At 46.0% G+C, this 57,671-nt stretch carries 49 protein-coding genes (1 of these 49 running past the window's edge); 25 read left to right on the top strand and 24 right to left on the bottom strand.

Annotated features, from left to right (window positions below; all coding sequences use genetic code 11):
• On the bottom strand, positions 1 to 150 hold the 5' portion of the coding sequence (locus tag AC1U9Z_RS13260; protein ID WP_333532634.1) for a (2Fe-2S)-binding protein. 342 nt of this gene lie to the left of the window's left edge; the window shows 150 of its 492 coding nt (coding positions 1–150); its start codon is at positions 148 to 150; its stop codon lies beyond the left edge, outside the window.
• Positions 151 to 507: 357 nt separating this feature from the next.
• Between AC1U9Z_RS13260 and AC1U9Z_RS13255 the strand changes: the two genes are divergently transcribed.
• From AC1U9Z_RS13255 to AC1U9Z_RS13245, 3 genes are read left to right on the top strand one after another with little or no spacing between them, the layout of a single operon-like run.
• A complete protein-coding gene (locus tag AC1U9Z_RS13255; protein WP_479957746.1) occupies positions 508 to 1,308 on the top strand; it encodes an FAD binding domain-containing protein in 801 nt (266 codons plus the stop codon).
• Entirely contained in the window at positions 1,299 to 1,748 is a 450-nt protein-coding gene (locus AC1U9Z_RS13250) for a (2Fe-2S)-binding protein (RefSeq protein ID WP_479957744.1), read from the top strand. Before AC1U9Z_RS13255 ends, AC1U9Z_RS13250 begins: the two co-directional genes overlap by 10 nt.
• Positions 1,749 to 4,034 (top strand): xanthine dehydrogenase family protein molybdopterin-binding subunit, encoded by a 2,286-nt coding sequence (locus tag AC1U9Z_RS13245; RefSeq protein ID WP_479957743.1) that lies wholly within the window; start codon positions 1,749 to 1,751, stop codon positions 4,032 to 4,034.
• Between the two features lie 90 nt (positions 4,035 to 4,124).
• Here AC1U9Z_RS13245 and AC1U9Z_RS13240 read toward each other — a convergent pair whose 3' ends face one another.
• Together AC1U9Z_RS13240 and AC1U9Z_RS13235 are read right to left on the bottom strand one after the other, a co-directional pair.
• A complete protein-coding gene (locus AC1U9Z_RS13240; RefSeq protein WP_479957741.1) occupies positions 4,125 to 5,348 on the bottom strand; it encodes a GGDEF domain-containing protein in 1,224 nt (407 codons plus the stop codon).
• Between the two features lie 255 nt (positions 5,349 to 5,603).
• A complete protein-coding gene (locus AC1U9Z_RS13235) occupies positions 5,604 to 7,172 on the bottom strand; it encodes a methyl-accepting chemotaxis protein (protein ID WP_479957739.1) in 1,569 nt (522 codons plus the stop codon).
• A 239-nt stretch (positions 7,173 to 7,411) separates the two neighbouring features.
• On the opposite strand from AC1U9Z_RS13235, the gene AC1U9Z_RS13230 reads away from it, so the two are divergent.
• Both AC1U9Z_RS13230 and AC1U9Z_RS13225 read left to right on the top strand, forming a co-directional pair.
• Entirely contained in the window at positions 7,412 to 7,747 is a 336-nt protein-coding gene (locus AC1U9Z_RS13230) for a hypothetical protein (RefSeq protein WP_479957737.1), read from the top strand.
• Between the two features lie 179 nt (positions 7,748 to 7,926).
• On the top strand, positions 7,927 to 8,382 hold the full coding sequence (locus AC1U9Z_RS13225; protein WP_479957735.1) for a hypothetical protein: 456 nt from the start codon (positions 7,927 to 7,929) through the stop codon (positions 8,380 to 8,382).
• A 97-nt stretch (positions 8,383 to 8,479) separates the two neighbouring features.
• On the opposite strand, the gene AC1U9Z_RS13220 is transcribed toward AC1U9Z_RS13225, so the two are convergent.
• From AC1U9Z_RS13220 to AC1U9Z_RS13200, 5 genes are read right to left on the bottom strand one after another with little or no spacing between them, the layout of a single operon-like run.
• Positions 8,480 to 9,394 carry a DUF1177 domain-containing protein gene (locus AC1U9Z_RS13220; RefSeq protein ID WP_479957733.1) on the bottom strand — a complete coding sequence of 305 codons (915 nt, stop codon included), beginning with the start codon at positions 9,392 to 9,394 and terminating at the stop codon, positions 8,480 to 8,482.
• A gap of 11 nt (positions 9,395 to 9,405) precedes the next feature.
• Entirely contained in the window at positions 9,406 to 10,227 is an 822-nt protein-coding gene (locus tag AC1U9Z_RS13215) for a nitrilase-related carbon-nitrogen hydrolase (RefSeq protein WP_479957731.1), read from the bottom strand.
• 10 nt (positions 10,228 to 10,237) lie between these two features.
• The gene (locus AC1U9Z_RS13210; protein WP_333532622.1) at positions 10,238 to 11,785 is read right to left on the bottom strand and encodes a hydantoinase/oxoprolinase family protein; all 1,548 of its coding nucleotides are present in this window, start codon (positions 11,783 to 11,785) and stop codon (positions 10,238 to 10,240) included.
• On the bottom strand, positions 11,785 to 12,885 hold the full coding sequence (locus tag AC1U9Z_RS13205) for a DUF917 domain-containing protein (RefSeq protein WP_333532621.1): 1,101 nt from the start codon (positions 12,883 to 12,885) through the stop codon (positions 11,785 to 11,787). The genes AC1U9Z_RS13210 and AC1U9Z_RS13205 overlap by 1 nt, the downstream gene beginning before the upstream one ends.
• A 26-nt stretch (positions 12,886 to 12,911) precedes the next feature.
• Complete coding sequence (locus AC1U9Z_RS13200; protein ID WP_333532620.1) at positions 12,912 to 14,237, bottom strand: purine-cytosine permease family protein; 1,326 nt, start codon at positions 14,235 to 14,237, stop codon at positions 12,912 to 12,914.
• A 413-nt stretch (positions 14,238 to 14,650) separates the two neighbouring features.
• On the opposite strand from AC1U9Z_RS13200, the gene AC1U9Z_RS13195 reads away from it, so the two are divergent.
• From AC1U9Z_RS13195 to AC1U9Z_RS13185, 3 genes are read left to right on the top strand one after another with little or no spacing between them, the layout of a single operon-like run.
• Positions 14,651 to 16,351, top strand: a complete 1,701-nt coding sequence (locus AC1U9Z_RS13195) for a sigma-54 interaction domain-containing protein (protein WP_479957729.1) — start codon at positions 14,651 to 14,653, stop codon at positions 16,349 to 16,351.
• 6 nt (positions 16,352 to 16,357) lie between these two features.
• Positions 16,358 to 17,476 carry a DUF917 domain-containing protein gene (locus tag AC1U9Z_RS13190; protein WP_333532618.1) on the top strand — a complete coding sequence of 373 codons (1,119 nt, stop codon included), beginning with the start codon at positions 16,358 to 16,360 and terminating at the stop codon, positions 17,474 to 17,476.
• Between the two features lie 3 nt (positions 17,477 to 17,479).
• Entirely contained in the window at positions 17,480 to 18,790 is a 1,311-nt protein-coding gene (locus AC1U9Z_RS13185; RefSeq protein WP_479957727.1) for a methylhydantoinase, read from the top strand.
• Between the two features lie 7 nt (positions 18,791 to 18,797).
• On the opposite strand, the gene AC1U9Z_RS13180 is transcribed toward AC1U9Z_RS13185, so the two are convergent.
• The 10 genes from AC1U9Z_RS13180 to AC1U9Z_RS13135 all read right to left on the bottom strand — a co-directional run bounded on the left by AC1U9Z_RS13180 (position 18,798) and on the right by AC1U9Z_RS13135 (position 31,199).
• The gene (locus AC1U9Z_RS13180; RefSeq protein WP_479957725.1) at positions 18,798 to 19,868 is read right to left on the bottom strand and encodes an ATP-binding protein; all 1,071 of its coding nucleotides are present in this window, start codon (positions 19,866 to 19,868) and stop codon (positions 18,798 to 18,800) included.
• 53 nt (positions 19,869 to 19,921) lie between these two features.
• Positions 19,922 to 20,374 (bottom strand): response regulator, encoded by a 453-nt coding sequence (locus AC1U9Z_RS13175; RefSeq protein ID WP_479957723.1) that lies wholly within the window; start codon positions 20,372 to 20,374, stop codon positions 19,922 to 19,924.
• Positions 20,375 to 20,451: 77 nt separating this feature from the next.
• Positions 20,452 to 21,768, bottom strand: a complete 1,317-nt coding sequence (locus AC1U9Z_RS13170) for an MFS transporter (protein WP_479957721.1) — start codon at positions 21,766 to 21,768, stop codon at positions 20,452 to 20,454.
• Between the two features lie 170 nt (positions 21,769 to 21,938).
• Positions 21,939 to 22,874: a cation diffusion facilitator family transporter gene (locus AC1U9Z_RS13165; protein WP_479957719.1), complete on the bottom strand. Its 936-nt coding sequence runs from the start codon at positions 22,872 to 22,874 to the stop codon at positions 21,939 to 21,941.
• A gap of 172 nt (positions 22,875 to 23,046) precedes the next feature.
• On the bottom strand, positions 23,047 to 24,963 hold the full coding sequence (cooS, locus tag AC1U9Z_RS13160) for an anaerobic carbon-monoxide dehydrogenase catalytic subunit (protein ID WP_333532613.1): 1,917 nt from the start codon (positions 24,961 to 24,963) through the stop codon (positions 23,047 to 23,049).
• 212 nt (positions 24,964 to 25,175) lie between these two features.
• Positions 25,176 to 26,981, bottom strand: a complete 1,806-nt coding sequence (locus AC1U9Z_RS13155; RefSeq protein WP_479957760.1) for an ABC transporter ATP-binding protein — start codon at positions 26,979 to 26,981, stop codon at positions 25,176 to 25,178.
• A gap of 68 nt (positions 26,982 to 27,049) precedes the next feature.
• Positions 27,050 to 28,777 carry an ABC transporter ATP-binding protein gene (locus AC1U9Z_RS13150; RefSeq protein ID WP_479957717.1) on the bottom strand — a complete coding sequence of 576 codons (1,728 nt, stop codon included), beginning with the start codon at positions 28,775 to 28,777 and terminating at the stop codon, positions 27,050 to 27,052.
• Between the two features lie 167 nt (positions 28,778 to 28,944).
• Complete coding sequence (locus AC1U9Z_RS13145; RefSeq protein WP_333532611.1) at positions 28,945 to 29,136, bottom strand: hypothetical protein; 192 nt, start codon at positions 29,134 to 29,136, stop codon at positions 28,945 to 28,947.
• Positions 29,137 to 29,218: 82 nt separating this feature from the next.
• Positions 29,219 to 29,878: a potassium channel family protein gene (locus AC1U9Z_RS13140; RefSeq protein ID WP_479957715.1), complete on the bottom strand. Its 660-nt coding sequence runs from the start codon at positions 29,876 to 29,878 to the stop codon at positions 29,219 to 29,221.
• Between the two features lie 10 nt (positions 29,879 to 29,888).
• On the bottom strand, positions 29,889 to 31,199 hold the full coding sequence (locus AC1U9Z_RS13135; RefSeq protein ID WP_479957713.1) for a TrkH family potassium uptake protein: 1,311 nt from the start codon (positions 31,197 to 31,199) through the stop codon (positions 29,889 to 29,891).
• 234 nt (positions 31,200 to 31,433) lie between these two features.
• Between AC1U9Z_RS13135 and AC1U9Z_RS13130 the strand changes: the two genes are divergently transcribed.
• Positions 31,434 to 33,014 carry a DHA2 family efflux MFS transporter permease subunit gene (locus AC1U9Z_RS13130; RefSeq protein WP_479957711.1) on the top strand — a complete coding sequence of 527 codons (1,581 nt, stop codon included), beginning with the start codon at positions 31,434 to 31,436 and terminating at the stop codon, positions 33,012 to 33,014.
• 3 nt (positions 33,015 to 33,017) lie between these two features.
• Here AC1U9Z_RS13130 and AC1U9Z_RS13125 read toward each other — a convergent pair whose 3' ends face one another.
• Together AC1U9Z_RS13125 and AC1U9Z_RS13120 are read right to left on the bottom strand one after the other, a co-directional pair.
• Complete coding sequence (locus tag AC1U9Z_RS13125; protein WP_479957758.1) at positions 33,018 to 34,898, bottom strand: MASE3 domain-containing protein; 1,881 nt, start codon at positions 34,896 to 34,898, stop codon at positions 33,018 to 33,020.
• Positions 34,899 to 35,045: 147 nt separating this feature from the next.
• A complete protein-coding gene (locus AC1U9Z_RS13120; protein ID WP_479957709.1) occupies positions 35,046 to 35,549 on the bottom strand; it encodes a hypothetical protein in 504 nt (167 codons plus the stop codon).
• 189 nt (positions 35,550 to 35,738) lie between these two features.
• Here AC1U9Z_RS13120 and AC1U9Z_RS13115 point away from each other — a divergent pair, with 189 nt between their 5' ends.
• Together AC1U9Z_RS13115 and AC1U9Z_RS13110 are read left to right on the top strand one after the other, a co-directional pair.
• Positions 35,739 to 35,882 carry a hypothetical protein gene (locus AC1U9Z_RS13115; RefSeq protein WP_479957707.1) on the top strand — a complete coding sequence of 48 codons (144 nt, stop codon included), beginning with the start codon at positions 35,739 to 35,741 and terminating at the stop codon, positions 35,880 to 35,882.
• 590 nt (positions 35,883 to 36,472) lie between these two features.
• A complete protein-coding gene (locus AC1U9Z_RS13110; RefSeq protein WP_442886095.1) occupies positions 36,473 to 36,643 on the top strand; it encodes an aspartyl-phosphate phosphatase Spo0E family protein in 171 nt (56 codons plus the stop codon).
• A 34-nt stretch (positions 36,644 to 36,677) separates the two neighbouring features.
• Here the strand turns inward: AC1U9Z_RS13110 and AC1U9Z_RS13105 are convergent, their stop codons facing one another.
• Complete coding sequence (locus AC1U9Z_RS13105) at positions 36,678 to 36,938, bottom strand: TIGR04076 family protein (RefSeq protein ID WP_479957705.1); 261 nt, start codon at positions 36,936 to 36,938, stop codon at positions 36,678 to 36,680.
• A 185-nt stretch (positions 36,939 to 37,123) separates the two neighbouring features.
• Between AC1U9Z_RS13105 and pdxK the strand changes: the two genes are divergently transcribed.
• From pdxK to AC1U9Z_RS13070, 7 genes are all read left to right on the top strand, one after another.
• Complete coding sequence (gene pdxK, locus AC1U9Z_RS13100) at positions 37,124 to 37,945, top strand: pyridoxine/pyridoxal/pyridoxamine kinase (protein ID WP_479957703.1); 822 nt, start codon at positions 37,124 to 37,126, stop codon at positions 37,943 to 37,945.
• Between the two features lie 157 nt (positions 37,946 to 38,102).
• Positions 38,103 to 39,512: a sigma-54 interaction domain-containing protein gene (locus tag AC1U9Z_RS13095; RefSeq protein ID WP_479957701.1), complete on the top strand. Its 1,410-nt coding sequence runs from the start codon at positions 38,103 to 38,105 to the stop codon at positions 39,510 to 39,512.
• 334 nt (positions 39,513 to 39,846) lie between these two features.
• Positions 39,847 to 40,701, top strand: a complete 855-nt coding sequence (locus AC1U9Z_RS13090) for a 3-hydroxyacyl-CoA dehydrogenase family protein (protein ID WP_333532602.1) — start codon at positions 39,847 to 39,849, stop codon at positions 40,699 to 40,701.
• Between the two features lie 15 nt (positions 40,702 to 40,716).
• On the top strand, positions 40,717 to 41,496 hold the full coding sequence (locus AC1U9Z_RS13085) for an enoyl-CoA hydratase-related protein (protein WP_333532601.1): 780 nt from the start codon (positions 40,717 to 40,719) through the stop codon (positions 41,494 to 41,496).
• A 25-nt stretch (positions 41,497 to 41,521) separates the two neighbouring features.
• Complete coding sequence (locus AC1U9Z_RS13080) at positions 41,522 to 42,703, top strand: thiolase family protein (RefSeq protein ID WP_333532600.1); 1,182 nt, start codon at positions 41,522 to 41,524, stop codon at positions 42,701 to 42,703.
• 15 nt (positions 42,704 to 42,718) lie between these two features.
• Positions 42,719 to 43,855 carry an acyl-CoA dehydrogenase family protein gene (locus AC1U9Z_RS13075; protein ID WP_333532599.1) on the top strand — a complete coding sequence of 379 codons (1,137 nt, stop codon included), beginning with the start codon at positions 42,719 to 42,721 and terminating at the stop codon, positions 43,853 to 43,855.
• A gap of 25 nt (positions 43,856 to 43,880) precedes the next feature.
• On the top strand, positions 43,881 to 45,224 hold the full coding sequence (locus AC1U9Z_RS13070; RefSeq protein ID WP_333532598.1) for an acetyl-CoA hydrolase/transferase family protein: 1,344 nt from the start codon (positions 43,881 to 43,883) through the stop codon (positions 45,222 to 45,224).
• A 158-nt stretch (positions 45,225 to 45,382) separates the two neighbouring features.
• Here the strand turns inward: AC1U9Z_RS13070 and AC1U9Z_RS13065 are convergent, their stop codons facing one another.
• From AC1U9Z_RS13065 to AC1U9Z_RS13055, 3 genes are all read right to left on the bottom strand, one after another.
• Complete coding sequence (locus tag AC1U9Z_RS13065) at positions 45,383 to 45,535, bottom strand: hypothetical protein (protein WP_442886094.1); 153 nt, start codon at positions 45,533 to 45,535, stop codon at positions 45,383 to 45,385.
• 123 nt (positions 45,536 to 45,658) lie between these two features.
• Positions 45,659 to 46,930, bottom strand: coding sequence for a sensor histidine kinase (locus AC1U9Z_RS13060; RefSeq protein ID WP_333532597.1), 1,272 nt, complete (start codon positions 46,928 to 46,930; stop codon positions 45,659 to 45,661).
• A gap of 18 nt (positions 46,931 to 46,948) precedes the next feature.
• Positions 46,949 to 47,674 (bottom strand): LytR/AlgR family response regulator transcription factor, encoded by a 726-nt coding sequence (locus AC1U9Z_RS13055; protein WP_333532596.1) that lies wholly within the window; start codon positions 47,672 to 47,674, stop codon positions 46,949 to 46,951.
• Between the two features lie 179 nt (positions 47,675 to 47,853).
• On the opposite strand from AC1U9Z_RS13055, the gene AC1U9Z_RS13050 reads away from it, so the two are divergent.
• The 7 genes from AC1U9Z_RS13050 to AC1U9Z_RS13020 form a co-directional block, all read left to right on the top strand.
• Complete coding sequence (locus tag AC1U9Z_RS13050) at positions 47,854 to 48,990, top strand: hypothetical protein (RefSeq protein ID WP_333532595.1); 1,137 nt, start codon at positions 47,854 to 47,856, stop codon at positions 48,988 to 48,990.
• Positions 48,987 to 49,550 (top strand): hypothetical protein, encoded by a 564-nt coding sequence (locus AC1U9Z_RS13045; RefSeq protein ID WP_333532592.1) that lies wholly within the window; start codon positions 48,987 to 48,989, stop codon positions 49,548 to 49,550. Before AC1U9Z_RS13050 ends, AC1U9Z_RS13045 begins: the two co-directional genes overlap by 4 nt.
• Before the next feature lie 86 nt (positions 49,551 to 49,636).
• Positions 49,637 to 50,191 carry a LemA family protein gene (locus AC1U9Z_RS13040; RefSeq protein ID WP_333532591.1) on the top strand — a complete coding sequence of 185 codons (555 nt, stop codon included), beginning with the start codon at positions 49,637 to 49,639 and terminating at the stop codon, positions 50,189 to 50,191.
• A gap of 8 nt (positions 50,192 to 50,199) precedes the next feature.
• Positions 50,200 to 51,894, top strand: a complete 1,695-nt coding sequence (locus AC1U9Z_RS13035; protein ID WP_479957698.1) for a DUF2207 family protein — start codon at positions 50,200 to 50,202, stop codon at positions 51,892 to 51,894.
• A gap of 26 nt (positions 51,895 to 51,920) precedes the next feature.
• Complete coding sequence (locus AC1U9Z_RS13030) at positions 51,921 to 52,829, top strand: DUF4428 domain-containing protein (RefSeq protein ID WP_333532589.1); 909 nt, start codon at positions 51,921 to 51,923, stop codon at positions 52,827 to 52,829.
• Between the two features lie 38 nt (positions 52,830 to 52,867).
• Complete coding sequence (locus AC1U9Z_RS13025) at positions 52,868 to 53,047, top strand: hypothetical protein (protein ID WP_333532588.1); 180 nt, start codon at positions 52,868 to 52,870, stop codon at positions 53,045 to 53,047.
• Positions 53,044 to 57,671: bacterial Ig-like domain-containing protein (locus tag AC1U9Z_RS13020; RefSeq protein ID WP_479957696.1), on the top strand; the 4,628-nt coding region annotated here is incomplete at its 3' end. The genes AC1U9Z_RS13025 and AC1U9Z_RS13020, both read left to right, overlap by 4 nt.

Raw genomic sequence — 57,671 nt, 5'->3', positions numbered from 1 at the left:
GACTGTACATGCACCACATTCACCCTTGCCGCAACCTTCCTTCGTACCCGTCATACCAAGGTGTTGACGCAGGGTTTCTAAAAGCGTCGTATCGCTGTTTACCTCAACCCGGGTGAGCTTTCCATTTAAATTAAAGCTATAAACCGCCATTTCCTTAAACCTCCAATTGCCTTCATTACGATTTGAAAAAATTCTTCTTCCCAGCACCTATCAGCAAAAATTACCGGTCACTTTCGTGCCTCCCTGAAATTAAAAGGCCTTTCGGACTAGAAAAAGCTCCGAAAGCCTTGCAACAAAGTTCGACTTTTTATAAATTATATTTGGGTACTAAAACATTATCAAGCATTTTTCTTGGATCTGCCTTCCCTGGCCCAAAAGCATCCCTTTACTGGAAAGCTATTTTCTGGCTAGCAAAAGGAAGTCCTTGTGTTTTGGGGTAGAATGAACTATTGTTTTTAAATGATTTACCTTCTAAAAATATTTTTTTACTATAAAGGGGGGGGTCTTTTGTTTACAATCGATCACTTGGTGCAGCCCCAGACGATCGAAGAAGCATACCAAATTTTAAATGAACATACGAGCAATACCATTCTTGGAGGATGTGCCTACTTGCGTCTAGGTTCCAAGAAAATAAGGACGGCCATTGACTTAGCCAACCTTCATCTGGATTATATTCAAGAACATCCGGCTACCATCGAAATTGGGGCCATGGCTACCTTTCGAGACCTGGAAACACATCCCGCCCTTAAAAATCACTTTAATGGCATTATTCCCCACTCAGTTAGCAGCATTATTGGCGTACAATTTCGCAACATTGTCACGGTGGGGGCTACTGTTTACTCCAAATATGGCTTCTCCGATTTACTAACTGCACTTCTGGCCCTGGACACCGAAGTAAAATTGCATCAAGGGGGCAGCATGACCCTGGCAGATTTTCTAAAGAAGCCCTATCCAAAGGATATTCTCACAGCAATCTCCATTCAAAAGAACAATTGTAAAGCAATTTATCAGGATTTAAGAAATTCGAAAAGCGACTTTCCCATTCTCAATACAGCCGTTTCCTGCCGCGATAATCAGTGGCGCATTGTCGTCGGGGCACGACCCTTAAAGGCGGAAATTGCCAGCAAAGCCTCCGGGGAACTATCCGACAAAGCAGTCATCCGTGCAGAAGATGTTAAAAATGCTGCCCGGGGGGCCGCAGAGGAACTTTCCTTTGGCACCAATCTGAGGGGAACGGCCGCATACCGCCGGGCCATGTGCAGTGTCCTGGTCAGCAGAGCGATTACGGAGGTATTGGCATGCAAATAGAAACTATTTTAAACAACCAAAGGGTTACCTGGCAAATCGCACCGGATGAAATGTTGGCCGATACCCTAAGAGCTTACGGACTGTTAAGTGTCAAACAAGGCTGCGATACCTCCTGTTGTGGTCTGTGTACCGTATGGATCGACGGCAAACCCACCCTGTCCTGCTCCACCCTGGCCTATCGGGTCAAGGGTAAAGAAGTTACCACCATTGAGGGTGTGCAGTCGGAAGCCGCGGAATTTGCCCAGGTACTGGTGGCTGAAGGGGCTGAACAATGCGGTTTTTGCAGCCCGGGTTTCATTATGACGGTACTGGCCATGAAGCACGAACTAAAAAACCCCACGGAGGAAGAGATCATACACTATCTGACAGGCAACCTATGTCGGTGTACAGGCTATCTGGGACAATTAAGAGCCATCAAGAAGTATTTGGGGGTGGACTAGATGAAATTAGTAGGAAAAGGCATTGCCAAAATCGATGGTCTAGCCATTGCCACCGGCAAACCGGCTTATACCGATGACCTGGCTGCTGCCAATGCCTTGGTGATCAAAATTTTGCGTAGTCCCCATGCCTTTGCCAGGATTACGGCCATTGATACAGCCGAGGCAGAAAAATTAGCAGGGGTGGCTTGCATCCTTACCCATCGGGATGTTCCTCAGGTCAGATTTACCCTGGCAGGACAATCCTACCCTGAACCGTCCCCCTATGATCGGTTGATTCTGGATGAACTGGTACGCTATGCGGGGGATGAAGTGGCCATTATTGCCGCCGCTAATGAAAAGATCGCCCTCAAAGCAATGGGCTTAATTAAAGTTGAATATGAGGTATTGGAAGCGGTTTTGGATTTTGAAAAGGCAACTGAACACCCTTCTATTGTCCACCCGGAAGAGGACCTTTTTTGCAACTTTGATACCGGTTTGATCAAAGAAAAGAATATCGCTTCTTCCCAAAAGTTAGAGCTTGGTGATCTTGAGGCAGAATTCCAGCAGTGTGATGTGGTGGTGGAAGAAACCTATTACACCCAGGCCCAGGCCCACTGCATGATGGAAACCTACCGTGCCTACAGCTATTTAGACCCGCTGGGAAGGCTGGTGGTGGTTAGTTCCACTCAGATTCCCTTTCATGTGAGAAGACAACTGGCCCGGGCTTTACAGATCCCAGCCAGCCGCATACGGGTCATTAAGCCCCGTATTGGCGGTGGCTTTGGGGGTAAGCAGACCACCGTGGCGGAAATTTTTCCGGCCATTGTTACACTTAAAACCGGCCTGCCGGCTAAAATTATCTATGACAGAAAAGAAACCTTTACCAGTTCCAGCAGTCGACACGCCATGCGCATCAAGGTTCGCCTGGGAGCCGATCAAGCAGGAACCATCCGGGCCATTGATATTGATGCTTTATCCGATACCGGGGCCTATGGGGAACACGCCTCCACGGTTGCTTCCCTGGTGGGCGAAAAAACCCTGCCCCTTTATAACAAAACAAAGGCCCTTCGCTTTGTGGCCCAGGCAGTTTATACGAACAAAATGAACGGCGGAGCCCTCAGGGGTTTTGGTGCCACCCAAGGCACCTTTGCCGTGGAGTCCACCGTGAACAAACTGGCTGATGCCTTAAAAATGGACCCTACAGAAGTTAGACTGAAAAATCTAATCCAAGCAGGGGAAACCTGCCTCTCCTATCAAGGTAAGCTGCTCGGGAGTTCCAGCCTGAACCGGTGTATCGAAAGGGGCAAAGAGCTGATTGGTTGGCAGGAAAAGTACCCCAGGAAAGACCTGGGCCAGAAAGTTCGTGCCGTAGGCATGGCGGTCACCATGCAGGGCTCAGGCATTGCCGAAATTGATACAGCCTCTGCCGAAATTCGGCTAAACGATGCTGGCAGTTATCATTTGCTCATTGGCTCTACCGACATGGGCACCGGCAGCGATACCATCCTGGCTCAAATGGCAGCGGAGGTTTTGGAAACTTCGCTGGAAAATATCATCGTTCATGCTGCGGATACCGATGTTTCCCCTTATGACCCGGGCTCCTACGCCTCCAGTACCACCTATGTCACAGGCATGGCCGTTGTCAAAGCCGCTGAAGATTTACGAAAAAAGATTCTCTTAAACGGTGCCAGATTCCTTGAAAGTTCACCTGAGGAAGTGGAGTTTGACGGTAAGACCATTAAAACATTGGCTGGCACAAAGGCCATTCCATTAGAAAAATTGGCCTACCTGTCCTTGCTGGGTGCCGGTAATTGCCAACTGGTGGGCCATGCCAGCCACGGCAGTAACGTTTCTCCGCCACCCTTTATCGCGGGTTTTGCCGAGGTAGAGGTGGATAAAGAAACCGGCCAAGTTGATTTGGTTAACTACGTAGCCATGGTGGACTGCGGTACCGTGATAAACCCAAATTTAGCCCGCATCCAGGTGGAAGGCGGCGTTGTACAGGGTATCGGCATGGCCTTGTTTGAGGATGTACATTACGACCAAAAGGGCAATCTTTTAACCAACTCCTTTATGCAGTACAAAATTCCCTGCCGCCAAGACATTGGAAACATTTTGGTTGGTTTTGAAGAAAGCTATGAACCCACTGGTCCCTTTGGGGCTAAGTCCATCGGGGAGGTAGTCATTAATACCCCGGCACCTGCCATAGCCCACGCGGTTTACAATGCCGTGGGCGTTCGTCTGACAAAACTTCCCATTACGCCGGAAAAAGTATTTATGGCCATGACAAATCCGACAGATTTTTAGAAATGAACTGGCGGCTTTAGGAAAAATACCTAAAGCCGCCACTTCATTTCTTTTGACTATACTCAATATTTCTGCATCCCCATTCCCGACTCATTCATCCATTACAAAGTATTGATTGCCACCGGCCTTTTTAGCTTTATAAAGGGCCTTGTCAGCATTAGCGATCAGAATATCTAGTAACAAATCAAGCTTTGGCAACATACAGGCTACGCCCAGACTAATTGTTACTTTACCAGTTGGAGAATGTTCATGACTGATATTAAGTGCTTCAACGGCCTCATTCATTAAGCCTGCCATTTTTCGAGCGCCTGCTAAATTTGTATCTGGTAGGATAACTACAAATTCCTCTCCGCCATAGCGTGCGATTCGATCAGCGGGACGTTTAATAACATCGCTTAAAGTTGTGGCAACTCGAGCTAAAGCATCATCCCCAGCTTGGTGACCATAGGTATCATTATATTTTTTAAAACAATCAATATCAATCATTATTAAGGACAGTAATTTTCTTTCACGGATAGACCTTTTCCACTCCCTGTTTATATAACTATTAAAATCACGTCTATTTGGTATGTTCGTCAAATCATCAAGGTAGGATAGGCTCCGGAGTATCTCATTCGATCGAGTCAAATTCTCCTTTTGTAATTCTAACAGTTGTTGATTTAAAACTTCCTGTACTCGGCTGTTATAGATAATTTGTGATATAACCAGAGCGATAACAGTCATTACGCTACAATTTAGAAATCCTGACGCTGCTATTAACCAGTCTGTTTGAAACCTCCACATCATGATAGACATTACACACCAAGCAATACTATAGATAAAAAGTGCCTTTTGCCAATTTAAGTAACAAAAAGCAGCTACAACCAATATTGCCATAATATATGCTGTGGCTATGCCTGGTCCGGTGGATTGTATCATCCCCGATAATATTGAAAAAGCAACAAGGTTACTAAGTAAAAATGCTGACTCACAGTATTCATGCCACCTGGTAACAGCTTCCGGGGCTGCTGGTGGTTTGACTATCAATAGAAAAACTACTGAAACTCCAATTATCACCAAGCGAAGTTCTATAATGAATGGTGCTATTGCCAGTGCCCTAGAAAGGTCAATGTATTCAATATGCTTTAAATTCACTCTATCTATAAATACCTGTTGAATACCTATGAAGAAACCATTAAAAAAGATCAGCAACCAGGCAATCATGCGTAGCCTGAGGATATTTGTATGAACCAGTGTTTTTTCCAGATAGCCCCGTTGTATTTCTGATACTATTGTTCCCCCATTTTTGAGTATACTTTTAATTTTAGCTATCATAATGATTATCCTTTGCGGTGCTAGCCCCATTAGCAAAAGTATTTTTCTTAATATTCAGTGTTTCTACAAGCAATAGGTCATTCCTGCAAGAAATCTATTATTCCCAAACATTGGATATTTTTTCTTTCAATTGTATGTCTCCTATCTTGTACAAACCCATAATATTATACTTTCTGCCCTGATAGTGCAAAAAAACAAGGCCAACAATTGTCACTGGCCTTGTTTCTTGCAACATAAAAATCCCTTGTTTTTAACTTAGACCTTAAATATTCTTACCATCTCGTTTAATTCCTCTGCCATTTTGCTCATTGCGGTGGCCGAAACGGTAACTTGCTGAACAATGGCACTCATTTGTTGAGAAGAACCGGCTAAATCCTGTGTGCTTTTGCTTATTTGCTCGGCACCGGTGGCAATTTGGGAAATTGAACCCGAGGAACTAGCCACGCCCAAGGATATCTCGGCAAAGGCATTCCCTGTTGTCAGGATAACACCGGTAACTTTAGCTACCTCTTCTTCACTTCTCTGCATGATCTCCAGAACACCCTCAACACGGCGTTGGATTCTTACTATGAGATCTTTAATTTCTTTGGCAGCATTGGCAGATTGCGCCGCTAATTTTCGAACCTCCTCAGCAACCACAGCAAAGCCTCTGCCATTATCTCCGGCCCGGGCTGCCTCTATGGCAGCATTTAAAGCCAAAAGGTTCGTCTGGTCGGCAATTTGGGTAATTACTTCGATTATCTTACCAATATTTTGGGAATGATCATGCAGTATTTTAACCGATTCAACGGATGTATTAACCGTTTGTTTTAATGTATTCATTTGTTCAATAGAGTTTTGGGCAGACTGATTTCCCCGCTGAGCCTTATCATTAATCCCATCCATATCCGTCGCTGCCAGGCGTGAGCCGGCGGCACTTTGTTCGGTGATGGCTACCACTTCTGTGCTGTTAGAAGCCATACTTTCAATGGTTGCGTTGACTTCCTCACTTACAGCAACCAACTCCTGACTTTTACCGGCTAAGTCAAAGGAATTTACTGCTAACTTACGGATGACTTGTTTTAAATTAGTAGCCATTTTGTTAAAATTATTGGCCAACTCACCCAATTCATTATGTACGGTAACCGTAATCTCCTGGTTTAAGTCGCCTTCTGAAATGGCCGTGGAACCGCTTTTCAATTTATTGATGGGCTGTATGACCGTTTTATTAATCCGCCAGAGAATAATTACGATCGATATACCCAGAATAACGAAACTGATCAGGCAAATATTTCTTAAAGCCTTATTTAGCATACCATCAACAAATTGTTTTGAAACACCAACGTAAAACATGCCTATGACATTATTCGCTTGATCATAGATCGGTTTGTAGGCGGTTTGATAGATTACCCCGACCACATTTGCCTCACCGTAATAGGGTTGTTTCTGTTTAATAACTGTATCGATTACCTCTTGGGAGGCCTTGGTACCCACGGCCCTCGTGCCATCTTCCTTTTTTACATTTGTGGCAACTCTCTGATCGTTTAAAAAGATCGTGCAAGTATCATTGGTTAGTTGACCAATTTTGTCAACAATGTAGTCATTATTATTCATTAATGTGGTACCTTTATATAACTGATCACCTTCCACCCTCCAGGGACCTGGAAAGGCTTGTTCTATAAAGGCCTCACCCAAGGCTAGGTCACCCTTTGCCTTCTCCACAACGGAAGTATCTGTTGCTTCGTTTACCATGCGGTAAGCTTCATATCCCGTGGCGGTAATTGCCATTATTAAGACTAAAATGACAATACCCAGAAGCTGAAATTTAATTGATTTTTTTGCCATCGTATACCCCATCCCTTTAAAAATTACCGTACCAATTTTACCATATCAATATTATACCTTAACAAATAAAAAAGTACATATGAACTATATTTCACTAATGAAATTCTTTGCTGCCTTTTTAGACCTATAACAATTTTCCTTGACAATCATTTCAACAAAATAGTAGTAATATGTCGCATTTTGTTCAAAGGGTTTGCCCTATCCTGTGTTTAAACCTACTGTGTAAGGGGGTATCAATCATGAAATCAAGCCAGGCTCTACGATTATTTGGTTTATGTGTTAACGGGCTAATTGATCTTGGACATACAGAAAAGATAGAGGATATTGAAAGAGAAATGGCAAAGGAGAGCATTCTGGAATATTTATCAACAAAATATAGCCAAACCGGTTTTTTCTCTGAATTGGTGGAAGGTGCCTATAAGGAACAGGCCCTTGCATTGAACAACCTATTTTCACAGTGGTCGGGCTATATTGAGGGCAACGAATGTCGCAGATTTTGGGTGAAAAAGAGTGGGCTTACCTTACTCTCCAGTCTCTGTTTAGAAATGCTTTCCGAATCAGATCGACAAGACTAGACCAACCCCATGCTTCATGTCAAAGGGTTCATGTACATAAGATAGGAAATGCGAAGCAAATAATGCAAAGAGGTATTACGGTCTTCCTAAAAGAAGATAATTAAATCGATCAAACAGATTGGCTTAATTCTCTAAGCTGATTGGCGAACTTTTAATCTTTAAGGAGTGGAGCAGTGGGTTTGAACAACAAATCGAATCAGATCATCGCTATAACCATGCTATCTGTACTTCTATTCGCTTTACCTTTTTTTGAGGAGATTCACTATACCGTTCTTTATTACATAGTGATTATTCTTTTTATACCCATTACAATCTATCGAATCATTTTGGCTGAAAAATTTGAGGCTAGATTTTATAAGAGATGGCAAAAAGCGAAAGAGCAAGGATTTTGGGTAAATGTTGTTCGGGAAGGGACACGATCACTTGTTTTAATGATCGTATTAATAAGTACCTCACAATTCTTTGGCAATGGTCATACCCCATTAGAGATCGTTTCAAAGTTACCAGGCAGTACACTCGTATGGATATCCTTGTTTCTTTTAGCCTTTAATTTAGTGGTAGGTATCGTCGCTTGGCATGAGAATAACAAAAAATACAATCGAATTCATTGTGCCTGGCAAAACAACCGTAAGTAATTTAACTTCTACCACACAGCATCTGTAAAATAAGTCAGAGGTGCAAGAGCAGCACCTCTGACTTATTTTATACATTTAACTTATTCAACAAACTGACTTATTTAACCATCGGCAGCCTATATAAACTTTGCAAAAGTTTAAACTCCCCGGCATCATAGAACTGGCAGCGTCCGGCACCGTAGTCTTTGGCCACTTCCAGGGAGAATTTGGCTGCGGCGGCAATATCGGTTTCGTGGCTTGCTCCGGTGGCGCAGCCTGGTACGGTTACTTCACTGGTGATGGCCACCGCCACCAGGGGTGAGCTTGTCACCACCGAGGGCTGAAAGATACTGTTAATGTGGTGCAAGCCGTTGCCATAGGGGGTTATATCCTGCAGGGCCACCGGGAAAGTTACCGGCAGACGGCCGGTGGTGATCTGCAGGGTCGTTAATAAATCCTCACTGACTCTTAAAATGTATCCCTCTTTGATGGTAGGGGAGATAGCAATACCACGGTGGTTAATCACCCGGTTACCCTTGGTGGTGTCAAGGGATAAAATAGCGTCCATGGCTGGGTCCACTTCATAGCGATTCATGGTTTCCATATCCACCGGGGACCCCATGAAGGGTACCGGTTCGTGGGGTTGGGTCGGTGCATGGGGGCAAATATGGGTGGTGATCATCACATCCCCGGGCAATTTGTCTCCCTTTGCTTGCATTTCCACTAATTTGAGGGCCACAGCCAAGGCGGCAATGGCCCCGTCAGCATCGGATACCAGACCAATGCGCTCGGGTCTGGCGCCTATGCCTCCTAAGCGGCCAATTACTCCCAGGGTGGGTGCCACTCCCCCCGCTGACTTGCCGCAGGTACCGGGTACATCAATTCGAATGAAATCAGTCGAACCAGCCTGTCCCTGTACCTGTTTTACGGTAACCTTATTTGCCCCCCGGCTTTGCAGTAAATCTGCCACTTGTTGTCCCGTTACCGCGGCACTATCCAGTAATTCATAAATTTCTATTACCTGTTTTAACATTGGTCGCCACCTCAATAAGTTTGCGTAATTAAGCCATAGCCGGCCGGTTTGCGATCCTTTAAATAGGGGGTCTCCCGGTGCCCTTGGATCAATTCAGCCAAATCCACCGTAGCCACCAGAATATCTTCCTCGAAGCGGGCTGCCTCGGCCAAGGTTTTTCCCCTGGTACTGACAATCTTGCTTTTGCCGTGCATAACCACATCTTCTTCCCTGCCGACCCGATTCACCGCTGCCACAAAGAGCCTGTTTTCCAAGGCCCGGGCAGCTATGTTAATATCCCAGATATCTTCATCCTCCTGGCGCCAAGCCGAAGGGGCAAAAATCACCTCGGCCCCCTGAAGAGTCAATATCCTTGCCACCTCGGGGAAGCCCATATCATAGCAAATCATAACCCCTACCTTACCAAATTCCGTTTCAAAAACGGGATAATGGTTGCCATCGGTAAAATAATAACGCTCTGTCGCATAGGCATGGACCTTACGGAAAACACCCTGCACCTGGCCGCCCTTGTCGATAAAGACAGCAGCATTATGGATCAGGCCGGTACTGGCACCCTTTTCATTCATGGGCAAAATAATATAAATACCTAATTCCTTCGCTAACCGGCAAAATATATCCGTGGTGGGACCGGGTACAGGTTCCGTTAGCTCCCATAATCTATTCCCTAGAAGCTCCGGTCGGTAGCCGGTGGTGCAAAGCTCCGGCAGGCAAACGATTTGTGCTCCCTTGGCTGCCGCCTGCCTGATCTTGTTACTGGCTGTGGCTACATTGGCCGGGACATCCCCCAGTACACAATCCATTTGAATTAATCCAATGGTTACGTTTCTATTCATCACCCAACACCTATACCACCAGATTGCCGGCGGCCTTCACTCTGATTTTGGTGGCATTGCCCGGTAAATATGCCAGTGGCACATCTTCAATTTCAACAATATCGATGCTGTCTGGATCAGCACCGGCCTTGATTGCTTCTTCAATGGCCATTTGTTTAGCCCTTTGGATGGCCCCTTCCCGTCCCATTTCGTCAATGGAAAAGACCCTTTCCACTTGTCCGCTCACCTGGGCTATGGCCGAACCAATGGCATTGGCCACATCGTAGTGAGCCGGGCGTATTACTTCCGAAGCCCCGGCTAATTGATCCGGCAGGATGATACTGCCACCACCCACCAGGATAACGGGGATCGGCTCTGAGCTAGTTTTCATCCGATCGATGACGTCCTCGGTCATAGCAACGATTTGACCATAAGCTTGGTCCAGGGTTTCTTTGGGCAGGTCTTTCACCTTGCCGGCATCCCCCATGGCTGCTAATCCCAGGGCGGTTACCACATCCGAGGTGGTCAGGGTTTTGCCGCCAAAAATCATGGCTTCTTCGGTAATCCGGTAACCCACACTGTCCGGACCAACGGTGATACCCCTTTCATTGCGTACAATGGTGCCGCCGCCCAGTCCAATGGAGATTAAGTCCGGCATGCGGAAATTGGTGCGCACACCGCCGATTTCTACGGCGATGGAGGATTCCCTGGGAAAACCGTTGACCAATACCCCCACGTCGGTGGTGGTACCACCCACATCAACCACCAAAGCATTCTTTTGCTTGGCTAAATAGGAGGCCCCTCGGATACTGTTGGTTGGGCCGCAAGCAATGGTTAAAATGGGGTAACGGGTGGCGTAGTCCACAGCCATTAAGGTTCCGTCATTTTGGCCAAAGTAAACGCTGGCATCAATGCCCTCCCGCTGCAGTGCGGCGATGAAACCTGCCGCTGTGGTCCGGGCCACATCAACTAAAGCGGCATTCAGCACGGTGGCATTTTCCCTTTCCAAGAGACCGACACTGCCAATTTCATGGGAAAGAGATACTGGGATATCGCCCAATTCCTCCCGCATAATTTCCGCTGCCCTCAATTCGTGGGTATTGGTGACCGGCGAGAAAACACCGATAATGGCGATCGAGTCCGCTTTGCCTTTGATTTCCTTGGCAATTTCCCGCAGCCTCTGTTCCTCCAAGGCAGCAATCTCCCTGCCGTCAAACTCATGACCGCCCTTCACCAAAAACTGTAGGTTGCCAATGGCTTGGCGCAGATCACTGGCCCAACCGGTTAGTGGTTTGATGGCACCGGTGGCCGGTAAGCCAAGTCGAATTACCGCCACTTTATTTAAACGCTTGCGCTCCACCACGGCATTGGTACAGTGGGTGGTGCCCAGCATGGCATATTTAATCTTACTGGGTTCCACTGCCCCCTGCTGCAGTACCATGGACATGGCCTGATAGATGCCAGTGGATACATCCGGCGTGGTGGGTGTTTTCGTTTTAGCCACAGGAGATAAGTTTTGATCCAAGATTACGGCATCGGTGTTGGTGCCGCCTACGTCAATACCAATTCTGAAACCCATTATTCTTGACCCCCCTTGTTACTTAGAACCCTTTCCTCTAATGGGATGTAATCAAGATCATAGCCAAAATAGCGGGGTCCTACTGTGGCAATACCTTTGGCCGTACGCCAATGGGGGTGGCAGGGAATACCAATAACCACAGCCCTGGCTCCGTATCTTAGCCCTTCAGTGGTAATGGGGCGGCCGGTTTCGGCATCCAGAACGGCAATTAAATCCGGTGTGGTAATCAGCACTTCATTTTCTGTCCTGGCAATCAGGTGTTCGTTTTGGAAATTTAGAGTCAGGGCCTGTCCTCTATAGGCGTCAATGCCTTCCAGTTTACTTTCACCCCGGGCAAAACCACCCACGGTTCTACGGGCCACATCCACAACCTTGCCCCGGAACAACTCAAAACCATTGGTTACCCCTAGTACTGTTTTGATGGGGTCCATCCGATTTACCTTGGCCTCCCGAATCGCCCGGCCAATTTTCTCCGTTAGGGTAATAATGCCGTGGATGCCGCTCTTTTTCAGTTGTAAGCCTTGCATGGGATAAATGGCCAGCATCACTGAGCCACCCATTTCCACCGTGGCATTTCTGGCCAAACGCTCGGTCCAGACATTATCAACGGTATTTAACATTAGACTATTGCCCTTTTCATCGCAGAGCACCATCGGGGTGGCAGATATATCATTTAAGTGAAAGGTCACCATTTGCAATTCTGGAAAGGCTCTGCCCATGCCATCTGTGTCCACCACCGGAATACCCATCCGAGCAGCCAAGGCCAGAGGGATCATGGAGTTAACACCACCCGCTTCAATGGGAATCGTGGCATAAATCTTAGAACCCAGATAGCTCTCCAGGGAGTTAAAGGCACTCATAACCTCTTCGCCGCTGGGCACCTTTTCCACCAATACCGTGGGTGCACCCATCATGGCAGTGGGCACAATCAAGGCATCGTCGGGAACTTCATCTGGCTCTAAAAGTTTAATGGGACCAAACTCTTCCACAGCCTGGATAGCCATCAGTTTCCCTACATAGGGATCACCGCCACCCCCGGTACCCAATAAAGCTGCACCCAAGGCTATATCTTCAATGGCCTGAATATCTAAGATGCGCATTTAAAACTCTCTCCTTAAAATAAAAATTAAACGGTTTCGTGGGTCTTAGCAAATTCTACTTGGCTCTGGTTTGACACCATGGCATACACTTTCATGCCGATATAGTAGCCCAGTCCACCGGCCACCAAGGAGTTGATGGCAGGAATGCCGGTGTCGGTAACAAAATAACCCACCAGAAAACCAAGCAACCAGGCAGCCATGGTCACAGGATTCCATATTTCACAGGAATCTGGTAAAGCCCCCCGCTCCCTGCTCTCATCCAGAATTTGCCGGTTTCGTTTTAAAATATAATAGTCCACAAACATAATGCCAGCCACCGGCGGCACTGCTACCCCCAGGAATACTAAGAAATCAACAAAATAATTAATAATGCCAAGCATGGAGAGAACCGTTCCAATAACGCCAATGGCCCAAGTGGCGGTAACGCGGTTTACCTTCCATTGGAAAAGGGCATTGAGCATGTTGGTGATACCCAAACTCGAGGAATAAAGGTTGATGTCGTTTAATTTAATGGTTGAGAAAATAACGATGGCTGCCCCGATCCAACCGGCCAGGGATAGCATAATCGTTACGATATCACTGGAGCGAACTGCCAGAGCCATTAAAACAGACATCATGTTCATACCCAATTCTCCAACAAAGGTACCAATCAGAGTCATCCAGAATACATCTTTTTCTGATTTCATAAAACGGCTTAGGTCGGGGGTAATAATGGCACCAATCATAAAGCCCCCTGCCACCATGGTGGTGGCCACAGCAAAACTCAGAGGTTCCCCGGCAGGTTTGGCATGAATTAACTGCCCCACATCATGACCGGACAACACTTGATACATCGCAAAGCCTACGGCCAAAATAAACAAGGGTACCGAAATATTGGCAGTCAGACTTAACAACCGGAAACCAAAAACCACAATGACGGTTACAGCCAGCCCGGTAATCATAGCCCAAACTTGGACATTGAAAAGGCCAGTGGCCTCTAATAGCCCTTCGGCAAAAACCGTGTTTTGCACACCAAACCAACCCATCAGGGCAATAGCAATAACCCCCCCAATAATGGAGGAACCCATTTTACCAAAACCGGCCCAGCGGGATAACAAACTGGTGGATAAGCCTTCTCTGGCCGCCGCAGCACCCAGGGCATAACTTACCACCTGCAGCAGAACACTGCCCAGCATGGTTGCCCAAAAGGCACCCCAAAAAGTCATACCATAACCCAGTGCTGCACCTAACATAAGCTGGGAAACACAGGCTAGGGAACCAATACGGATCACCAGTACCTCCCACATTGGCCGCCTGGCCTCCATTGGTACCCTAGCTAACGAGTAATCGTCGCCGCCGTGTAGATTTGCCATCAATACTCCTCCTCAAAAAGATAAAATTATTTCTCAGGTAGACACCGGCAGGACTATTATTATGCAAAAACAATGCCATGGTTTTGTGAGAATCGGAGTTGTTGCAAAACACTGTTAAAAACAGCAACGAATAGGATAACAGGAGCTACTTGGCCATCAGCCTTCCGCCTTCCGCTTTTTTGCATGTTTTGCTTAGGGGTCCATTGAGGATTAGCCGTTATCTTTTTTAAGCTGAAGACGGATGGCTAAATCACATTTCTCATTTTACACCTTTTTTCTCAACCATGTTTGCTTATTTATTAATTTTATATATATATTTCTCATACTTTCTCGTACTTTATCATTAATTTGCATATTGATACGTAAACCCCAGGAGTATATAGTATAGTTATTAAACATTTGGAGGAAGACCTATGCTTATCAGTGGGGCAATAACTGCGGCTGTTAATAGCTTGGAAAATTTGTTACCCTGTCAGATTACCCTTTGGTATCGGCAAAAAATAATCTTTACAACCTTACCCTCGCCTCACACCCTGGTCAAGGAATGGCCAATCATAGGGGAGGCCCAACAGCTAAACAGCTCAGTTGTAATCAATTCCCCCAGACAACACCACCTGTGCCTGAAATGTCCAGTGGTTGATACCTGCTCAACAGCATTGGAGTTGTTTTTCCCCTTTCTGGAAAATAGCCAGGAGCCAGGCAGCGGAGTATGTCTGCAATTTACCCAGACAGCTCTGGATTACATGAAAACCCTGGGCTTAAATCCTTGGCTGCGTCACCTCAAAAACTATGCAGAACATATCGAATTTCTACTTAGGCAAAATGCCCAGATAAAAAAAGACTTGCTGCATACCCAGCAAATCCATTATCTATTATCGCTCATCCCAGAGGGTGTTGTCTTAGTGGACGAACAAAGGGAAATAAGTACCATGAACGAGCCGGCAGAAAAACTTAAACTTCCCCATTACTTGGAGAATAACAAAAACCCAAAGAGTTTTAAAACCCTTGGCAATAACTTTAACTTAATGGAAACCCCTTTACAAATCCAAGTTAAAAACTTTTATCATGATAAAAAGTTTATCGGAGCACTTTATCATAGCCAAAATGCCATACCCACTAACCCTACACCCCAACGAGTTCCACCCGCACCGGAGTTACCTAAAATAATCGGTAAATCTCCTGCCCTGCAAAAAATAATTAGTATGGTTAAACAGGTTGCAGGTTCTGAGTCCACTATCTTGCTGCGGGGCGAGAGCGGCACTGGTAAAGAGTTATTCGCCCACTCCATTCACGAATTGAGTTTGCGGTCCGGTGGTCCCTTTGTGGCCATCAATTGTGCCGCTATTCCAGAGTCACTTCTGGAAAGTGAATTGTTTGGTTATGAAGAAGGCTCCTTTACAGGTGCCAAAAAAGGTGGAAAACCAGGTATCATTGAGCTTGCCAACAATGGTACGCTTTTTCTGGATGAGATTGGTGATATGCCCTTAACCCTTCAGGCTAAACTCCTAAGGGTAATCCAAGAAAAGAGTATCGAACGTGTGGGGGGATCCCGTCCTATTTCTATTAACATACGACTGGTGGCCGCCACTCACCGCAACCTGGAAGAAATGATTGAGGCAGGCACCTTTCGGGAGGATCTGTTCTTTCGATTAAATGTAATACCCATTTTTATCCCTCCACTAAGACAACGTCCAGAGGATATCGAGTTATTGCTTAACTATTACCTGAGAAAATATTGTCTTTTGCTGAGGAAACCCTTTAGGATCTTGTCTTACGCCGCCCTACAGAAGTTGCTTGGCTATAATTGGCCGGGAAATATCAGGGAATTAGAAAACATGGTCGAATATCTGGTTAATATTCATAATCAAGAAATCATTGCCCCCGGGGATTTACCCTTAAATATTCGACAACTAACCAACGAGAAAACCCCTTTGGTCCATACCACGGCTCCCTTGCCCCAAAAAACGAAGGAACAAAGATCCCAGCAAGAAATAATTGACCTGCTTAATCGTTATGGTTGGCATACCGAGGGCAAAAAAAGAGTCGCCGCTGTCCTGGGAATCAGTCTGGCGACACTTTATCGTCGGATCAAAAAATATAAGATCAAGGAGTAAGCAATGATGCGGGAAAATTTTGTTGACCAAGACATCCTTCCCTTAACCCTGGGCAGTATCCTCTTAGGTTCCGGCGGTGGCGGCAATGCATTCACTTTGACTACCCCGCTGGAGAACGATTTAAAAAGAAATAAGCAAAGGATTAAAGTGATCCCCTATCATCAATTACCTGATAATTATACAGTTGCTTCGGTTGGGCTGCTTGGTTCGCCGGAACTAATGGAAGAAAACCTACCCGATGGCAGCGAAGGAAAAAGAGCCATTAACCTACTGGAAAAAGCCATTAACCGTAAGGTAGATGCCCTTTTTGCCCTGGAAGCTGCGGGCATTAATATCCTCTATCCCCTAATGGTGGCAGCTAAAACCGGTATTCCATTAGTTGACGGCGACGGCATGGGCCGGGCTTTCCCGGAATTGCATATGACCACCTTTCATATCTACGGCCAACCTGGAACTCCCTCTGCCCTTGCCAACTCCGAGGGAAAAGAGGACTTGTTTTTCCATGAAGATAACTTTCTGTTTGACCTTAATATAAGGAAAGCTCTGGTTAAGTATGGGGGAGTGGGCTACTTTGCCGGGCAGGCTATGACTGGCAGGGAAATGAAAGAATTCATCGTGCCAGGCACCCTTTCCTTCGCCCTGGAGATGGGGCTTGCTTTAAAAAATGGTCCCTATGAAGATACCTTTCAGGGTTTAAGCCATGTAACGAAAAACTCTATCTATGGCCAGGCCATCGAACTATTTATTGGCTCTGTGGTGGAAATAGGTAATATTGCCACGCAAAAATTAAAATCCGTGGTCTTAAAAGGAATTAAACATTATCAAGCGGATAGCTTTCAGGTACTAATACAAAATGAAAACGTCTTTGCCTATCGCAATGATAAAATGGTGGCCATGGTGCCGGACATCATTTCTTTTCTCGAATATCCTTCGGGTAAGCCCATCAATAATAATGAAATATATAATGGCATGCAAATAGCGGTCATTGGTATACCCTGTCCCAATATGCTGCGTACCACCAAAGCCTTGACCGTGGTTGGCCCGGCCTCCTTTGGTTATAAGTCCAGTTATGAGCCCTTAGAGATGTTTCACCCTGATTACTATTTTGGTAAAAATGGAGTTTAAGCTATGAACTATACCTTGAGCATATATTTGGAAGAAAAAAACATTTCCTGCCTTCTGGCCATTGAAGATATCCTATCGGCAACCGGCCAAGTTGGTTATGACCGTGATTTATCCGATACCTTTGACAGGTTAATTAATGATCTGCTCAAGCAGTCCGTTGCTGCTCCCGCGGAAATCAAAACCCTTTTGATTACCTGTGATTTTCTTGACCTTTTTGAGGTCGGTCAAATTAGCCGGGACAAAATTGGTTATATCCGATATCTCCCTAAGATAACCAGGGATCATCACCCCTTGGAACACTCTTCCTTACAAGAACTTGTTATCACAGGAACAGTGGATAGTCTCGGGGGCCTGGAGGATATCCTGAAAAAAATGAGCACCCAAAGGCTAAGTGCCTTGGCAATTAATCCTTCCTATTTTACATGGCGTCACTTGACCAGGGAGGTTCTAGAGCCCCTGGTGAGTAAACATCTTGGTCCATTACCATTTCTTATCGGTTCTGCCTTAAATAAAATTGGTTATTCGGCCAGGGAAAACCTGTTATTAATAAATACCCTGCTGCTGCCAGGGGTTAACCATTTTTATAATAAGCTGCATCAAGCAATGAAGAAAGTAGGAATTGAGGCTAAAATCCTTACCCTGCGCGGTAACGGTATGCTGATGACCGAGTCAAAGGCACGCCAGTTTCCTATTTATACGGTCAAGGCACCCATGGCAGGATGTTTTCTGATTGACTCCCCTTTTTCCGGACATGTCATTAAAGTTTTTCAACAGGATAAACAACTTATTTTTGGGCTGACGGAGCAGGGCTTACCCCACGCACCCAGTGCCCCAATCCATTACCGCCAGGCTTCCTTCCAAATACCCTACCCCTTTACCCGAAGGGTAATTTTGCCGAATCACCGCAGTTCGGATAGCTTGGGTAAAGCCATTAAAGAAATATTAACCTCATTAAATATGACCGATGAGTCTATACCCGTTGTGATCGATTTGCCAGACAGCGAAATAAAATCAATATTATTTCGCATCTGTCAGCGTCTCTACTTGCCGGTAATTAGTTGCAATCCCCACACTAAGACAGGTGCTTTGGCAGCACCTGTCTGTATCGAACATGAATATTGCCTCTCAGACTACAGAGATGCAAACCGCCTAAAAATACAAGCCGCACTGTGGGATAAAATAGATCAAGAACTTATTTCTGAACAGTTGCAGCCACTGGGTGAATGGTCGAGGTTCTGGGACGAACGTTTCATTCGTTACCTGCCAGAACAAACAACCCTCGTCCACCTTGGTGTATACGGCCGCTATCGATAAATAATTTTTATAAAGGCTTGGTTTTAAATTTTAATAGGACAGTTGTTCCTGAAGATCCCGTTTCAATATCGATGGTTGCCTGATGTCTTGCTGCTATGCCATGGCAAACGGTCATGCCCAGACCAGTCCCCCGCTCCTTGGTTGTGAAGAAGGGGGTGCCTATCTTAGCAAGTACATCTGGGGTAATTCCGGGGCCTTGATCTGAAACGGAAAGAATGACTTCATCACCGGAAGTAAAGGTACGAATGGTTAGACAACCACCCTGGGGCATTGCTTCTAAACCATTGCGGGCTAAATTCAGAATGACCTGACGGATTTGCGCAGGGTTAAGACGTACCTGGGGAAGTTGCTCCAGCTTAATTTCTATCGTATTATTCCTCCCCAGTGCATCTACCTGAAGGAGGGGAGCTATATTTTCAATAATGGGGTTTAACGGATGCCAATCTAACTGACTCGTGTGGTTTCTGCCAAGGGAAAGAAATTCGGAAATAATATCATTGGTTCTATCGATTTCTTCAATCATTGTTATAAAATAATCTTGATACTGGGCACATTCTTTATCCGCCAGCATTTGTAAAAAACCACGCACTACGGTCAAGGGGTTGCGGATCTCGTGGCCTATCCCGGCTGCCATTTGACCAATCAAATTTAATTGGTCTAAGCGAATCATCTCTTTTTCTAATTGCTTTCTCTGCTTTCGGCTTGCAGCCTCACGAATTTCACGTTCGATGGCAGGCATCAGTCGGGCCAGATTACCCTTGACAATATAATCATGGGCCCCGGCCTTCATGGCCTCCACCGCTGTACTTTCCGTAATATTCCCTGATAAAATGATAAAGGGAATATCCAGGTCCCTTTCCTTAACCAACCGAAGTGCGTCCATGCCTCCAAAACCAGGCATCACATAGTCTGCAATAACAATATCCCATTTTGCTTCTGCCAAGGCAACAAGCATATCTTGTCGGTTATCAACCTGTTGATAGAAAATATTATAGCCACCCTTGCGCAATTCCCGTAAAAGAAGCAGGGTATCATCCGCTGAGTCCTCCACGATTAATACTCGAAGATCCTTTGTCATTCGCCTAAAACCCCCAGCTATCGTGCATTAACGTTAATTAAGCAATTTACACCCTAACTCCTTGACATTTTTTCGTTTGGCAATTGGTTTAGTACCATCCAATACAGACCTAACTGCCTGACAGCCTCGGTAAACTCTATAAAATCTACGGGTTTTCGAACATAGCTATTTGCCCCTAGCTGGTAGCTTTCAACAAGATCCCTTTCCTCAATGGACGATGTTAGAACAACCACTGGCACAAATTTTGTCCGTGCATCACTTCTCATTCTTTTTAATACTTCTAAGCCGCTGACTTTGGGAAGTTTTAAATCCAATAACATAACCTCCGGCATGAAACTGGTATCACGCCCCTCATAAATCCCCGTACCAAACAGATAATCCAAAGCCTCCACGCCATCCCTGGCCACCACCACAACATTAGCCAAATTGTTCTTTTTTAATGCCTTCAAGGTTAAAAACTCATCATCGGGGTTGTCTTCCACCAACAAAAGTACTTTTTCACTCATAACATAACTCCGTTCCAAATATTTTAGCTGTTAGCCCTTAGCCAAAAAACTAAAAACGAATTGCTAACGGTTAAAGGCTAGGTTAAGATCTTGCCTCGGGTTTCTTGGCCCAAAAACAGAACTGCCAGGGCCGTGAGGGCAAAAACCGCTGTTAGCATAAAAAAGACCACCGCATAGCCATTTTCATTTCCCAGGGCCTCATAAAGCACACCTACCACATAGGGGGCCGCGATGGCACCTAAGCGACCCACCGCAGCAGCCCAACCAACACCCGTGCCCCTGACACGGGTTGGGTAGTTCTCTGGCGTATAGGCATAAACCGCCCCCCAGGCACCCAGGCTAAAGAAGTAAAGGAGGCTTCCCATAACCATAATCTCAGTAACTGTGTTACTTTGACCAAAGAAGTAGGCCGAAACCGCAGTACCAGCTAAATAAAGGATCAGTACCGCTTTGCGGCCAATTACTTCTATTAAATAGGCAGCAGTAAAATAGCCTGGCACCTGTGCCAGCGTCATAATTAAGACAAACTGCAAACTCTTAATTACCAAAAAGCCCTTACCCACCAATAAAGTAGGAATCCACATAACAAAGCCATAGTAGCCGAAGTTAATACCCAGCCATAATATCCAAAGGGTTAGGGTGGGCCGCCAAAATGATCCCGACCAAAGTTCACGGAAAGAAACACCCTGCTCCTTAACAAGGGTCCAATCCTTACTGGTTTCATCTACCTTTATTCCCGCTTGTTGCTCCATTTGAGAAACAATGGCATCCGCCTCTTGATAGCGGCCCTGTTGTACTAAAAACCGTGGTGACTCCGGTATCGCTCGCCTGAGAAAAACAGCGGCCAGTGCCGGAACCGCGCCAATATAAAAGGCAATTCGCCAACCATATTGTGGAATCAGTAGATAGGCTATGAGGGCTGCGGCAATCCACCCCCAGGCCCAAAAGCTTTCCAATAGAACAACAAAACGTCCCCGCACGGATAAGGGGGAAATCTCGCTAACCAGAGTTGATGCCACAGGTAATTCACCACCCAATCCTAGGCCAACAAAAAATCTCGCCAATAGCATCGTGGTAAGACCAGTAGCCAGCCCAGCAAAACCAGTGGCCAGGCCAAATAAAACTAAGGTAAATAAGATCACCTTCTTGCGCCCATATTTGTCCGCTAAGGTTCCACTGAGGGCGGCCCCCAGGGCCATCCCCACCATGCCAATACTGCCAATTAAACCAAGCTCTGATGGTGACAGTCCCCATTCCTTCTGCAGGGCGGGCATAACAAAAGAAACCAATCCGACATCCATGGAATCAAATAGCCAGCCAATACCAGTGGCCAGTAAAATTGACCAATGCATGGGAACCACCGGCAGCCTGTCCAACCTTTTTGCAATATCCATCAACGTGTATCCTTTCCCCTCTTGTGTCAACAGCCCCAAAATTTGCCTATTGACAAAAAAACCTATTTTTCTTTCATTTTAGCACTAAGAAGTCAACCTTGCCATAAAAATTGCCAATTAATATTATATACAAAAAAACAAGAAAAACCCGTGATCTTTTCACAGGTTTTCTACAGGAATACTTTATAATGTTTTTTGCAGCGTTTACAGCGATTGGGTGAATTCTCTGCGTAGCATTCCGCGCCGCATGGTTCTGCATGGATTAAAATACAAATATTCGGAAGTTGCAAACGAATATCCGTTTCTATTTGATCACATAAATGGTGTGCCTCCACCAGAGTACAACACTTGGGAATTAGCAAATGCATATCAATGTATCTCTCGCTGCCAGATTTTCTTGTGCGAAGATCATGATAATCAATGATCTGGTCTGAATAGCGTTTTATGGTTTCATCAATGATACGAACTTCATTTTGAGGCAGTCTGGCATCCAGAATGCTGTCCATGGAACCTCTGATCAAGTTAAAAGCCGCTTTAAGAATTAAAAAAGCAACCACAATGGCAATAATTGGATCGATGATGGTAAAACCAGTAAAATAAATGACGACTATGCCGATAAATACCCCTAGAGAAGTATAAACATCCGTTAGCAAGTGCCAGGCATCCGCGGCTAAGGCGGGTGAGTCCGTTTCCTTGGCAACCTTCATCAGTTTTCTGGAGACAAGTAAATTGACAAAGGCGGAAATACCCATCACCGCAGCCCCTAGACCAAGATGGTTAATAACAACCTCCCCTAAGAGCTTTGGTATCGCATTGCAAATAATCATGATGGCCGCACCGATAATCAACACAGCCTCAATGACACTGGCAACGTTTTCATACTTTCCATGGCCGAAGTTATGACATTCATCAGCTGGTTTAGCAGAAATTTTCACGGCCGAAAATGCAATAAAAGATGCGATTAAATCAAGACCCGAGTGAATTGCTTCTGAAATTACACTTACTGAATTCATCGAAAAGCCAACAGCCAACTTACCGAGGGTCAACAAAGCATTAGACATGATCGATAATCTTGCTGCCCTTATCTTAGCACTCAACCCAACCACCCCTTTTTGGGAAGGGTATAATCTTTGATCTAATAATACTCTATGATCATTCGTTGGGGAAGTTTCAATTTTTTTGCTTTTAGCTGTCAGCCTTTAACCTTTTGGCTAGCTATTCTGAAAAAGGACCATTAAAAGGGGTTCGGATTATGTCCGAACCCCCTTCAACATCATGCTATATACCCAGCGCAGCCCGTTTCTTGTTAATATGTGCTTCAATGCCGTCGGCGGCATCAACTGGGTTGTTGGCTAGAGCTACTTTACCGCCGGTAATTCCCTCTAAATCTTCGGTTAATAGTTTTACTAGGTCTGGTCCGCCACTTACTGGTGGTATGGGTGCTAGGTGGGTGTAGAGGCCATAGCCCAGGGCAAAGAGGGCATCAATGGTTGCCTTTTGCTCTAAATATTGGGGAGCAGTGACAGCCACTGGCAGGTCGGAGGTATCCACGCCAAGGGCATTGGCAATTTCCGTTACCAGCATGGACATCCGTCCCGTGTCGGTACAAGTACCAAAACTAAGCACAGGAGGTATGCCTAGGGCCTGGCAAATTTCCTTCAAACCCGGTCCCGCCATCTCCACGGCCTCCAGGTTGCACAAGCCGGCAACTTCCATGGCATGGTTGCCACAGCCGCCGCCAATAACCAGAATATCCCGCTTAATTAATTCCTTCGCCACATTAACCGTCATATAGTCATGGGGTCCAGTGGCCAGAGTGGTGCAGTTGATCAGGGCCACCACCCCTTTGATTTTGCCAGCTTTAATCACATCCAACAGGGGATCTAGTTTTCCTCCCAGAACCTTTAAAACGGCCTCTGTGGAAAAACCAGCAATGGCCTTTTGTACCTTAGTGGGTACCTTTGGCTCAATTTTACGTTCCTTACGTTTTTGGAAGTTTTCAATGCCCCAGTCGATTAGCTGTTGGGCAATATTGGCGGCCTCCGGTGGCTTGTAGTCAAAGTTTTTCTCTACGCCCGGAATACGCACTAAATCGTTTACGGATACCATGGTAATCTGGTATTTATCCGCATAGGGAGCGATATAGGGTGGTGAACAGTTTTCGTCCATAGCAAAGATGTCCACCGTTCCAGTGGCCAAAAGTGGTTCAATGGCCAACCAGTTACCGGTAAGTCCATTAAAGACCTCATCCATTTCAAACCGCTGCAGTACTTCTTGGCCACACTCGATAGAACCAGTTAATTTAATTCCTTTAGCCCCAGCTTGCCTTGCCTTTTCCTGATTCTTGGGGTCCTTAGCAGCCAACAGGGTTGCTACGCCAATCCAAGGCTCATGACCATTGACGACAATATTTACATACTCGGGGTCCATAATACCCAAGTCGACTTGTACTTCGTGGGGACTAGGGGTGCCAAATAGGATATCCTGAACCATCTCCAAGCCAATTTGTGAGCCATAAATTGTGGCAATACCCAAACGCATGGCCTTTTTAGCCATCGAAACATGGTCACCATCGACGTTGGTCAAACAACTGGCCGCGGCATCTTTGATTTCATGCATAACCCCGGCTGGGTAAATAGCCAGTTCACGCCATTTCTTTTTCCTTGGCTCCGGGGCAAATACTTCCACCATCTTAGGTGGATCATCGTAACCACTGCTTAATTGGTACATGAGAAAATCCGCCAAATGAATGGCCGCTTCCTCTTTACTATTGCCCTTATCAATCTCTAATTTATCGCACATCCAGTAAAGCTTATCGACATCGGTAATCTGAAAGGGTGTTTTACCCTCTGCGGTGGACTTTAGGGTACGAAAGGCATTGTAGGCATGGTGGGTATAGGTAGATGTACCCATCATATTGCGCAGCAGCATATCCCGCATAGCCATGGCGTTACGATCAATACCGCAGGCACCATGGGTGGCACCCACTTTATCTGAGATACGACAGGGACCACCGGTACATAACTGACAGCTAACCCCTTCATTACAAAAGTTACAGCGAATCTTGGCCTGGGGGTCATAACGATCAAAAACGTTACTCAGACCGTCCGAGTGAATCCTTTCATACATTTCTTGCACAGAGTCGTGAATACTGATACGCCCATCCTTACGATGGGAGATAGCCTCCCGGGACAAATAAACCCCCCCTTTGAAATTTTTATTAGGATTACCAGTTTTTTTGCTTTTATGTAAAATATTCAAAAAATGGTGTAAAAAAATAAGTCTACCTCCTTTAGGAAATAGACTAGGGTAGTCGGCCTTGGGCCTTGGCTTTTTAGGCATTGTTCTTAGGGGTCCTTTGCTCATGGCTCCTGCCCAGCTACCCTTCCATAAGCGGAAGGCTGGGCTTATACCGCTTCGCAAATACCTTTGGCCGTAAACTGGCTGTTATAAAGGTCGGCATAAAAACCACCCTGTGCAAGAAGTTCTTCATGCTTACCCTGTTCGATGACCTTACCATCATTCATCACCAAAATCAAATCTGCATCCCGAATGGTGGAGAGCCTATGGGCAATGACAAAACTTGTTCTGCCCTTCATTAACTCCTTCATGGCCCTTTGAATGGACACCTCGGTTCGGGTATCCACATTGCTGGTGGCTTCGTCAAGAATCAGGATAGGCGGATTAGCCAGCAAGGCCCGGGCAATGGTTAGGAGCTGCTTCTGCCCTTGGGAGATATTCGAAGCTTCTTCATTTAATACTGTGTCATAACCATCGGGCAGGGTTCTGATAAAGTGATCTGCCTGGGCAGCCCTGGCTGCCCAGGCAACCTCTGCTTCGCTGGCACCAAGGCGGCCATAGGCAATATTATCCCGGATGGTGCCGTTAAACAGCCAGGTATCCTGCAGCACCATGCCAAAGAGACTGCGCAGACTGCCACGCTGGAGTTCTTGAATATTTACCCCATCAATGGTAATTTTCCCGCCGTCAATTTCATAGAAACGCATCAACAAATTAATTAAGGTTGTTTTACCGGCGCCGGTGGGGCCAACAATGGCGATGGTTTGGCCTGGCTTAACATTAATATTCATATCTTCAATCAAGGTAACATCTTCTTGATAGCCAAATTTAACCTTTTCAAATTTCACTTCCCCCCTGGGGGTTGCCATATTCTTTGCCTGGGCAGCTTCCGGTGTCTCTTCCGGTTCATCCAATAACTCAAAAACCCGCTCAGCGGAAGCAATGGTGGATTGAATAATATTGCTGATATTCGCCACCTGGGTAATGGGCTGGGAAAACTGTCTGGTATATTGGATAAATGCTTGAATATCACCAATTTCAATGGCCCTTCTAGTAACCAAAACACCACCCACCACGCAGACTAACACATAACCAATGTTATTAATGAAACCCATCAGAGGCATGATAATGCCCGAAATAAACTGGGCTTTCCAACCGCAATGATATAACCTTTCATTTATAGCATTAAACCCTTGAATTGATTTAGCCTCATGCCCAAAGGCTTTAACAATCGGATGTCCGGTAAACATTTCCTCCACATGCCCATTTAGTTCCCCAATGGCCCTTTGCTGCTCCATGAAAAAAGTCTGTGAGCGTTTAGCTATCAAAATGGTTACCACAAAACTAAGGGGTAACGTAAGAACGAGGATAAAGGTCATTAAGGGGCTGATCGTCAACATCATCACAGTTATACCAACTAAGGTAATGATGGAGGTTATCAGTTGAGTAAGACTCTGTTGCAAAGTGGTACTGATATTATCGATATCATTGACAGCTCGGCTTAAGATTTCCCCATTGGCATGGGAGTCAAAATATTTAAGGGGTAAGCGAGAAAGTTTATCATTGACTGCCTTGCGCAGATCAAAAACAGCCCGCTGGGCCACCCCAGCCATAATAATTTGCTGGGTATAGGTAAACAAAGCACTAAAAATATAAAGTATCGCTATCATTTGGATTATCTGAAGGATCGCTGCAAAGTCAATTGAGGCACCCGGTACACCCTTCATTTTCATCATAATTCCTTCAAACAAGGTAGTTGTGGCTTTACCTAGGATTTTCGGGCTGACAATATTAAAAACCGTCCCCAGCACAGCGGCGAAGAAAACAGCCATTAAACGCATTTTATAGGGTCTTAAAAAACCAAGCAGTCTTTTCAGGGTGCCTTTAAAATCCCTGGCCCTCTGCACAGGCATCGTTAGGGGCTGTGCCCCATGGCCAAAGCCACGCCTGCCTCTTGGTTTATGTTTTAGATCTTTATCACTCACGCTACTTCCTCCTCTGACAACTGCGAGGCCACTATTTCAGCATAGACGGGACAGCTTTGCATCAATTCCCGGTGATTGCCAATGCCGGCAATGCGTCCCTCATCTAAGACAATAATTTGATCTGCCTCCATGATGGTGCTTACTCGCTGGGCAACCACTAACATTGTGGCATTAGCGGTTTCCTTTCTGAGGGCTGCCCGAAGTTTTGCATCCGTTTTAAAATCAAGGGCAGAGAAGCTATCATCAAAAATATATAGGACTGGTCTTCTCACCAAAGCCCGGGCAATGGCCAGACGCTGTTTTTGACCACCCGATAGGTTTGTCCCACCCTGGGAGATCATCGCATTGAAACCCTCCGGCAGAAGCTGGATAAACTCATTGGCCTGGGCAATATCAGCTGCCTGTCTTACTTCTTCATCTGTAGCCCCTTCCTTTCCATAGCGAATATTATCCGCAATGGTTCCTGAAAAAAGCATCGCTTTTTGCGTTACTAAACCAATTTTGCTCCTCAGTTGTTCCTGTGACATTTGACGTACATCCAGACCATCAACCAAAATGCGACCGCTATCAAGATCGTAAAACCTGGGAATCAAATTAATCAAGGTAGACTTACCTGCGCCTGTACCACCAATAATTGCGGTCATTTGGCCTGGTTTGGCACAAAAAGATATGTCAGCCAGAACCGGCATTTCTGCACCGGGATAGCTAAAGGCAACATTTTGAAACTCAACATAGCCCCTCCCTGCCTGGGTAAGCTCAGCCCTCTGGGAGTCCTTAATTTGAGGCTCCATATCCAATACTTCATTAATCCTCTGGGCAGACACAGCAGCCCGCGGAATCATGATAAACATCATGGAAACCATCATGAAAGAAATTAATATTTGCATGGCATACTGGATAAAGGCCATCAAGTCCCCCACCTGCATATTGCCATGATCAATACGGATGGCACCAAACCAGATGATCGCAATGGTAGAAAAATTTATGACCAACATCATGGTGGGCATCATCGCTGCCATCACTTTATTTACCTTAATTGCGGTATTGGTAAGGTCATCGTTGGCCTCATGAAAACGCTCCTTTTCATAGTCCGTCCGGTTAAAGGAGCGGATAACCCGAATTCCAGTAAGACCTTCCCGCAAGACCAGGTTTAGTTTATCCAGCTTAAGCTGCATGGCCTGAAAAAGTGGTATTCCTTTACTGCTAATGATATAAATAGCCAGGGCAAGAATGGGAATAACCCCCACCAGCACCAAGGATAGTTTGGCATCCTTAGAAACTGCCATGATAATGCCGCCAATGCACATCAGTGGTGCGCTGATCATCATACGGAGAATTACGATTAATACCTGCTGGACCTGGGTAATATCATTGGTGGTCCGAATAATCAGTGAGGCTGTACCCATTTTATTAAATTCCTGTAAGGAAAAATTCTCTACATGGGTAAAGATCTTTGTGCGCAAATTTTTACCAAAGCCCACTGCAACCTTGGCCGAAAGAAAGTTTGCCGCAACGGAACAGACTGTGCCCACCGCAGCAACCACTAGCATAAAGGAACCAATTTTTATAATATAACTTGTATCACCATTAACAATCCCAATATCAACAATATCCGACATTAAGGTTGGCAGGTATAGTTCCGCCATGGATTGTAAAAAGATAAGCATCACGACCAGAAAAATAGGCAACTGATATGACTTGAGAAATTTAAATAGCTTTAACAAGCCTAGTCATCTCCATTTCCATCATCTTTAGCAATTCTTTTGTATTATGTTCGATTAATTATATTTTGCCTTACTCGTCATATCAATCAGTTTTTATTACCCTTTTTTCAATATGTTGTATAAAAAATAAATCCCCGGCTTTAGCCGGGGCTTAGGGACCTTTCATTTTATTGGTAGCCCTGGGGTAAAATATTTTCCGTTAAGTTATACTCACAAACTACACGAAGGTATTCATTGCTTTGCCAATCCAATGGTTTGTCCGAGCCCTCCTGTTTTACAACAATCTCGCCAGTCCAAGCCTCTGTTAAATGATATTCTTTACCATTACAAAGGATAACACGAGTGTATTTAGGAAACATGAGAACCACCTCCACTGTTTTAAAAATATATATTCAGTGAAGGTTGAAAATAAACACATCTTTCACAAATATTTTTTGTAGCCTAAGCAAAGTTCTGTTTTTCAAATTCCTCCAACTTATCCCTTTTCCCAAATACAATAATCTCATCACCGACTTCTAAAATTGTTGAAGCCTGAGGTTGGATGGGGATATCGCCCCGATATACCAGTAAAACATAAACACCGAAGCGGCTAGGTATATCCATTTCAGCCATTGTTTGACCGGTAAAAATTTTACCTACCCCAATTTGTTCCACCATAAATCCTTGGGGCAGCTCTAAAAGGTCTATTACAGAATCATTCGATATAAGATGGGCCAATCGATGGCCAATATCCCTTTCAGGAAAAACAACTCGATCCGCACCCATTTTGATTAAAACATTGCCCCTTCTCTCTGTGGAGGCCTTAACTGATACAGGCAGGCCAGCTTCCTTGAGAATATGGGTAGCGATTAGGGCACCTTCCAGATCCTCACCCATGGCCACCACCGCCTCATCAAAATTTTTGTCACCAACAATTCGGGTTAACTCCTCATCATCCTCCGCCACATCCAGTATGGCCCCGGAGACAATCATGCCACGCACACTTTCCAACGCATCCTCATTGGCATCAATGGCAAAAATATCCTGACCTTTTTCATAAAGCCCCTCAATAACACCCCGGCCAAATCTACCAATACCTATGACTAAAATTGATTTTCTCATTTAGACCATCCTATCCAATTAAGATATCTTCCTTCATATAACGTAACCGTCGATTTTCTTGTTTGGTCAAAAAGATTATCAGTGATAAAACGCCAATCCGTCCCACAAACATTAAAATCGTAATTAAGACTTGTCCCATGGGGGATAACTCCGAGGTTATTCCCAGTGAAAGACCCGTAGTTGCCATGGCAGATACCACTTCAAACAAAACAGGCAGTAAAGAAAGTCCTTCGATAATCATGATGGCTAAGGTACTGAGAAAGATGATCATTAAGGCAACAACGGTTACAGTGAAGGCTTTCATTACACTTTCGGCGGCAATTTCCCGTTCCCAGAGGACAACTTCCTTTCTGCCCCGGGCTATGGACCAAACAGCCAGTACAATGGTACCAAAGGTGGTGGTTTTAATACCACCGCCCGTAGAGCCAGGGCTAGCTCCCACGAACATCATCAGAATCATGAGGAAAATAAAGGGTTCGTTCCAGATGGCAGTTGGTACGGCTGTAAAACCCGCAGTCCTGGTTACGGTATGAAAGAAACTCTCAACAATTTTTTGTCCCAGAGATAAACCTGCCATCTGGCTGTACTCGGTTAGGAAGTAAAAGGTGCTGCCCAGGAGAGTGATTAGGCCGGTTACCCATAAAACCAAACGACTGTGCAGACTAATTCGGGACCAGCGACGTTGAATAAGAAGTTCCTGTAAGACCACATAGCCTAAACTACCCAAAAGGATTAACAGCGTAAACACCAAATAAATGCCGGGAGACTGGCGAAAGGGTTCCAAACTTTGTCCGGTTAAGTCAAATCCCACCCCATTAAAGGCACTTACTGCATGAAAAATAACAAAAAAAATACCCGGCCAAAATCCGTTTTGCCAAACACCCGGTATAAAATAAGCCATTAAAAGCGCTCCGATTCCTTCAATGATTAATGTCAATAAAAGTACGCTTCGGGCCAATCGAATAACACCTGTAACATTAAAATTATTACGGTCCTGTGCAATCAGCAACCTTTGCCCCAAGGGAATTCTCATGCCAAGAAGAAACAGGAACAGAGTGGTAAGAACCATCACTCCCAGACCGCCTATTTGCATAAGGATAAGAATGACAGTTTGGCCAAATACGGTCCAATGGGTATTCGTGGACACTACCGTCAACCCTGTGGCAGTCAGCGCAGATGTGGCTGTAAACCAAGCTTGTAAAAATGTACTGGACGGACCTTCCCTGGTTGCCCAAGGCAGCATTAATAATAACGTCCCGATCATTCCTACCGAAAAATAACTGGCAACCAATAATTGTCCAGGTTTCCATCTTCTATACATTGTTTCACCATTCCAATATTTAACAATACCCAGAATCTCTAGATTAAAAGTTATAGACAGGGACTTCTAAATCCGATAGAATTTTATCATAATTTTCTTCTATTAGCTATGATAGCTTTTAGCCTGTTTCGTTTTATGAATGGCTATTCGGCTTCCGTGCTGTTAAGGTACCAGCAAGGAATGAAAATTTAATATTCGTGGATTATTATTTTGGGATGGGAGATTGAACATACGATGGAATCCAACCAATCAGTTAACAAAGAGCCTTCTTTTTGGCTTCCCTTATTTGTGCTTGTCACCGGTGCCTTTGCGGCCATTATGAATAACAGCTCCGTTAACGTGGCCATCCCGAAATTGATGACCATATTTGGTGTCTCCGCCAATGAAATTCAGTGGGTGGTTACGGCCTATATGTTGACCTCCGCTGTGGTAATTCCCATTACCGGCTATTTAGGGGATCGTTTTGGCAATAAAAGGGTGTTTATCCTTTCAACGGCTGTTTTTACAATTGGCTCCATACTTTGTGCCCTTTCCTGGGACAACAATTCCCTGATTGCCTTTCGGGTGCTGCAGGCCATTGGGGGCGGCATCATTATGCCAGTGAGTATGGTTATTATTTATAAGATTGTCCCCATGCAAAAAATCGGTTTAGCCCTGGGTGTCTGGGGCATGGCTGCGGTTATGGGACCAGCTGTCGGCCCAACCCTGGGAGGCTATATCCTGGAACATTCTAGTTGGCGCCTATTATTCTTAATTAATGTACCTGTTTGTGTTATCGGTATATTCCTGTCCATCCAATTACTAAAGGAAACCCCCGTCCGTCCCAACATAAAATTTGATTACTGGGGATTTTTCTTTGCCACAGTGGGCTGTTTTACCCTGCTTCTGGCCCTAAGTCAAGGTAGTAAAGAGGGTTGGACGTCTTATTACATCGTTATGTTGTTTATCATTTCTTTTTTCTCTCTCTTGCTTTTTGTTATATCCCAACTAAATGGCAAGGATCCTATGTTAGATTTAAGGTTGTTTAAAAACAAAACCTTCACCCTTAGCGTTATCATCGGTGGTCTTATTAATATTGGCCTTTTTGGCGGTATATTTTTAGTACCCATTTTTACCCAAAATTTGATGGGCCTGTCTGCCTATGACACGGGAATATTGTTACTTCCTTCGGCTCTCGCCTCTGGCTTTATGATGCCCCTCAGCGGGCTGTTATTTGATAAATTTGGGGCCAAAGTGATTAGCTTTGTCGGAATTGCCATCACCGCCATCGGCACAGTTAAGCTCAATTATATAACGATGGATACCAGTACTCATACGATCGTTTGGATTATGATTGTGCGCTCGATCGGTATGGGCCTGTCCATGATGCCTTTAACAACGGTGGGCATGAATGTGGTGGCAAAACATCTCGTGGGTCGTGCTTCCTCCTTAAGTAATGTATGCCGACAAATATTTGCCTCCTTTGGTATTGCGATTATGACTTTTATTATGCAAAATCGTCAAGCCTTTCACGCAGCCAGGCTGTCTGACGGAGCTTCCTATACCTCGCCGGTTGCTTCCTCCATTACTGGACAACTTCAGGGCATGTTGGTTGCCTCCGGTGCCAGTACAGATGCAGCAACCAGCGGAGCCATTGGTATCATTTACGGACTCGTACAAAAACTGGCGATGGTCTTGGCCATCAATGATACCTTTTTAATCTCATCCTTTTTCCTTTTTGCAGCGTTGCCCATGGTTTTTTTCCTACAGGGTAAGGATCATGCCAAGAAAAAACCGGCACCAGAAGAAAACCCTGTGCCGGAAGCGGTTAAATAGAGCTTATGGGTAGATATCGATAGACTTTGGGCTTTCATCGTAAGTTTGGCTAAAAATTTGTAATGTAAAATAAATTGTTGCCCCTTGGCCCAGCCTTCCCTCAGCCCATACCTTGCCACCATGACGGTCAATTACCCGTTTTACGGTGGCCAGTCCTATGCCTGTACCGGAGAATTCTTTTATCCCATGCAATCGTTCAAAGGGCCTGAATAATTTGTTCACATAGGCCATATCAAAGCCCACACCATTGTCACGAACAAAATAGACTGGATTTTTCTCACGCCACCGGAGGCCTATCTCAATGACAGGGTTATTTACTTTGGCCGAAAACTTCAATGCATTGCCAATTAGGTTGCTCAAAGCAATTTTTAATAATCTGACATCACCCTGGACAATAAGATCAGAAGAAACCTTGAACTCGACCTGTCGTTCTGGTTCAGTGGCTTGCAATTCTGCAAAAACCTCCCAGGCCAATTGGCTTAAATCGATTTCCTTAAACAGCATTTGCTGCCTTGTTACCCGAGACAAATGCAGCAGATCATCAATCATTTGCCCCATTCTTTGGCTGGCTGCCCGAATACGGTAAAGATAATCCTTGGCCACGTCATCCAACTGATCTCCGTAATCCTCGAGCAGGGACAAACTAAAACCATCCATACTTCTGAGGGGTGTCCTTAGATCATGGGAGACTGAATAAGAAAAGGACTCCAGCTCTTTATTCGTAGCATCCAATTCCTTATTGGCCCTGGATAATTTTATCGTACGTTCCTCCACTAAATCTTCTAACTTTTCTTGATAAGCATGCAACCTCTGAAGCATTTCCTTTTGATCCGTAACGTCCCTTGCCGCAGCAAAAAACAACTCCTTATTTTGATCAAAAACAGCAACCCAGGCCAGCCACTTATAGGAACCGTCATTGCATTTGTTTCTGCTTTCAAATTTTATTGCGGACTCATCCGTGGACATACTTCTATTTATTTCTTCTCGGGCCATCGGCCTATCCTCTGGGTGGATCAAAGTATAGAGATCCTGGTTTAGCAAATCTTCCTTGATGTAGCCAAGGTTCGTAATAAAAGATTGGTTAATTTGTCTGATCTGACCCTTCGCGTCAAAGATACAATAAAGGTCCTGGGCGATGTTAAAAAAGTTTTTCAGTTCCTCTTCCACATCCCTCATTTTCTTAACCACTTGTTTTACTTTAACAAAGGGTTCATCTACTGTAACAATATACATGCAGCGAAGCAGGTAAAAATACCCCATCACCTTGTAAACATGCCCCAACATGTTATATACACTGTGTACATTGCGATACAGGGTAAATATCAGCTCCCCGCAGAACAGGAAAACCAAAGCTGTTATCATTAGTAATTGATTTTGTTGTTTAGCCTCACGATAACGGCGGAGAATCATGATCACCGTAGCGAGATGTAAGATGCTAACAAGGTATTCAATGCCTAGTTTTAGATTGGTTACCCCTTGGCCTTCCACAACCAATACCGGAAGTTGCCCCGCCCAGCCGATAATGATACAGGAGATTGTCACTGCGTAAAAAAATGACGCTATAAAATAAGACTTCCAGTGTTTATGGTAAACTTGTCGTTCCCGGTAAAAGAAAATAATGGCTAGAGAAATAGCCTCCGTTAAACGAGCAGTCACCCAAAACCAAGTTGCCTTGGCCACAGAGCTTTCTGTAATAAAGGGAGGCATCCCCTGAAAGGATAAGGTATGCACTAAATCCAGGGTGCCAACAGCTAAAAAAACAGCCCCAAGATAAAGGCGGCGGCTATCGAAGGTATGGGGATAGGTTAACCAACCCTGCAGCATGATGGAAAAGGAAACAGCAATGCTAAAAAACTCCAATATAATATGTAAACTAAGATAAATATCTTGACTAATTTTAATATTTAGATCGCTTGCGCCAAAAATAACAAATAATAAAACAGCCAGTCCGATAATTACACAAGTTCTTTTTTCAAAACTGTTTATTTTGCCTCCTCCCCCCTTGTTCGGTCATCAGGCCTTCGAGCTGCATTATTCAGGGCTTTGTAGTATTAAACACTTGTCTGTTTCGGTGGCACCCATCACATATACATTTTTGATTTTGCTCTTATCGTAGGGTACCTTGAAGCCAAACTCTTTGAGGGCTTTTTCAGGATTTGGCTGAACCTGTATGCGGATACAAAGTTCATTGTCAATGATCTTATATTGAGAATTTTTATATTGAAGATCGGGATCTAAAATTGTCCCTTGTATTAGCAGACTCTCCTTTTCAAATTGAGGGTTGTATAGATATATTTTTGAGGTATCTATAATCTGCATTTGCTGTTCGGATTTTTTTGTTTCTGCCCCTAAAGCTAATGGTAAGTGCATGTCTCTTTGTAGTAGATAGTAACCACCGGCACAAAGGGATAGCAGCAACAGCAAACAAAGAAATCGTTTAAGTCCTTTTTTCATCCGGTATTTTTTCTTTTTCCTGCTTCCCTTTGGGTTGGCAAATTCGCCGGTCATGCTTAGGTCGCTGGCCTCTGTGTTCATACCAATATCTCAACTCCAAGCGCGGTGTTCTTTCTCTTTCTATAATAACTTTCACACCAAGGAAATGCCACTACTTTTAGTAAAATCGTCTATTTCCTGACAATAAATACTTTTAGATTTATGTAACAAAAAAAACATACCACCATAGTATGGATCAAGTTTTAAAATAATTTATGAGGAGGTCTTCTAATGGGTTTTGGTTTTGGTGGTAGTTGCGGCGGCAGTGGTGGTTGTGGTGGTGGTAATAACAGTTCCTTTATCATTTTTTTAATTTTAATCTTGTTACTATTGGGCGGCGGTGGCGGTTACGGCGGCTGCAGTGTGGAGAAGTAGTTTAATAAACCGCTTGTAAATGATCCCTTTTGAAAAATGTTGGATTTTATCACAAGCCAGCATAAGGAAAGGTGGTAAAAAACATGGGTTTTGGTTTTGGCGGCGGTTGTAATGACAATTCCTTTCTTATCTTCTTAATTCTTATCCTTTTATTCCTAAACAACGGTTTCGGCTGTTGCGGAACACAAAAATAATACTTTAAACAACCCCCGGTTGCCGGGGGTTGTCGATTTTACATAGACAAATCAGAAGGAGGTTTTTCTGTAAGCCGTATCGAAAAACAAATAATATAAACTGCTTAGCTGGTTATTCCTAGCTGGTTATTCCTAAAGGAACAACTAAGCAGTACTTTCTTTTTAGGCAGCTTTTTCATTATCCTTGGTGTATACTATAACATAAGGCAGGAAAACCACCGAACGATCAATAATCTCAAAAAAGCTCTTCTAAATTAGAAGAGCTTTTCTCTGTAAAATATTTCAAAAAACAAGAAGGAATTTAGTTGTTCCTGTCTAATTTACTAAAAAATTAAAAAGTAACTTTTAAAAATGTTTTAATCGGGGGGCATTATCATTATTACCATATCAGACTTATTGAAGGGGAATATTGAGCTTCTTAGATTTAACTTGCAAAATTATGCAGTAGATAAACCCTTATTCGATTCAAGAGTGGTTCGTTTAAGCCAAAAATTAGATTCGCAAATATATGTTTATCAAAAAATTTTAAGTTATCAGCTTGACGTTTATTACCAAAAAGCTCTCTAGTCGCTGGGCAATCAACGATTAGAGAGCTTTATCTTTAAACCCTTTCTATTTTAAAAACGTTAATAACCTTTACATCCGGGCAACAAAAAACCCCGGATTTTTCATCTTCTCCACCTGGCAGTAAGCCGCCATATCTAAGAATATCAATCATCGGAAATAATACATGCATCGCCATTGGGCAAAGATTACCACGCTCGGTATCAAAGTCAAAGGTGTCTCCTATTTTATGGCCCCGGTGACAGTGGCCTTTGCCAATTTTATCAACTACAGTAATTTTAATTTTTGGCTTTTTCATCCTAGTCAAAGCCTCCTATTTTTTCTGTCTTTAAGATAAAATCAAATATACTTCGTTCATTTGAAAAAGTCAATTTCTTATATGACTTGATTTTTAATGTTAGGCATATACTATTTCTTGGAGGATTTGCGTTACCTACGTCGAAGATATCTTTTTTGTACGCTAGAAGGAAAAGGGGAATTTTTATGTCTATGTTCAAAGCTTTAACGATTGCTGGTTCCGACAGTAGTGGCGGTGCCGGTCTACAGGCTGATTTAAAAACATTTCAGGAGCTTGGTGTTTACGGCATGTCCGCAATCACTGTTATCGTTTCTATGAACCCTAAAGACTGGTCTCATAATGTTTTTCCTCAACCTATTGAAACCGTAAAATCGCAATTAAAAACCATTTTAGCCATTGGTGTAGATGCCCTCAAAACAGGCATGCTTGGCACAACGGAACTGATTGAGTTGGCAGCTGATACAATAGAGAAGCATCCGTTAAAAAATGTGGTCGTAGATCCTGTTTTGGTATGTAAAGGCGCAGATGAAATTTTGCATCCTGAGAATGCAACCTATTTAAGGGAAGTACTGATTCCCAAGGCCACCATTGTTACACCAAATTTATTTGAAGCAGCCCAATTGAGTCAACAGGCCCCGATTAAAACACTGGAAGAGATGAAAAGTGCCGCTCAAAAGATTTATGACCTTGGCTGCCCCTATGTTTTAATCAAAGGTGGTGCAAAGTTAGTACATGAGAAAGCCATTGATGTATTTTATGACGGAGAAACCTTCGAAGTGTTGGAAGGTGATCGAATCAATACCACCTTTACGCATGGTGCCGGCTGCACCTACTCTGCAGCCATAACCGCCGAATTAGCCAAGGGCAAACCAATCAGGGAAGCCGTACATACCGCCAAGGCTTTTATTACCGAAGCGATTCGCCACTCCTTCCGGTTGAATGAACATGCCGGCCCAACCAACCATGCTGCCTACCGCAAATATTGCCGGAATCTGCCAACATCATGAAACAGAAAAATCCTGCTGCTAGCAGGATTTTTTTATTGCTTACCCATCCAGGCCCCCCTGGATTAGTACATTTTTCCAGATGTCCGATTATCTAGCAGGAACTCGACCGTTTATTGGCGAAATATTTAAAAAATTATATACTAAGGGGGTCATCCTGGTGATTAGCAGATCAAGAGACCACCAAACAATAGAACAAGCACTAACAAGGGATCCAGTATTGGCCAATATCTGGGATGTACTAATAGACAGTCCCCATGAAGGAATGGTGGTTGTCGATAAAAAAGGCTACGTGGTATTAGTCAATCGTACTTATCAGGAAATAGTGGCAGTCAAGAGAAAGGACGCCATCGGCAAACACATTACCGAAATTACACCAAATACGAAACTGCCTGAAGTTATCAAGACACAGCATCCAATTTTATATGAGCCCTGGGAAGTAAATAACCATAAACTGATTGTACACCGTATTCCGATCTTTAACAGCCAGGGCGAGGTCATCGGTGCCATTGGTAAATCCCTTTTTGCCGATTCTTCCTCGGGAAAGCTGCTGGCATTGAAATTAAGGCAATTGGAAAAGGAATTGGAATTATACAAGGAAGAAATTCGAAAAATTTATACGGCCAAATATACCTTCAATAATCTGATCGGCGAAAGTAAACAGATAAAGGAGATCAAAAGACTGGCCCAAAGGGTGGCCCCTTCATCATCCACCATTCTGATTACCGGTGAAAGCGGTACGGGTAAGGAGGTTCTGGCCCAGGCCATTCACAATGCCAGTAACCGTAAACAACATTCCTTTGTCCGGGTTAATTGTGCCGCCGTGCCGGAAAACCTATTGGAAACAGAGCTTTTTGGCTATGAGGATGGGGCCTTCACCGGTGCTAAAAAGGGTGGTAAGCCCGGTAAATTTGAGTTGGCCCAGGGTGGTACGATATTTTTAGATGAAATCGGTGAAATGCCTCTCACCATGCAATCGAAGCTGTTAACTGTCCTACAGGAACGGGAGCTGGAAAGAATTGGTGGGGTTAAAACCGTGACCCTTGATGTTCGAGTTATCTCCGCTACCAATCAAAATATCGAGGAAATGATTATTAAGTCAACTTTTCGTGAAGACCTCTATTACCGCTTAAATGTGATTAACTTCAAACTCCCCTCCCTACGAGAACGCCCAGAAGATATCCCACTCTTAACCCATTATTTGACGGATAAGCTTAATCAGAAACTTCACTGCCAAATTGAAGGCTATACCGATAAAGCCATGGATCTTCTTAAAAAATATCATTGGCCAGGCAATGTTAGGCAATTGGAAAATGCTTTGGAACGCATGTTTAGTTTCACAGAGGATAAAATTATCTCCGTAGAGCATATGCCCTTTTTGGAAAACATTTTCAAAGATGATCCAAACTTAACGAAGCAACAAACGCTAGCCGAGGTCATTGTTGAAACAGAAAAGGAGCTGATTGCCAAGACCCTGCAGCAGGTGGCGAGTAATCGTAACAAGGCAGCAGAAATTCTAGGTATACACCCTTCTGTTTTATACCGTAAAATAAAAAAATACTCCCTATAGAAAAATATACAAAAAGGATCAGGCCCTGAATTTACTGATTTGCGACGAAAGCCAAATCAGTAAATTCAGGGCCTGACCCTTTTTTGCTTTTTTGCTAAAACTTTCTCAAAAAGGCAAACGCAACAAAGTCAACCATGGCTTAATCTAGGTATATTTCGCTTTGTGAAATAACGAAATATTTTTAATATTTCGTTATTTTTGTATTTTGGCAATTCTCAAATACCTTGATCTATCTCTCCTTTTCTTACTATTTCTTATTATATTACCACATTTTGTTTTTTATGGCACAAACTGTGCTATACCATTAGCTTAACAAATAAAAGGAGGTAACTATATGGGAATTAGTAAAATTGCCGTTCTAGGCAGCGGTACCATGGGTTCCGGCATTGCACAGGTGGCGGCCCAATCAGGCTATGAGGTGCTGTTAATTGATGTGGATCAAAAATTTATTGACAGGGCCTTAGCCAATATTGGCAAGAGCCTTCAAAAGGCAGTTGATAAGGGCAAAATGGCCGCCGATGACAAGGAGCAAATCCTGTCTCGCCTGAAAGGCAGCATTTCCTATGAAGATTGTAAAGATGTCGATTTGGTCATTGAAGCCATTCTGGAAAACATGGATCTAAAAAGGCAGGTCTATCAGAAGTTAGATGAAACTTGCCCCGCTCACGCCATTTTGGCTAGCAATACGTCCTCCCTTTCCATTACCGAAATGGCCGCAGCCACCAAAAGAACCGACAAGGTTGTGGGTATGCACTTCTTTAACCCTGCCGCAGTGATGAAGCTGGTGGAAATTATTCCTGGTTTGGATACCTCCGATGAAACAGTCTCCGCCATTGAAGAAGTAGCCAAAAAAATGAATAAGGTTCCAGTATATGCTAAAGAGTCCCCTGGCTTTATTGTCAACCGGATTCTGGTTCCCATGATCAATGAAGCAGTGATTACCCTCGGTGAAGGAATTGGCACAGTTGAAGAAATCGACACAGCCATGAAGTTGGGTGCCGGTATGCCCATGGGTCCTCTAGCTTTGGCAGATATGGTGGGCTTGGATATCGTTCTGGCCGTAACCGAAGTTTTCTACAACGAATTTTCTGACAGTAAATATCGTCCAGCCCTGCTATTAAAACAAATGGTGCGGGCCGGGCATTTAGGTGTTAAAACCGGACGAGGATTTTATAAATACCAGAAATAGATTAGGGGTGAAACAATGGAGTATAAAAGCTTGCTTTATGGCAAGGAAGAGAATATTGCCCTTATCACCTTAAACAGGCCCAAGGTTCTTAACGCCTTAAATCAAGATCTTATTGCTGAACTTCACCGTGTTCTGGATCAAGTGGCTGCAGATGAGGAAGTAAAAGCTGTCATCATCACCGGTGGCGAAAAGGTTTTTGCTGCAGGAGCGGATATTCCCTTCATGCTGGGACTGAGTCCGACCCAGGCCGAAGAGTTGGCAACTACCTTTCACTCAGCCTTTGATCGTATTGAATCTCTAAATAAACCAGTCATCGCTGCCATCGGAGGTTTTGCCCTGGGTGGCGGCTGTGAACTTGCCCTCGCCTGCGATCTGCGTCTGGCCACGGAGGATGCTAAGCTTGGACAACCTGAGATCAACCTGGGTGTTATTCCCGGTGCCGGAGGGACCCAGCGACTGTCCCGCTTAATCGGAGTGGCCAGGTCAAAGGAACTGATCTACACCGGAAAGATGATTGATGCACAAACTGCCCTAGCCTACGGTTTAATTAATGAAATCGTAAAAGCTGAAGATTTATTAGCTAAGGCCAAGAAGTTGGCCCAGGGCTTGGCTGCAAAACCCCCGGCGGCCCTAGCTGCTGCCAAAAGAGCCATCAACTATGGAGTTGAGGTTGATAAAAATACCGGCAATTGCTTTGAAAGACAGTGCTTTGCCTTACTATTTTCCACCCAGGATCAAAAGGAAGGTATGAATGCCTTTTTAGAAAAACGCAAAGCAGAATTTAAGGGGAATTAAGCCAAGTGACAAGGAGGTAACAGGATTGAGAAATGTAGTTATCGTCGGTGCCGCCAGGACACCCATTGGGGATTATTTGGGTTCTCTTAAAGAAGTATCAGCGGTTGATTTGGGTGTCACAGCCGTGACTGGTGCCTTAAATAAAGCTGGTTTAAAGCCGGAACAAGTAAATGAAGTGTTAATGGGGATGTGTATGCAGGGTGGCGCAAAGGGTAACCCTGCCCGTCAAATACAGATTGCTGCCAAAATACCGGTGGAAGCTCCGGCAGCCACCATTAATCAACAGTGTGGTTCCGCTATGAGAGCCCTGGAAATTGCAGCCCAACAAATCATGTTGGGTAAAGAGGATGTTATTGTGGCCGGCGGCATTGAAAGCATGTCCCAGGCACCCTACTATCTGCTCAAAGCCCGGGAAGGCTTTCGCATGGGGGATGGCAAGATCCATGATGCCCTCACCTATGACGGCCTAAATGATGCCATCAACGGCTACCACATGGGCATCACCACAGAGAACCTGGTGGAGAAATATAATATTTCCCGTCAAGAACAGGATGAGTTGGCTATTCTAAGCCATCAACGGGCTATTGCAGCCATGCAGGCAGGTACATTTAAGGAAGAAATCGTTCCTGTGGAGATTAGTACAAGAAAGGGGACCAAAATAGTCGACAGCGACGAGCACCCCCGAGCAGATATCTCACTTGAGAAACTCGCTAAATTAAGACCCGCCTTTAAAAAGGATGGTACGGTTACTGCCGGCAATGCTTCCGGCATCAACGACGGTGCCGCCGCCCTGGTATTAATGGCAGAGGATAAAGCAAAGGAGCTGGGCATTAAACCTTTAGCCCGGGTTTTAAACACCGCTTCCTACGGCGTAGATCCATCCATCATGGGCATCGGACCAGCCTATGCCATACCCAAAGCATTAAACTTTATCAATCTAAAATTAGCTGATATTGATCTTTTTGAAATAAATGAGGCCTTTGCCGGACAGTTTTTGGCCTGTAACCGTGAACTAAACATCCCCATGGATAAGGTCAATCGAAACGGTTCCGGTATTTCCTTAGGCCACCCGGTGGGTGCCACGGGTGTCAGAATCATCGTCAGTCTTCTTTATGAAATGAAACGTCAGGGATCACGCTTAGGGGTTGCATCGTTATGTTGCGGCGGTGGTCCTGGTATTGCTGCAGTAGTTGAAAGCTTAGATTAAAAGGAGGTTTATGGTATGGATTTTTTACTAACGGAAGAACAAGAAACCCTGAAACAAGTGGCTAAAAAATTTGCCGAGCAGGAAATTATGCCTGTGGCTCTGGAGTATGACGAGAAAAATGAGTTTCATGCTGAGCTGATTCCCAAGTTATTTGAGGCCGGTCTGTTAACAGTAGGAGTCCCAGAGGAATACGGCGGCCCTGGCATTGACACAGTTGGCCAGGCAGTGGTAATGGAAGAACTATCCCGGGGCTGTGCTGCTGTGGCCACCACCGTTGCCGCATCCTGCCTCCTCGCCGCTGATCCAGTGGTAATTGCCGGTAATCATGAACAAAAGCAGCGCTTCTTCGATGTCCTAAATGAAGGAAAACTGGCTGCCTTTTGTCTCACCGAGCCAGGGGCCGGTTCTGACGTGGCTGCACTAAAAACTACCGCTACCCTGGAAGGTGACGAGTATGTAATAAACGGTACCAAATGCTTCATTACAAATGGTGGTGTGGCTGATATCTTCACTGTTTGTGCCTCTGTGGACCGCAGCAAAGGTCACAAGGGTCTCTGCTTTTTCATCGTGGAAAGGGATCTTCCCGGCGTTTCCGTAGGCAAAAAGGAAAACAAACTGGGCATTCGTTCCTCCAGTACCACCGATGTAATCTTTGATAATGTTCGTATACCTAAAGAGAATCTGCTGGGCAAAGAAGGCGACGGCTTCAAAATTGCCATGCAAGCACTGGATATGTCCCGTCCCATGGTTGCTGCCCTGGCAGTGGGTGTAGCCCAAGCGGCTATGGAGTACGCCACCAACTATGCCAAGGAAAGAATTGCCTTTGGCAAACCCATCGCAGCCTTACAAGGCATCCAGTTTATGCTGGCGGAGATGGCTATGCAAGTTGAAGCAGCCCGCCTTCTGGTATATAAGGCCTGCTGGCAGAAAGATGCTGGCTTACCCTACAGCGTCCTTTCCTCACTATCCAAGGGTTTTGCCGGTGATATGTGCATGAAGGTAACCACCGATGCCGTGCAGGTCTTGGGCGGCTATGGTTATATCAAAGAATACCCGGTTGAGAAGTATATGCGTGATGCAAAAATCATGCAAATTTACGAAGGAACCAGCCAAGTGCAAAGGGTTGTTATTGCTGGCAATATGTTGAGATAGTTCAACTAAGGGAAGGGGGATTTTAGTGGCCAATTATACTGAAATGTATAAAAGTAAATTGACCACACCTGATCAGGCTGTCAGTGTTGTCAAATCAGGAGATTGGGTGGATTATAATGCCTTTACTGGCCGCCCCATCGCATTGGACAGGGCTTTGGCCAAAAGAAAAGAAGAATTGAATGGTGTAAAAATAAGGGCAACTACCACCATGTATGGCGTACCCGAAGTCGTCAAGGCAGACCCTGAATCACAGCATTTTATCTATAACAACTGGCATTTTAGCGGCCTTGATCGTAAGTTAGCCGACCAGGGAAACTGTTGGTATGCTCCGGTCCTTTACAGAGAAGTCCCCAGTTACTATCAAAAATATGTAGACGTTGATGTAGCCATGCTGCAGGTTTGCCCCATGGATGATAAGGGCTATTTTAACTTTGGTGTCCAGGTTTCCCATGCCAGAGCCATTGTTGACAAAGCCAAAATCGTTATCCTAGAGGTAAATCAAAATATGCCCCGGGCCTTGGGCGGCTATAATGAAATCATTCATATTTCGGAAGTGGATTATGTGGTGGAGGGTGACCACAATCCGATCCCACAGATACCCAGCCCCGTGGCCTCAGATGAGGATCGCAAGATCGCCCAATACGTAATGGAAGAAATCGAAGATGGTGCCTGTATCCAACTGGGTATTGGCGCAATGCCCAATGTAGTGGGTAAATTGTTAGCCGATTCTGATTTAAAAGACCTGGGTGCTCACACCGAGATGCTGGTGGATGCCTATGTGGATATGTATGAAGCCGGTGTGCTGACGGGAAAAAGGAAAAATATTGACCAATACAAAATGGTCTATACCTTTGCCATGGGCACCCAAAGACTTTATGATTTTATTAATAATAACCCCATCTGTGCCGCCTACCCGGTAAGCTACACCAATAACCCAAAAAACATCGCTCAAAATGACAAGGTGATGTCCATCAACAATGCCGTGGAAGTGGATCTTTTCAGTCAAGTGAATTCCGAGACCTCCGGCATGAGGCAGATCAGCGGCACAGGCGGTCAATTTGACTTTATAACCGGTGCCTATGAATCCAAGGGGGGCAAGAGCTTCATCTGCCTTACCTCAACCTATAAGGATAAACAAGGTAAGTCCTTTTCCCGCATCATTCCTTTCCTAAGAAATGGCTCCATCGTAACTGCCCCCAGAACATCGGTGGAATATGTGGTTACTGAATATGGCAAAGCTGTTTTAAAAGGAAAAACTACCTGGGAACGTGCCGAAGCCCTTATCTCCATCGCCCATCCCGATTTTAGAGATGAGTTGATTAAGTCAGCACAGGATATGGGTATTTGGCGGAGGAGCAATAAAATATAGCCAGCCGCTGTCAATGGCCGTGAGCCATGAGCCATCGGTTATAGGGGCGACCTTTGGTCGCCCCTTCCCCATGGTGCCGTTAGTTGATGGCAGCACAAATACGCAAGAACAAAACCCACAGTCAAAGGGCTGTGGGTTTTTAAGCTTAGAGGTGGGGATCAGACTATCTGTTCAGAAACCGATTGCTCAAGCAATATGGTTTTATCCTCTAACCATTGCCGTCTGGGAGCATCCAGTGCTGCCTGGGGATTTAATTGAAAATCTGTATTCATGATCATCTGGTGTCCCCGGGGCTGCATGAAGGCACCCATGACGTCAAAGGAACCCCTGGCTTAATTGTCCTTGGTTAAAAAGCCGGGGATAATGGCAATGGTTGTGAAGTATGACTCCATTTTACCTGGAATCGCTCTGCACTTTGTAGTTAAAACAATCCTTTATGCAGTGGCCTGAAACATAAACCAGCCATCCTTGACCGAAAATTGGCATACACCGCCATGCTTTTCCACGATATGAGCCATACTTTTTGTGCCAAAACCATGCCCCTGTTCTTTTGATACAGGAAGCCCCTGATGGAATATTGGTTCGGTCTGATAACTGTTGCGGATGTCAATGCACAGTTTATTATTCTTGTCATACACACGCAGCTTGATATAGCGTTCATTGCTGTCGGCTATATTTTCACAGGCATCTATGGCGTTTTCCAAAGCATTTGACAATAGTGAACAAAGCTCGGTGTCGCTAAACGGAAGCGAGTCGGGCAGCTTCGCTTCTACCGTCAATAGAATTCCCGATTGTTTTGCTTTGGCGGCAAAAGCGGACAAAATCAGATTGACGGTTTCATTTTCGCAAAAGCGCATGGGCGTGATGGCATCCATGTCGGACTGGGCAGTCCGTAGATACTCTTTGATCTCCTCTATGCGTTCCTCGGATGCCAGACCCTGTAAAAGAGCGAAATGGTGGCGCATATCGTGCCGATAGGCCACGGCATTCTGCTGCAGCTGCCGCAGAGAAGCAAATTCTGTTTGTGCCTGCCGGAACTGCGTATCCAGCATATCCCGCTCTCTTTGGATACTTGCCTGTTTTTGTGTTTCGGCATAGTAAAGGAGGACAAACACAAAATAGAATGCCGATGTCACGAAGGGCATGAACTGTACAGCCGCACGTGTTCCGCTATACATAAAATCGGTGTAAACCGTGGCGGTATAGTCGAACAGATAGTAAAAAGCCGGCATGGCGCCAAACAGCAGGCAGGATTTAACGGAGCGTTCCATCAGATGCCGAACCGATTTCACCACATATTTTTGCAGCAAATAGTACATCAGAAACACAGCCGCGACATAGCCGACATGGTTTATGGAAGCACTGTCAAAAGCGGCGCCTGCGACACTGCCGATCCAACGGGGAGGCTGGCAGCACAAGAAGGAGGCAAACATGCTGGTTAGTGAAATCAGCCACGGGCGTTTTAAGAACACGACGATAAAAACAGCCACCGGCAAATGAGAAATCAGCGGATATATTTTTATCGTCATGTCCATGCCCCAGATTCGCAAGCAGACTAGTTGCACAATAAATAAAATGAAGGTAAAGCATCCGAAAGCCAGATGATTTTTCCGTGTATGCGCCATTCCGGCGAAACTGACCGCAACCGCCGCACCGAATAACAGGGCAAACCAATAGCGAGAGAACGCAATGACAGTTTCTAGCATTTTGGTTCCTCCTTTCTCTTATTCCCCCTCCATTTGATAAGCCAGATACTGCTCTTTAATCTCCCGTGCCTTACCTTGTGCAACAGGAACAGATGAAAGGGTTTGTAAGGTCACCCGGCGATTTTCAATGGTATCCACATACTGCATATTCACAATATAAGAGCGATGGGTTTTGATAAAACGCCCATATTTCAGCAGATTATCGCAGACGGAGGAAAAGGGTTCTGTGCATTCGATTACCTTACCGGAGCGCAGATGATACAACACATTTCTGCCAATGACCTCGGCAAAAACCAAATTGGAGATCAGTATTTTTTGAATTCCCTCATTACTCTTTACGATAACCGCATCCTCACTTTTTTCCGCTTTTATCCGCTCCAGCATTTCGTCAAAGGTGAAGAATAATTTTTCCTTCGATATCGGCTTTAATACATAGTTAATGGCTTTCACCGAATAGCTTTCCAAAGCAAACTCGGGCGATGAGGTAAAGAACAAAATCGGTGCGGTTTTGTCAAAAGCACGGATTTCCTTTGCGACATCAATGCCCATAAAGCCCGGCATAATGATATCCAGACAGTATATATCAAACCGCTTTCCTTTTTCTAAGGCCGAAACCAGCTCAAATCCGTTTGGAAAGACGGCGTATTCGCAGTCCAGATGTTTAGAAGTTCGGTACAGATCTATAAGCTGTACCATATTGGATAACTCGTCAATATTGTCATCACAGACCGCAATCTGCAGCACAAGCACCCCCCATTTCCCTATTATTCTATTTCTCCATGATAAATTTACCATAAAAATCGAATATCCGACACTATGTTTCATGTCGAAAAAATCATGTTTCATGCAGCGGACGGTTTTTGCGGGGGAATTTCTGATAGCTTGAGGCTGTGAAACAAAATTTCTAAAGGAGGAACACCCTTATGAAAAAACGATTTATGGGCATACTGCTCATCTTTTGCATGGCACTGACGATGCTACCGATGACTGCATATGCATCCCTTCCCAACAACCCCACACCGAAAAATGGCTGGTACTATCTTCGGTGCATGGGCAACTATCTCAACCTTGACGCAAAGGGCAACGCGGAACTGCGCGACAAAACCAACACTCCGGAGGGAAATACAAAATGGCTCCTGCGCTACCTCGGAAGTGCCGGAAGCGGTGGCGCGTACGCCTTGGAGACGGTGGACGGCAAGCGTTTGGGCATATCCAGCATATCGAACGGTGCCCGGGTAAAGGTGTTGGCAAATGACCCGGCTAACCCTTTGCTGAGCTGGCGGCTGTGCGGCGAAAATAAACCCAGCAAGGATATTTGCAGCCTGCGCCCCGTTGATAATCAAGATATGTTATTGAACGCCTCCGGTCAAAAAAAGACGGATGGAACCGCGATTATTTTATGGAACCATATAGACAAATGGGTTTGTCCGAGCCACCCTGTCCCTGACGGGCCCGAACATAGCGAGTTCCGGTTTATCCCCGCGGACAACCCCTCCGCAGGCATCGCAAAAGCACCCGCCACCGGTTGGTACTGTCTGCAAGTGTTCAGCGGCAACAACCAGCGCACGCTAAACATAGATGCCTCGGGCAATGCGGAATTGAATCGCTGGAACCAATCCACAGAGGGCACACGGGAGCTCTATGTGGAAAACAAGGGGAACAATCAAATAACCGCCAGAATGAAGGACGGAAGATATCTGGGCATCGCCGATCCCATAACGAACGGAACACGGGTAAAGGCTGTGAGCAGTCCGTATCTTTGGAATGCCTACAACGAAAACACCGCTGGCTTAAAATCAAGCTACGAACGGTGCAGCCTGCGACCACCTACTGCCACTAAGCTGGTAATGAACGCCTCAAATGAAAAAAGCGACATCGGAACTCCCGTTATCCTGTGGACAGAAACGAACATGAACGCCCCGAGTCATGCCGAGTGGACATTTACCGTTTTAAGAGAAGACCAAATCCCGAACGTGCAATTCTCAACGAAACCTACCCCGGCGCCGGTCACACCACCCGCGCCCATGGTTACCCAACAGAAAATGGAGGATTTGAAATGAAAAAATTACTGGTACTTATGATGGCGCTTGCCATGACGCTGAGCCTTGCAGCCTGCGGAGGAAACAATTCCGCACCAACTTCCACGCCTGAGACATCGGCGCCTGTCGCTTCGGACATCACACTTGTCAACAAGGTAGCAAATTACACCGCTCTGCTCGTTCCCAGCGATTTTGGCGAATTTAGTGACAAAGACGGCTACGCTGTGGCTGAAGGTCCCAATGCCAGCATTGTCGTAACACCTACATTCCCATCGGATACACGGATTGGGGATGTTACCGAGGACTATATGCTTGAATCACTGGGGGATACCTATTCCAACATCAAGGTGCTTGCCTTTGATAATCCTGCTAAAATTGCGGAAGTGGATTCCTTGTCCTTCCTCTGCACAGGCGACAGCAATACCAGCGGCAAAAACGTAACCACTTGTCAAATTATTTTATACTTCGCAATCGATGGTCAGAATTGCGAGCAGCATATTGCTTTTACTTACACCACAGGGGCAAATTCCTCCCTTGAGGCGAATCTGGCCGATATACTTCCGAGTATCACATTGGAGTAATCACGCATACAGGCAACAAAATGGGCAGACGGACAAAATAGTGGTCTGTCTGCCCATTCAAAAATAAACAAGGAGGAAACTTTATTATGCTGCCAACTTTCATCGCAATCATCACAATTGCTACGGTCATTGTGTTGTGGATAATCTCTACACAGCGCAAGCTGGTGGTGCTTGATGAGAATATCAGCAATGCCATGAGCCAGATCGGGGTGCAGCTTTCCAGCCGTTTTGATGCCCTGACGGCTCTTTTGGATTTGACAAAGGGCTATGCCAAGCACGAAAGCGAAACGCTGATTGAAACAATCAAATCAAGAAGAAGTGTGATTACGGCAAAATCCACACCGGATGATGTGCTGCGTCAAGAAGGGATTATTTCCGAAGCCTTGGGCAGGATTGCCATGGTAACGGAGCAATACCCCGAATTAAAGGCAAACCAAACTTATATCAAAACCATGGACGCGGTGCAAACCTTTGAAAACATGGTGCGCACCAGCCGCCTGATTTACAACGACAGCGTGACGAAGCTCAACCGTGAAATCCGAATGTTCCCGGTCTCCATGATTGCTGGGATGTTAGGCTTCCGGCAAAGAGACTATCTGGAGGAGCAGGCGGCCAAGGCGGATATGCCAAGCATGAAATGAGGTGCTTTATGCGTAAAAGAGTGAGCAGCCTGATTCTATGCTTTGTCCTGCTATTTGCCCTACCTCTCCCCTCCTTTGCAGCGAATCAGGTGCATACCATGGATATTCAGGCTGTCATTTACGAGGATGGCTCTATGCACATCACCCAGAGCTGGGAAGGGAGCTTTGAGGAAGGAACCGAATGCTATATTCCCATGAATGCACCCGATTATCTGACCGTCAGCGAGCTTAAGGTCTCTGACCAAAACGGTATCTATGATACGGTGCCGGATTGGAACATTGATTGGAGCTTTGAAGAAAAGGCAAAAAAATGCGGTATTCATGATACGGACAGCGGTTATGAAATCTGCTTCGGCATCAGCCGGTACGGGCAAAATCGCTACACCATTGCATATAAGTTGGATAACGTAGTAGGTGGATATGCCGACAGGGACGGCGTAAATTTCCGATTTGTGGGTGACGGAATGAATACAACACCCACCGATGTGACGGTTCAAATCCGCCTTGCGGATGGCACACCCATCACCGATGAAATTGCCGATGTATGGGGCTTTGGCTTCGCAGGCGAGGTGGCATTTGAGAATGGAAGTATCGTTGCCCGTACAGATACCCCGCTCTCTGCGGAAAACCATGTGACGGTACTGTTTAATCTGGAGAAAGGAATCCTTTCCCCCTTACGACAGGAATCAGGGAGCTTTGAGGAAGTGAGAGAAAAAGCCTTTTCGGGCAGCGATTACGATAACATCGGCTCCACCGGCGAAGAAGTATCCGTATTTGCGGTAATCGTTACGATACTGCTGTCCATCGGACTTCCCATCGGGCTGATTATCTGGATTGGCAGGATGAAAAAGAAAAGGGCAGAGAAAAAACGGCAAAGATTCGCAGAGCGGTTCGGGTATTTCAGAGAGCTTCCCAACGGGGGCAGACTGAGCGCCACCTATGCGTTAGGGAGAATGTTTGATGTGTGTGAGGATGGCGCGATTCTCGCCACAGGGATGCTGCGGCTTACCCAGCTGGACTGCCTGTCCCCTGTGGAAACCCAGGAAGTCGGCTTTATGTGTAAGACCAAAGAAGCGGTCAGTCTGCGGTTGATGGGCAGCCAGCATGACAAAATGAACGAGTACGATGAGTACCTTTATACGGTATTGGAGGGTGCTGCCGGTTCGGATGCCATCTTGCAGGCAAAGGAGCTGGAACGCTTTGCAAATCAAAATGATACGCTGCTTCGTGCTTATATTCAAAAGCATGACAGTGCAGGCAGAGCCTATTTGAATCAAAAGCACTGCCTGAAACGGTGGAATATTCCTGCCAAACTAACCGACCTGACGCCAGCCGGTGAACAGGAGCTGGGCGAGCTGCTGGGGCTCAAACGGTATTTGGAGGATTTTTCACTGGTTGCCGAGCGGGGTGTCAAGGAAATGCCGATTTGGCGGGAGCTGCTGACCTATGCCATGCTGTTTGGCATAGCCGATCAGGTGGCGGAGCAAATGAAAGAGTTATATCCGGCACTTTCTTCCGAACTAACTGATTACAGCCAGAGCATGGTTACAGCCTATTCCTATCACTATTTGCTTTACAGCAATATGAAGAAAGCCGAGGAGCGGCGCGAACAGGAAAAGCGCAGCGGCGGAGGCGGCGGATTTGCTTCCTTTGGCGGAGGTGGCGGCTCCATCGGCGGCGGTTCAGGCGGCGGAACGAGATAAGAATTGATCATAGGGAGGAAATGAAGATGGGCTTATTCTCTAAAAAACCCCCTTGCCCCATCTGCGGCGGCAAAATTTCGTGGTTTCTGCCATCGAAAATAGAGGGCGAATACATCTGTGACACCTGCCACAACAAGATCGATATGGAGACCGACAAGGAAAGCCAACTGACGATGCAAAGTTTTCGGGAATATTTGACATTTTACGATCAAAACCAGCTGCTGAAAGATCAGTTCGTGATTTCTGAACGGATTGACTTCGGCCTTTGGGATACCAAAATTATCTTCGATTACCAGAACAAGCTGTTCTGCCTGAGCAAAAACCTGGACAAAACCGTATTTGAGGGCAAACAGTTGAAATCCTTTATCATTAAAGAGGATAGCGCCCCTCTGTTCGAGGGTTCGGCGGCGGGCCTACGCCGCTATGCCAGTACCGTGCCGGAGCGCGCCATGGCCCTGGCACCGCAAATCTCCCAGTTTATGATGAACAGGCAGATGGCCCGTGCCATGGACAAGCTGGATGACGGCAAGGCAAACTGGTCAGCACCGAGGCAGTATTTTGATGTGCCGGAACCCTTTCAGGTGTTTAACGTGGAACTGCATTTCGACCACCCCTACTGGACGGTGATTAAATGCGATATGGACGGCCCCCGATTTGATAATAACCTCCCGGATGTGAACGGCTACATCCGCTCGTATCAGCGCAGCATTGGGGAAATTGAAAAGCTGGTGACTGCATTCAAGACGGTGGCCTTTCCGGAAGCACCAGATCAGTCCATTGGTCATGGTGCAGCGGGGGCACAGGCGGTACATACAACCATGGCACCCCCTGTCGACGCCATCGGGGAAATCAAAAAATACAAAACACTGATGGAAGAAGGCATCATTTCCCAGCAGGAGTTTGACGCAAAGAAGAAGCAGTTGCTTGGAATTTGAAGAAAACCGCTATATCACTGTGGAAAGAAGGGGATTGCATGACTTACGCCTGCGAGGACTGCGGCTTTCTGTTCTACCGGGCAGGAGAGGTAAGGGAATGCCCCTCCTGTGAGAAAAACCATATTCGCTCTGCCACCAAAGAAGAAACCCAGAGGTTGCAGACACTTCTGGAACGAGGAAAACCAACTTTACCAGTTGAGGAGGAACAGACCCTATGAAGAAAAGAGGTAAAATGCTGCAACGCGGCAAGAGAAGGACTCCTAGGGGACGATTGCTAAGTATGTTTCTGGTGCTGTGCATGGTGCTTACCATGCTGCCGGTTTCGGCAATGGCGGAAGAAGCGCAAACGACCATTGGCGCAAGCGGGGAAATTATTGCATTTGAGCCGCTAGCAGAAACAGAAAAAACGGTCACGACCGGTACATCCATTAAGGATTTAGAACTGCCCGAAACCCTGACCGCCACAGTGCGGGCAGCCGTGATTTCGGACAGCGGCGCGTCGGAGGAAACCGTGCAGGATTCCGCAAGCCCGGAAGAGGATACGGCAGTGGATGATTCGGCTACTGCAACCGCCGACTCCGCCATAGAGGCAGAGGTCAGCGAGCCGCAGGAAGCAGGCGAAGCGACCACTCCCGAGTGGGAAGAAACAACCGTGGACATTCCCGTTACATGGATTTCCCAGCCGGAATATGACATGGACACCGAGGGTGAGTATGTATTTACCCCTGTGATTGGGGGATATACGGTCAGCGCTGAGCTGCCGGAGATTGCTGTGACGGTGGAAGCGGCGCGCATGATGATGGGGATGATCAGCCCGATGGCTGTCACAGAATACAGCATCTGGGTGGGCGGCACGCGGGTGACCAGCGACAACATGAACGATGTGCTCGGGGACGGAACGGTGCGCTACACCCCCGCGTCGAGCAGTCCGTACCCAACCCTTACCTTGAACAACGCCAGAATTACGGGAGCGCTTACTTCGCAGACGGTGCCCCAAAGAAAATACGGCATTTACACGGAATACAGCCTCAAAATTGTATTGGAGGGCAGCAATACGATTACTACTGAGTCCGGTGCTTATAGTTACGCCATCTGTGTGAATAACGGGCACCTTACCATATCCGGCACCGGTAGCCTCAACGCCGCAGGCGGGAAGGCAACATATAATCAAGGCGCCAGCTACGGTGTGTATCTCGACCAGGGTAACCTAATCGTTGAAAGCGGCAGTTTGACAGCAAGTGGGGATGTATCTAAGGGGTTCGGCAGTTACGGTGTGGTGGTGCAGAGCGGGAATGCCATAGTTAAAGGCGGCAGCCTTAAAGCCACAGGCGGGCAGGCAACAGATAAATCAGATGGTAAAAGCTATGGCATATGGATAATAGGCAACTCTAATAGACTAGTTGTTGAAGGCGGCGCGGTAAGTGCCACCAGCGGTACGGCAAAAACTGACAGCTACGGCATTGGTGCCAGTAGCATCAGCATCAACGGCGGCACGGTAACCGCCAGCGCTCAGGGGCAGGCAATGAAAATAGCCCCCACCTTCGGCAGCAGCTATATCCACAAAAACACTGCCGGAGCAAGCCCCAGCAGCACCGGCGCGGTAGTTGTGACCGACGAGATACTCACAACAGATATCAGGAGCTACAAATATGTCAAGATTGAGAGCCCAGTTGTTGCCAAAAATACAACAACAGGCACAGGCTACGCCACCCTGCAAAAGGCGGTTGATGAGGTTGCGGAGAAGGAAACCATTCAACTGCTGGATGACATCACACTCACAGCTACTGTCACCATCGCCAGCGGCAATAGTAAAAGCTTTACCCTTGACCTAAACGGACACACGCTGAACGGCGGCTACGCTACCGCCATAAGCCATGAAGGTAGCGGAACATTGACCATCACCGATACCTCAGGCGGTGAGGGCGGTACAGTTTTGAGCAGCAGTGGTTGGAAGGGCAGTACAATTACGCTACTAAATGATAGCTCTCTGGTTGTTTCAGGCGGTACTGTGAAGTATACAGGCGACGGCCTCGGTGCAATTTATAGCACATCCACTAGTAGCGTAAGTGTGACCAGCGGTACGGTGGAAAGCACTGGCCAATCCAATGGTATTTATAGCAGTAGCACTGGTAGTGTAAGTGTGACTGGCGGCACAGTGAAAAATACCAATTCTTCATCTGCAAATGCCGATGCGATTTCCAACAATGGCACCGGCATGGTGAGCGTTTCCGGAGGCAGAGTGATTTCGGGTTCGGGCCGTGCGATTCTCAACCTTGACGCCGGCAGCGTAAGCGTTTCAGGAGGAACGGTAAGTGCAGATGCAAGTCCTGCGATTTTGGAGGGTGGACTCGGAAAAATCACTATCGGCGGCACGGCTACGGTCACCAGCGCAAATTCTTCAGCCACCTACCCCGGCACGATTTATCTGGACTTTGGCGGTAGTCCTGCCCTTGAAATCACCGGCGGAACGATAGAAAATACCGCGGCAGGCGGCAATGCAATTTATAATATAATCAACAGAAAAATTTCAATCCCAAGCGGTACGCCTGTTATTAAAGGCGACGGCAAGGCGATGAACAAAGCCCCGGATTTGAGCGGCTATGCCAATGTAAAAGTTACGGCAAGCACCTTTTACAATGGAGCTTCACCGGTCACTTACAATGCGGCGAACATCGCCACCTACAAATACCTCAAGTTTGAACAGGGCTCGGCCAATGTCGCCCAAATCGGCAGCACAGGCTACGAAACCCTGCAAGAGGCGGTTAATGCAGTTGCGGAGGGACAGACCATTCAGCTGCTGGATGACATCACACTTACAGCTACTGTCACCATCGCCAGCGGTAGTAATAAGAGCTTCACCCTTGACCTAAAGGGCAAAACCCTGGACGGCGGCGCTAACACCGCCATCAAGCATGAAGGCACCGGCACGTTGACCATCACCGACACCAAAGGTGGCGGAAAGGTCACAGCAAAAAAAGACAAGTACTCCTGCACGATTGATCTAAATGGCGGCAGCCTTGTTGTTGTCGGTGGTACATTGGAAAACACAGATGTTGGTTCTGCAATCTATAACGAAGGTGCTGGAACTGTCAACATCCAAGGCGGCACAGTAAGGGGCTATTCTTATGCAATTCAAAACAAATCAACCGGCGATGTGATCGTTTTCGACGGTGTTCTAGAAGGCCAAATTGCGATTTATAATTCCTCCGGGAGCGGCAATGTAACGATTTCCGGTGGTGCATTAAGCGGCATGCGGGGCATTTACAACTTTAGCACCGGCGAAGTAAGTGTTTCCGGCGGTACGGTAAGCGCAAGCGGAGACAATTCGCAGGCAATTCAAAACGTGGGCGGCGGCAACGTGAATGTCTCCGGCGGCACGCTAAAAGCAAGCGGAGACAAATCACGCGCAATTTCTAACGGGAGCATGGTCAACGTGAGTATTTCCGGCGGCACGGTTAGCGCCACAGGCACAAACAGCGTTGGAATTGATTCTGCCACAATCTACATCCCAAGCGGTTCGCCCGTCATCCAGGGCGGAGGCAGAGCGATGAATACGGCCCCGGATCTTAGCGGCTATACCAAAGTAAAGGTTACAGCAAGCACCAATTACGATGGAACACCATCGGTTGCTTACGATTCGGAGAAAATAGGCACCTACAAATACCTAACCTTTACGAATGATACGGACAATACGGTCACCAACTTGAATTTGGGCGGCAAGCTGATCGCCCCGGAAACCGGCGGCACACCGATGACAACCATCACCGATGATGATCAGTACACCGGCACAGTGGAATGGGATGGCAGCCCCACGAAATTCCTTGCCGACACAGTCTACTCCGCCACCGTCACCCTAACGGCGAAACCCGGTTACACCTTTTCAGGCGTGGCGCAAAGGGCGTTTACCTGCACCGGTGCAACCTATGTAATGAACCCTGCAGGCGATGGAGATATGCTGAATGTGACCATTACATTCCCTAAAACGGCGGCAAGCGCACTGCAATCAATTGCCATTACCACGCCGCCTAACACGACGGCTTACAAATTTGGAGATGCTTTCAGTATTGCAGGCATGGTGGTGAAGGCCACCTATAACGACGGCACGGAGGATGCAAACTTTACCGCCTACACGGTGGATAAAACAGGTGCGCTCACCATGGGCGATACCACAATCACCCTGACGGCAAACGGCACAAGCATCACAACTACCCAAGCCATCACCGTTACCAAGGCCGACGGCCCCGCCGCTCCAACAGGGCTTGCGGGTGTAGCACCCACCAGTGCGGGCGGCACAGACGGCAAGATCACCGGTACAAGCACCGCCATGGAGTATGCTAAAAACCTCGGCTTTACCGGTGCTGCCGACTGCACCGCAACCGAAACCACTGGCCTTTCCGCAGGAACTTACTATGTGCGCGTAAAAGCCACTGCTACCCATGAGGCGAGTGCATCCGCCACAGTTACCGTTCCGGCAGGCGTTACGAAAATCGCCGTGCCTACCGCAAACACAGGACTCAAGTGGACTGGTACTGAACAAATCGGCGTGAACAGCGGCACAGGCTATACCCTCAGCGGAACCGATAAAGCAACGGATGTCGGGGACTATATCGCTACAGCGACTCTGCAATCCGGCTATGCTTGGAACGATAACACCAACACTGACAAAACAATCTCTTGGAGTATAGCAAAGGCTGACGGTCCCGCAGTCACCGGCGTATCTGCCGTGAACTGCACCACTGTCAGCAATAATGACGGCAAGCTCACCGGCGTGACTACCGCTATGGAGTATAAGAAAAGCGATGCTGCAAGTTACATCCCCGGTACCGGCAGCGACATTACTGG

This window comes from Desulfotomaculum sp. (assembly GCF_982386235.1).
This window is presented reverse-complemented; position numbering and strand designations above follow the sequence as displayed.

What these genes read in the sequence shown, in the direction of transcription:
- AC1U9Z_RS13210 (WP_333532622.1), bottom strand. Translation starts at nt 11,785, where the DNA reads ATGGGTTTCAGAATTGGTATTGACGTAGGCGGCACCAACACCGATGCC.
- AC1U9Z_RS13170 (WP_479957721.1), bottom strand. Translation starts at nt 21,768, where the DNA reads ATGGATATTGCAAAAAGGTTGGACAGGCTGCCGGTGGTTCCCATGCAT.
- AC1U9Z_RS13040 (WP_333532591.1), top strand. Translation starts at nt 49,637, where the DNA reads ATGCTGCCAACTTTCATCGCAATCATCACAATTGCTACGGTCATTGTG.
- AC1U9Z_RS13025 (WP_333532588.1), top strand. Translation starts at nt 52,868, where the DNA reads ATGACTTACGCCTGCGAGGACTGCGGCTTTCTGTTCTACCGGGCAGGA.
- AC1U9Z_RS13075 (WP_333532599.1), top strand. Translation starts at nt 42,719, where the DNA reads ATGGATTTTTTACTAACGGAAGAACAAGAAACCCTGAAACAAGTGGCT.
- AC1U9Z_RS13145 (WP_333532611.1), bottom strand. Translation starts at nt 29,136, where the DNA reads ATGTTTCCTAAATACACTCGTGTTATCCTTTGTAATGGTAAAGAATAT.
- AC1U9Z_RS13190 (WP_333532618.1), top strand. Translation starts at nt 16,358, where the DNA reads ATGCGGGAAAATTTTGTTGACCAAGACATCCTTCCCTTAACCCTGGGC.
- AC1U9Z_RS13215 (WP_479957731.1), bottom strand. Translation starts at nt 10,227, where the DNA reads ATGAATAGAAACGTAACCATTGGATTAATTCAAATGGATTGTGTACTG.
- AC1U9Z_RS13200 (WP_333532620.1), bottom strand. Translation starts at nt 14,237, where the DNA reads ATGGCAAATCTACACGGCGGCGACGATTACTCGTTAGCTAGGGTACCA.
- AC1U9Z_RS13120 (WP_479957709.1), bottom strand. Translation starts at nt 35,549, where the DNA reads ATGAACACAGAGGCCAGCGACCTAAGCATGACCGGCGAATTTGCCAAC.
- AC1U9Z_RS13135 (WP_479957713.1), bottom strand. Translation starts at nt 31,199, where the DNA reads ATGTATAGAAGATGGAAACCTGGACAATTATTGGTTGCCAGTTATTTT.
- AC1U9Z_RS13220 (WP_479957733.1), bottom strand. Translation starts at nt 9,394, where the DNA reads ATGTTAAAACAGGTAATAGAAATTTATGAATTACTGGATAGTGCCGCG.
- AC1U9Z_RS13185 (WP_479957727.1), top strand. Translation starts at nt 17,480, where the DNA reads ATGAACTATACCTTGAGCATATATTTGGAAGAAAAAAACATTTCCTGC.
- AC1U9Z_RS13240 (WP_479957741.1), bottom strand. Translation starts at nt 5,348, where the DNA reads ATGATAGCTAAAATTAAAAGTATACTCAAAAATGGGGGAACAATAGTA.
- AC1U9Z_RS13155 (WP_479957760.1), bottom strand. Translation starts at nt 26,981, where the DNA reads ATGCCTGTGCAGAGGGCCAGGGATTTTAAAGGCACCCTGAAAAGACTG.
- AC1U9Z_RS13065 (WP_442886094.1), bottom strand. Translation starts at nt 45,535, where the DNA reads ATGGGTGCCTTCATGCAGCCCCGGGGACACCAGATGATCATGAATACA.
- AC1U9Z_RS13085 (WP_333532601.1), top strand. Translation starts at nt 40,717, where the DNA reads ATGGAGTATAAAAGCTTGCTTTATGGCAAGGAAGAGAATATTGCCCTT.
- AC1U9Z_RS13105 (WP_479957705.1), bottom strand. Translation starts at nt 36,938, where the DNA reads ATGAAAAAGCCAAAAATTAAAATTACTGTAGTTGATAAAATTGGCAAA.
- AC1U9Z_RS13140 (WP_479957715.1), bottom strand. Translation starts at nt 29,878, where the DNA reads ATGAGAAAATCAATTTTAGTCATAGGTATTGGTAGATTTGGCCGGGGT.
- AC1U9Z_RS13115 (WP_479957707.1), top strand. Translation starts at nt 35,739, where the DNA reads ATGGGTTTTGGTTTTGGTGGTAGTTGCGGCGGCAGTGGTGGTTGTGGT.
- pdxK (WP_479957703.1), top strand. Translation starts at nt 37,124, where the DNA reads ATGTCTATGTTCAAAGCTTTAACGATTGCTGGTTCCGACAGTAGTGGC.
- AC1U9Z_RS13090 (WP_333532602.1), top strand. Translation starts at nt 39,847, where the DNA reads ATGGGAATTAGTAAAATTGCCGTTCTAGGCAGCGGTACCATGGGTTCC.
- AC1U9Z_RS13035 (WP_479957698.1), top strand. Translation starts at nt 50,200, where the DNA reads ATGCGTAAAAGAGTGAGCAGCCTGATTCTATGCTTTGTCCTGCTATTT.
- AC1U9Z_RS13230 (WP_479957737.1), top strand. Translation starts at nt 7,412, where the DNA reads ATGAAATCAAGCCAGGCTCTACGATTATTTGGTTTATGTGTTAACGGG.
- AC1U9Z_RS13050 (WP_333532595.1), top strand. Translation starts at nt 47,854, where the DNA reads ATGAAAAAACGATTTATGGGCATACTGCTCATCTTTTGCATGGCACTG.
- AC1U9Z_RS13130 (WP_479957711.1), top strand. Translation starts at nt 31,434, where the DNA reads ATGGAATCCAACCAATCAGTTAACAAAGAGCCTTCTTTTTGGCTTCCC.
- AC1U9Z_RS13250 (WP_479957744.1), top strand. Translation starts at nt 1,299, where the DNA reads ATGCAAATAGAAACTATTTTAAACAACCAAAGGGTTACCTGGCAAATC.
- AC1U9Z_RS13195 (WP_479957729.1), top strand. Translation starts at nt 14,651, where the DNA reads ATGCTTATCAGTGGGGCAATAACTGCGGCTGTTAATAGCTTGGAAAAT.
- AC1U9Z_RS13030 (WP_333532589.1), top strand. Translation starts at nt 51,921, where the DNA reads ATGGGCTTATTCTCTAAAAAACCCCCTTGCCCCATCTGCGGCGGCAAA.
- AC1U9Z_RS13180 (WP_479957725.1), bottom strand. Translation starts at nt 19,868, where the DNA reads ATGACAAAGGATCTTCGAGTATTAATCGTGGAGGACTCAGCGGATGAT.
- AC1U9Z_RS13175 (WP_479957723.1), bottom strand. Translation starts at nt 20,374, where the DNA reads ATGAGTGAAAAAGTACTTTTGTTGGTGGAAGACAACCCCGATGATGAG.
- AC1U9Z_RS13045 (WP_333532592.1), top strand. Translation starts at nt 48,987, where the DNA reads ATGAAAAAATTACTGGTACTTATGATGGCGCTTGCCATGACGCTGAGC.
- AC1U9Z_RS13245 (WP_479957743.1), top strand. Translation starts at nt 1,749, where the DNA reads ATGAAATTAGTAGGAAAAGGCATTGCCAAAATCGATGGTCTAGCCATT.
- AC1U9Z_RS13060 (WP_333532597.1), bottom strand. Translation starts at nt 46,930, where the DNA reads ATGCTAGAAACTGTCATTGCGTTCTCTCGCTATTGGTTTGCCCTGTTA.
- AC1U9Z_RS13205 (WP_333532621.1), bottom strand. Translation starts at nt 12,885, where the DNA reads ATGCGCATCTTAGATATTCAGGCCATTGAAGATATAGCCTTGGGTGCA.
- AC1U9Z_RS13235 (WP_479957739.1), bottom strand. Translation starts at nt 7,172, where the DNA reads ATGGCAAAAAAATCAATTAAATTTCAGCTTCTGGGTATTGTCATTTTA.